We start from the raw sequence: 57,671 nt of genomic DNA on the forward strand, positions 1-57,671 counted from the left end.
GGTAAGAAGCCCAGCATCTCCAAGGCGACGGTCTCTGAAAACACCTTCACCATCACCACCTACAATGTGAATGACATGTCCGTGCTGGACACCTTCACCATCAACAAGACCGCCCAGCAGACCGAGGAACCCGCCAAGCTGCTCATCGACCAGGTCTACGGCGACGGCGGCAAGGGCGAGACCCCCATCGCCAACTCCTTTATTGAGCTTTACAACCCCACTGACGAGGCGGTCTCTCTGGACGGCTACACCTTGTCCTATGGAGACAAAAGCCTGGATCTGACCGGAGGCAAGTCCATCCCCGCCAAGAGCTCCTACCTGATCATGGGCGCCAGCGCCGGGACCACCGCCGAATATCAGACCTACAACCTGCCCGAGGCAGATCAGACCTGCGACTGGCAGATCAACAACAAGAATTACACTATCACGCTGAAAAAGGGCGGGACCGTACTGGATTCTGTGACTGCGAACGAGAATGTTGATGCGATCAAGGTCTCCAAGCAGAAGACCCTGCAGCGGGTAGACCACGCCGATACCGACACGAATGAAGACTTCCGCATCGTCGTCTGGGAGAAGGGCAAGATGACCGCCACAGCGGATACCCTGGCCCAATACGCTCCCCACAACAGCAAGGGCGAATACGGCAGCCTGGTCGCTGCCGAGCCTGAGACGCCCGTCTACACCCCCGTTAAGACCTCCGACACCCGCGTGAAGGGCTACTATGACGCCACCGGCTCCCTGAAGCTGGAGCTGGCAGGCCGCTACAACTCCGGCGCCATGGCCTCCGACGGCGGCAGCCTGGAGATTGTGCAATACAATCCCGTCAACGGCTATGCCTACGCTGTCAGCGGCGTCAAGGGCAAGCTGATCGCCGTGAACCTGAACGATAGCTTGGACGGCAACAAAGTGGTGGCTCTGTCCGGTACCGAGTATGACCTGAGCAAGGAAACCTTTGACATCGCAGACTTCACCTATGGCGACATGACCTCCGTGGCCATCTCCCCCGATGGAAGCAAGCTGGCCGTGGCCATTCAGGCCGAGAATTACGCCGCCAACGGTGTCGTGGCCATTTTCACCTGCAAGACTGACGGCTCCTTGGAGTTGAACGGCACCTATACTGTGGGTGTGCAGCCTGACATGGTGACCTTTGCGGACAACGACACCATCCTCACCGCTGACGAAGGCGAACCCCGGGAAGGTACGAGCGGTACTGACCCCAAGGGCTCCGTGTCCATCGTCAAAATCGGCGGAACAGTCAATACCGTGACTTTCGACCACCTTGACGCTCAGCGCGAGGAACTGACCAAGTCTGGTGTGTTGATTCAGAAAAATTCCAACCCCTCCACTGACTTTGAGCCGGAATATATTGCTGTCTCCGGCACGACCGCCTATGTCGCCCTTCAGGAGGCCAACGCCATCGCCGTGCTGAATATTGAGAAGGGCGAGTTTACCGGCGTATACCCTCTGGGCTTGCAGGACTACAGCAAAACCAAGGTCGATCTCCAGAAAAATGGTACCATCGAGCTTTCCAATTACAAAAATATCTATGGTATCAAGATGCCCGACGGCATTTCCGTTGTCACCATCGGCGGCAAGGACTACCTACTCACCGCCAACGAGGGCGACAGCCGCGCTGATTGGGCTGGCATGGACAATGAATACGCGGGAAAGACCTCTCCCACCGGAAATGTGACCCTGAGCGAGGAGGTCGTCTGGTTCGACGCCACCAAGTGGGATGGTCTGGATACCGACAAGGCATATGTCTTTGGTGGTCGCTCCTTTTCCATCTACGAGGTAACTGCGAACGGCCTGATCTGGACTTACGACAGCGGCAGCGACTTCGAGGAGATTACCGCTGAAAAGCTTGGAGACTACTTCAACTGCTCCAACGACAAAATCAGTCTGGATAACCGATCCGGCAAAAAGGGGCCTGAGCCCGAGAGCGTTGTCACCGGTACAGTCAAGAACAAGACCTACGCCTTCATCGCTCTGGAGCGCATCGGCGGCGTGATGGTTTACGACATTACCGTCCCCGCCAACGCCAAATTTGTCAACTACATCAACTCCCGGGAGTTTGACGCTGACATCCAGGGCGACGTGTCCCCTGAGGGCCTGTGCTTTGTCTCCGCTGCCGACAGCAAAACCGGCATCCCCCTGCTGCTGGCGGCCTGTGAGGTCTCCGGCACCATGACCGTGGTGCAGGTTGAAACCGCCTCCAGCGGCGGCACCTCCGGCGGATCTTCCTCCGGCAGTACCAGCAACTCCAGTCAGTATACCATCAGGGCTGAGGCCGGTCAGGGGGGAACCATTTCTCCCGACGGATCCATCCGCGTGGAGAGGGGCGGTGACCAGACCTTCACAGTGAAAGCCGGCAGCGGGTACGAACTGAAGGACGTTTTGGTGGACGGCAAGAGCGTAGGCGCTGTGTCCCGGTACACCTTTGAGAATGTCCGTGCCGCGCACACCATTAAAGCGGTGTTCAGGGCGGTGGAGGAAACTGCTGAGAATCCCTTCATGGATGTGGCGGAGAACGCATGGTACAAGGCCGCTGTCGACTATGTTCACAGCGCGGGTCTGATGAATGGGATCAGTAACGCCGCTTTTGGACCTGATATCACGACCACCCGGGGCATGATTGTCACCATCCTGTATCGCATGGAAAATACCCCGGCCGTTTCCGGTGTGGCGGGGTTCATCGATGTGGCGGCGGACCAGTACTATACGGACGCTGTGGCCTGGGCCTCCGCCAACGGAATTGTCGGCGGATATGGAAACGGAACATTTGGGCCGAATGATCCCATTACGCGGGAACAGCTGGTGACCATGCTGTGGCGTTATGCCGGAAGCCCCGAGAGCAGCTACGCTTTGGATTCCTTCCAGGATCAGGGTGAAGTTTCCGGTTATGCCGCAACCGCCATGGCCTGGGCTGTGGAGCATGGCATTGTCAGCGGAACCTCTGCAACCACCCTCTCTCCGGCTGATATATCTACCCGTGCCCAGCTGGCGGCCATTTTGATGCGGTTTTGTGCCGATCAGACGGATATTTGAACTTGTCGTGTAATCCACAAATCAACAACAATCCGACGGGATTTCCGCTGGGAAGCAAAAACGGAAAACGGGAGGCGGCAGAATTTCGCCGCCTCCCGTTTGTGGGATGCTGTATATGGAAGAAATTAAGAAACAAAAACAAATGAAATTCCTGGTGGAGCTGGCCGTGCTGGCGTCCATGTTGCTAATGTGGTTCTGCCCAGTGGGATTAAACTCGTATCATAGATTTGAAACCGATACGCTGCACTATGTTCAGGCCGAAGTGCTGGAAATCCTGTCAGAGGAATTAGAGGATAGTTCCCTCGGCACCGGGCAGCAATTGGGCGCTCAGGAACTGTTGGTTCGCCTGGCCGACGGCGAAGAAGTTTATCTGACAAATTATCTGACTGAGACACACAATGTTTTGACGGAAGAGGGTACAAAGATTATCGTTTGTGCAGATGTTCCGGAAAATGCCGCGCCGTACTATACTGTCTATAACTATGACCGGAGCGGCGCCATTGCGGGGTTGATCGTTTGCTTTATCCTGTGCATGATTGTAATCGGAAAGCGCAAGGGCGCAGATGCATGCCTTGCCATTCTGTTTTCCCTGCTCTTTATCCTGCGTGTGCTTCTTCCAGCACTGTATAACGGACACTCCGCCATTGTGATGGGGCTTGTTACGGCGCTGCTTACCACAGCGGTTACATTGGTTTTACTGCATGGTCCCACCAAGCAATGCCTGTTGGGAATCGGAGCGACTCTGCTTGGCGAATTGGCAGCATGCGTGCTGTTCGCTGTCGCTTCCTCTCAATTCCATCTGACCGGCTTTCAGACCGATGAAGCGGAGGGTTTGCTGTTGATCGTCCAAGGCACCGGCCTGGATATTCGCACCCTGTTGTTTGCCGGGATCATGATCTCCTCCGTAGGCGCCGTGATGGACGTCGCCGTGTCGATCCTGTCCGCCCTGCGGGAGGTCGCCATCGCAGCCAAAGCTCCGACCCCCGGAATGCTGTTCCGCAGCGGCATGAATCTTGGACAGGATATGATTGGAACTATGAGCAACACGCTGATTTTTGCCTTTACGGGCGGCGCGCTGGCCACTATGATGGTATTTTGCTCTTATGGGATTCAGTTCCATCAGCTGCTGAGTTCGGATTTTCTGGCCGTGGAGCTTGCGCAGGGTCTGTGCAGTACCGCAGCCGTGATTTTGAGTGTTCCTGTTGCAGCCGTGATGGGCGCGGTCTTTTACGGAAAAAACAGAAAACACTGATTATTGAATGAACCCTTGGATCAAGCACAATCCCAGTCTTTCTTTTGCCCAAGCATGGAGGAGGTCAACGACTACTATATGGAAATGGAAGGGGCCGTCAATACCTGCTGAGCTCAAAGATGTATAGGCAGAATGAGCGGGATATAGCCTGTGTCCGCCAGACAGATATCGATCAAGTGCGCTATTCGGAGTTGGTTCTTAAGCTGGCAAACAGCAAAGATCTGTTACCGATCCGACGTCGCTGAATTACTCCATATCAATTTGCCCCAGGCCCATCATATCTTGAAGCGGCTAGTCCAGGCCGGAGACCTAAAGCCTATGGGGGAAAAACGTGGACGCAAATATTACCCTAAAGAGAAATAATGATTTCTTCTCAACAACTTGAACCTATATGGGAACGTGATTCTCTGGACTGGAAGGAGCTCCCGGCTTCGGAGATCACCCAGCGGGTCACCTCCAAGGTGCAGCCTGGGTCGATCGTGCTCTTTCACAATGCCGCCATCCATACCCCGGAGGCGCTGCCCGCCATTTTGGAGGCTCTCCTTCAGCAGGGATACACCTTTGTGCCCATCTCTCAGCTTATTCTCCCCAAGCCCTACACCATCGACCACACCGGCCGGCAGCTTCCGGGCTGAACAAAAAGAGACGGACCGCCACAAGGCGGCCCGTCTTTCTTCTTTTTTTGAACCAGCAGTCAGAAGCAGGCAATGTTGCTGTCGGTGCGGGATTCCGTGCCGCCCACCAGCACGCCGTTGTCCAGCCGGACGATCATCTGCCCCCGGCCGAAGCTGGGGGTGGACAGATCGGCGCGGATGTCGTGGCCCAGGCGCTGGAGCCCACGGGCCAGCTCCATGTCGAAGCGGGTCTCCACCGTGACCGAGTTGTCCCGCATCCACTGCCACCGGGGAGCGTCCAGAGCCTGCTGGGGATCCAGATGGAAGTCCACATAGTTCATGACCACCTGCACATGGCCCTGGGGCTGCATGTAGCCGCCCATGACACCGAAGGGTCCCACCGGTTTTCCGTCCTTCATCAGAAAGCCGGGAATAATGGTGTGGTAGCTCCGTTTGCCGGGTTTCAGGCAGTTGGCGTCGGCGCTGTCCAGGGAGAAATCGTGCCCCCGGTTCTGGAGCGCCACACCAGTGCCGCCCACCACGATGCCGGAGCCGAAACCCATGTAGTTGGACTGAATATAAGAGACCATATTCCCCTCCCCGTCGGCACAGCACAGATAGACGGTGCCGCTCTTGGGCGGGAGGGCGTGGGTGTAGACCCGGGCGGTCCCGCCCATCTCAGCGGCCCTCTGGGCCCCGTAGGCGGGCAGGAGCAGCCGGTGGTAGTCCAGCTCCATGCAGTCGGGGTCGGTGACATAGCGGAACGCATCGGCAAAGGCCATCTTCATGGCCTCCAGCTGCCGGTGATAGGTCTGGACACAGTCCTTCTCGGGGAAGGAGAACTCTTTGAGGACATTGAGGGCCATCAAGGCGGCGATCCCCTGCCCGTTGGGCGGGATCTCGCAGACCTGGTAGCCCCGGTAATCCACCGAGATGGGCTCCACCCACCTGGCCTGATAGGCGGCCAGATCCTCATAGCGGAGATAGCCGCCGAACTTGCGGCTGTCGGTGTCGATCTTCCGGGCGATGTCCCCGGAGTAAAAGGCCTCGGCCCCGGTCTCCCCGATGGCCTCCAAGGTGTCGGCGTGATGGGGCAGGCGGATCATGTCTCCCGCCTGATAGGGCCGCCCTTCGGGAACAAAGGTCCGGTACCACTCCTCAAACTCCGGCCCGGTGCAGGTCTGGCGGTATTTTCCAAAGGCCCGCTGCCACATGACGGCCAGATTGGGGGAGCAGGGGTAGCCCTCCCGGGCGTAGCGCACGGCGGGAGCCACCGACTTGGACAGGGGCAGACGTCCGAACCGGCCGGACAGCTCCGCCCACGCCCTGGGTGCGCCGGGCACCGTCACGGGGGTCCAGCCATAGGTGGGCATCTTGCCGTCCACATCCCGGTGATCGGCCAGTACCTGCCCGATGGAGGCCAGTTGAGGGGCCGGGCCGCTGGAGTTGAGCCCGTAGAGCCTTTGATCTTTCTCCGACCACACCAGAGCGAAGGCGTCGGCGCCGATGCCGTTGGCGGTGGGCTCCACCACTGTGAGGGCGGCGGCGGCGGCGACGGCGGCGTCCATGGCGTTGCCCCCCTGGCGCAGGACCTCCAGTCCGGCGGCGGCGGCCTGGGGAGAAGAGCAGTTCACCATGCCGCCCCGGGCGTAGATGGGATAGCGCTGAGAGGGATAGCGCTGAAAGACGGGGTCAAAAACGGTATTCATGAGCGGGGAGCTCCTTTCTCTTTGTCGTAGAGATGGCAGGCCACAAAGTGGCCCGGTTCCCGTTCCTTCATCAGGGGCTTCTCCCGGGAGCAGATATCCATGCACCTGGCACAGCGGGTGTGGAAGGGACAGCCGGAGGGCGGAGTCATAGCGCTGGGGACGTCTCCCTCCAGTACGGACTCGGTGGAGTGCTCCTGTCCCACCTTCAGCCGGGGCACGGAGGCCAGCAGGGATTCGGTGTAGGGATGGAGGGGGGTGTGGAACAGAGCCTTGGAATCGGCCAGCTCGCAGGCGTTGCCCAGATACATGACCAGGATGCGGTCGCAGAAGTGCTTGACCACGCCCAAATCGTGGGTGATAAAAAAGTAGGTCAGATGCTTTTCGGCGCTCAGCTCGTTGAGGAGCTGGAGGATCTGGGCCTGGACCGACACGTCCAGCGCGGAGACCGACTCGTCCAGCACCACGAACTTGGTGTCCAGGGCGATGGCCCGGGCGATGCCCACCCGCTGCTTCTGGCCGCCGGAGAGGGCGTTGGGATAGGAGTAGTAGTGTTCCCGTTTGAGGCCCACCTTTTCCAACAGGTCCATGGTCTTTTCCCGGCGGACCTCGGCGGGGAAGTCGGTGTTGATGACAAAAACCTCTTCAATGGACTTGCCCACGCTCTGGCGGGGATCCAGGGAGGCGGCAGGGTCCTGGAAGATCATCTGCATCTCCCGGCGCAGCTCCCGCATCTCGTCCCCGGTGAGCTTGCCCAGGTTGATGCCGGTTTCATAGTTGCCGTCCAGCTTGGCCTGATAGGCGGGGTCCTGGGTGCGCTCGGTGATGGGCAGAACGTCTTTGCCCCGGTAGTCCCGGAAGGCCTGAAGGCGGTAATTGCGGGAGGTCTCCACCAGCCGGTCGGCCTCCGCCCGGGCGGCATCCATCTTGGCCTTGAGGCCGCTGTCGGGGGCGCCATCCACCCGGCCCTCCTCATACTGCTTTTCATATTCCCGGAACTTCTTCATGGCTGAGGCGGCGGCCGCCGTCGCCTTCTGCGCCTGGTCAAAGAGCGCCTGAATCTTGGGCAGGTCCTTGCAGAGGATCAGCGAGCCCACGGTGCGGGAGCCCTCCCGCAGCTGCCGGGAGGCGTCCTTCCGCAGCTCCCGGGCCTGAAACTCCAGTTCACTGAGCTTTTTCTGGAGCTTGGCCTCCTTTTTGACCTCCTTGTCGCTGCCCAGCGCGGAGAGCGCCTCGATCTCCCCCCGGAGGACGTCGGCTTTCTTCTCCACGCCCACGGACTTCTGATAGAAGTCCACAGCCGCCTTCTGGTAGGCGGGCAGCCTGGCCACTTCCTTGGCCAGATATTTGGGACACATCTCATCCCGGGTACGCCCGTAATAGATGCACGCTCCGGAGGTCTGGGGATAGAGCTGGAGGATCACACGTCCAAGGGTGGACTTGCCGCAGCCCGATTCGCCCACCACGCCGAACTTTTCTCCTTCATAAATGGAAAAGGTCACGTCCTCCACGGCTTTGATGTTGACCCCTCTGCGGACGGGGAAATATTTCTTTAGCTTTTTCAGTTCCAGCAGTTTTTTTCTCTCTCCGCTCATCTGTGACCCTCCTTCCCGTATTCCTCCGCCACCTTATGGCAGCAGACCAGGTGCCCCGGTTCGACCTCCAGCTCTGCCGGCACCTCGGCCCGACAGCGGTCGGTGGCGTAGGGGCAGCGGGGATGGAACCGGCAGCCGCCGATCTCCTCGGTGATGTTGGGGAAGGTGCCGGGGATGGGCTGGATGTCGAAGCTGTCCTCATCCACGTTGGGCACGGCCCTCATCAGTCCGATGGTATAGGGGTGGAGCGGCTTGGAGAAGATGGCGCCGATGCTCCCCTCCTCCACCTTCCGCCCGGAGTAGAGGATGACCACCCGGTCGGCGATCTCAGCCACTACGCCCAGGTCGTGGGTGATAAAGAGCACGCCGGTGGAGACGTCCTTCTTGAGCTTGTTGAGCAGGACCAGCACCTGCTTCTGGATGGTCACATCCAGGGCGGTGGTGGGCTCGTCGGCGATCAGGAGGGAAGGCTTCACCGCCATGACCATGGCGATCATGATACGCTGACGCAGGCCGCCGGAGAGCTGGAAGGGGAACTGCTTCATCCGGTCGGCAGGGTTGGCGATGCCCACCTTTTCCAGATAGCCCACGGCGGTGTCGTAGGCCTCTTTTTTGCTCATGTTCCGGTGGAGAATGAGCTCTTCCGTCATCTGACGGCCGATGGTGAGCAGGGGATTGAGGGCGGTCATGGGCTCCTGAAAGATCATGCCCATCTGCTTGCCCCGCACCGCGTTCCGCTCCCGGGGGGACATGGTGGTCAGCTCCTGCCCGTTGAGCTTAATGCTGCCGGAGACCACCCGGCCGTTGCCCGGCAGCAGGTCCATGATGGACAGGGTGGTGACGCTCTTGCCGCAGCCGGATTCACCCACCATGCAGAGCGTTTCGTTCTCCTCGATGTCAAAGGAGACGCCCCGCAGGACTTCATATTCTTTTTTGTCGATGCGGAAGGTGGTGACCAGGTCCTTCACTTCAAGCACTTTTTTCCCCATGGGGCATCCTCCTCAGAAACAGGTGCGTGTTCAGCTCCGACCTCCCCGCCGGGAAGGGCGGAGCTGAACATGCACCGGGATTTGTTCAGCCGTCCCGCCGCGCCGCCCCGCCGGGCGGCGCGGGAGACGAGACGGCGCTCAGGCCGCGTAGCCGAAGTCGCTGACGTAGAATGTACCGCTGGCATCCAGGGTGACGCCGGTATAGGCGGTGTTGTAGCAGAACAGGTTGGTGGAGTTGTAGACGGGCTGCACATAGGCCTCATCCATCAGCAGGGCGTTGGCCTTGAGCAGGTTCTCGATCCGAAGGTCCTTCTCTGAGGTGGTCTTGCTGGCGTCGATGTAGCCGTCCAGGGTGGCGGCATCGGCGGCGAGCAGGCGGATACGCTTCGCGCCGTTGACGGAGTGGAAGTTGGGCTCCATCAGCTCGGAACCGTCCCGGGTCACGTTGGACCAGGCGGCCATGGTGACGTCGAAGCGGCCGTCGGCCTTGCTCTCGGTGAGCCAAGCGGACCAGTCGATGGTCTCGATCTTGATCTTGTTGAAGCCGGCCTTGGTCAGGCTGGCCTGGAGATATTCGCCCATCTTGGAGTAGACAGGAGTGGACGGGACCAGGAAGAGGATCTCCTCGTCGGCCCAGCCGGGATGCGCGTCCAGGATGGCCTTGGCCCCGTCGGGATCATAGGCGATGTTGTGGGTCTCGGCCTCTTCAGTGTAACCGAAGATCTTGGGGCCCAGGACGGAGTTGGCCACAGAGGCGTAGCCCTCCATGATGTAATCCACGTAGCCCTGCTTGTCAATGCCCTTGGCCAGAGCGGTGCGGAAGTCCTTCTCAGCCATGATGGGGTTGACGGCGGATTCCGCCCGCATGGCAAAGTAGTAGATCTGGGCGGCCTCAGAGGTGTCGGAGGTCACGCTGGACATAGCCTTCACCCGGGGCAGCTGTTCCACGGAGATCCTGGGCATGAAGTCGGCCTCGCCGGTCTCCATCCGGGCGATGGCGGTGGACTCCTCGGTGATGATGGTCATGGTCACGTCTTTGATGGCGGGCTTGTCCCCCCAGTAGTTGTCGTTGCGGGTGAGCACCACATTGGAGCCGGAGACGCTGCTGACGAACTGGTAAGGGCCGGTGCCGCAGGGCTGGGTCATCAGATCCTGCTTCTGCTGGGCGGTGGGAGAGACAATGGCGGAGTTGGTGTGGGCCAGCTTGGCCAGCAGCACGCCGTCCTCATACTTCAGGTGGAGCACCACGGTGTTCTCATCGGGGCACTCAATGGTGTCGATGGAGCCGGCGATGGAGGCACGGGCGGAGCCGAAGTCGGGGTTTTTGATGAGCTCGAAGGTGTACTTCACCGCCTCGGCGTTAAAGGGGGTGCCGTCCTGGAAGGTGACGCCCTTCCGGAGTTTGATGGTGGCGGTCAGGCCGTCCTCGGAGAACTCGGGATAGTCGGCGGCCAGCAGGCAGTTGTACTCGCCGGACACCGGGTCGATGCGGTAGAGGGTCTCATAGATCTGGGCGTTGACATAGGTGGAGGCGGAGTCGTTGGTCCGCAGGGGGTCAAAGCCGGTGAAGGGAGCGGTGAGAGCAATGTTGAACATTTTGCCCTCTGCGGATCCGGCCGCAGCGGAGTTCGCGGGAGCTGCGCTCTCGGCGGGGGTGGTGCTGCCGTCGCCGCAGCCGGCCAGCAGGCCCAGGGAAAGGGTGCAGGCGGTGGCGAAGCAGATGAGCTTCTTCCAGGATTTCATTTTTTTCTCTCCTTTTCCTATTTTTTGACTCTTTCTATTGCCAGCCGTCCTTGGCAAACAATACCGATTCAGTCCTTCAGACTGGGATCCAGGATGTCCCGGAGCTTGTCCCCCAGGATGTTGAAACAGATCACGGTGATCATCACCGCCAGGCCGGGCACGAAGATCAGGCTGGGCCGCTGCCACAGATATTCCTTGGCTGCGGCGATCATTCCGCCCCACTCCGGCATGGGAGGTGTGACGCCCATGCCCAGATAACTCAGAGTGGAGATGGAGATAATGGAAGTGGCCATTCGCATGGTGGCAATGACGATGATGGTGGGCAGGGCGTTTTTCAGCACGTGGACCAGCAGGATGCGGGAGTCCCGGGCGCCCAGGGAGCGGGTAGCCATCACGTAGTCCTCCTCCTTGATCTGGAGCACCTTGCCCCGGACCATTCGGGCAAAGGAGGGGATGGACCAGATGCTGATGGCCAGCATGGCGTTAAAGGTGTTGACGCCCAGCATGGCCACGATCAGCATTGCCAGCAAAATACTGGGAAAGGTGAACAGCAGATCCATAAACCGCATGATAATGTTGTCCAGCCTTTTGTAGTACCCGGCCAGCAGTCCGCAGGCGACGCCCACCACAAGGCCCATGGCCGTGGAGACGAAGCCGACCATCAACGAGACCCGGCCGCCCCACAGAAGGCGGGAAAAGACATCCCGGCCGAAGTTGTCGGTGCCCAAAGGGTGTCCCGGAACGTACTGCTCGGTGGGCTTGTAGCCGGGGGCATTGACGTCTGTCTCCACCGTCCACTTAGCCCAGATGCCGGGGCGGAGGCGGATGGAGGGATCCTGCTCTTCATAGCCGTAGGGAGAGATCACCGGCGCCAGGACCACCAGAACGACCTCTGCGATCAGCAGGAAAAAGCAGATCGTGGCCAACTTGTTTTTCAGCAGCTTGCGAAAGGCTGCGCGAATGGGGTGACTGCGCTTTTTCTCATCCATGCCGCGCACCTCCCTTATTCATATTTGATGCGCGGATCGATGACGCAGTAGAAGAGATCGACCAGCAGGTTGATGAGGATGAACATGGCCGCGATCACCAGAACGGTGCTCTGGACCACCGGGTAGTCCCGGTTGTTGATGGCCTTGATGAGATAGGTTCCGATGCCGTTGATGACGAACACCTGCTCGGTGATGATGGCGCCGCCCAGCAGTCCGCCGAAGCTGGTGCCGAACTGGGTGACCAGCGGGATGAGGGCGTTGCGCAGAGCGTGGACGCCGATGATAGTCTTGCGCTTGAGACCCTTGGATTTGGCGGTGCGGATGTAATCGGACTGGAGCACGTCCAGCATGGCCGAGCGGCCGATGCGGGTGAAGCTGGCCACGGTGGCGGTGGAGAGGGCGATGGCGGGGAGGATGACCTCCTTAAAGCCGATTGGGGTCCAGAAATAGTGCGTCATGCCGCCGGAGGGGAGCCATTTGAGGACCACGGAAAAGATGTACATCAAAATCGTGCCCAGAAGGAAGTTGGGGATAGAGATGCCGATAAGAGAGCCTGTGGTGAGCACATTGTCCACCAGCTTGTCTTTTTTCAGCGCGGTGAGGATACCGGCCGGGATGCCCACCAGCACGGCCAGGATCATACTGGCACAGGCCAGATTCAGCGTGTTGGGCAGGCGGACCAGAATCTCGTTGAGAATGGGCTGCCGGGTGGTGTAGGAGGTGCCCAGGTCCAGTGTGACGAGGTTTTTCAGATAGATCAGATACTGGACCAGAAAGGGCTTGTCCAGCCCCAGGCTGGCCCGCACCTGGGCAATATCCTCCTCTGTGGCGCTGACGCCGGCCACCATGGTGGCCGGATCTCCGGGGGCAATGTACAAGCTGGCAAACACAATAAAACTCATGCCCAGCAGGAGCAAAAACATCAGCACAATTCGCTTGAAAACGTATTTTCGCATCAACAGCGCCTCCCGAAAAGAAAGTTATAGCTTTCCTTTTGCTAACTACATTGTCAAATTGTTTTTCTTATCATAAGGCCACAGCCACATTTTTGCAACACTTTCTTTTGTCATCTTGACAACTTTCGTTGTTCTGACAAAAATCGCCGCCCGTTTTCTTCTTTTTTTAATCTTTTTCCCAAATCCCCATAAAAAACAGTACTTACCTCCAGGGGAAATACATAAAAAAATGACAGCTCTCCCGACTGGGAAGCTGTCACTCTGTTGTAAAAGTGTCAATTATAATACTTTTTGTCAATATTTCGCTTTTGCGTTTTCTCAGATGCGGATTCCCTTGCGCGTCTTGATCCGGGAGACGATAATATCACTGCTGATATGCTCAATACCGGGAAGGGGGTAGAGCTTTTCCAGGACAAAATGCTCCAGGTCCTGATTCATCTCCAGGACCGCGTGCACGTGGAGCTTGCCGGGGCCGGTCATCAGATATACGTCCGTGACAGCCTCTTCCTCGATCAGCCGGTCCGCGACCTCTCGAAGGTGGGCGGGCTGCACTTGGAGGTCAAAAAAGACGGAGACGTTCCGTCCCACCTTTTCCGGGTTTAAGACAATGGTGTAGCGCTCGATGACACCCTTTTGCTCCAGGACGTCCATGCGGTTCTTGACCGCCACCCGGGACAAGCCCACCCGATCTGCGATCTCAATAAGAGAAGTTCTGGAATTTTCAATTAAAATGTCTAAAATTTGCTGATCCGCCCGATCCAGGGTGTTGCTTTTCATCAGGATCTCCCCCATATTTTTACAAGGTAGCGCATTACCGTATATTGTAACGAATATCCAGAAAAAAAGCAACGAGTTTTCTTTTTGAAATATATTTTTTATCAAATTTGTCAAAATGGATTACAATTGGTGTCAAAAGAATCGTACAAAAGGTTATATTATTTCAAAAAGGAAAACAGAGTATTGCAATTTGAAATCTTGCGCGGTAAGATAAGGTCACCATCAAACAGTGGGAGGCGGAGGAATGAAGCGGCTTTTCGAAATCTTTCTGGTATTTTTTAAGATCGGACTGTTCACCATCGGCGGCGGATATGCCATGCTGCCCATCATTCAGCGGGAGGTGGTGGAGACCAAGCACTGGATGACGGACGAAGAATTCCTGGACGCCATCTCCCTGACCAACAGCCTGCCCGGGCCCCTGGCCACCAACTCGGCCACCTTTGTGGGCTATCGGGTGGCCCGGGCGCCCGGCTCCGTGGCGGCTGTTCTGGGGGCGGCGACTCCCTCGGTCATCATTATCCTGCTCATCGCCATGGTGTTTCACAATATTATGGACTATCCCGTGACGCAGTATATTTTTAACGGCGTGCGGCCCGCAGTGGCAGCCCTCATCCTGTATGCGGTGGTCAAGTTGGCCAAGTCGGCCAAGGTGGGAGCGTATTTTAACTGGATCGTGGCGCTGTTCGGCTTTGTGGCCGTGGCTGTGTTTGGCCTGCACCCCATTGTGGTGGTGGTCTGTTCGGCTGCCTACGGCCTTCTGCTGCGCGGCCAGGTGGTCAAAGCGGTGGATGCCCACCGGGAAAAAAAGGAGGAGTCCAAATGAATCTGCTGCTGCAAGTTTGCTTCTCCTTCTTGAAGATCGGCGCGTTCTCCTTTGGCGGAGGCTACGCCGTCCTTTCCTTTATTCAGCGTGAGGTGGTGGACGGTCACGGCTGGATCAATCCCGCCGACTTTGTCAACATCGTGGCCATTGCCGAGATGACCCCCGGCCCCATCGCGGTGAATTCCTCCACCTTTGTGGGTTACAACCTCTTCGGCATCGGCGGCGGGATTATCTGCTCTTTGTGTACGCTGCTGATCCCCTTTTGTCTGTCCCTCCTCGTGTCCATCTACTTCTCCAAGTTCAAGGACAGCCCTGCGCTGAAAAACGCCCTGTCCGGCATCCGCCCGGCAGTGATCGGGCTGATCGCCGCCTCTTGTCTCTCGGTGGCGAAGATCTCCATCACCAGCGTTTACAGCCTCCTCTTTTTCGGCGTGGCTCTGTTTATGGTCTGGAGGTGCAAGATCAATCCCATCATCACGCTGGCCACCTGCGGGGGCCTGGGTGCGCTTTTCTACGGTGTGATCCTGCCTGTCCTGAGGGCCTGAGCGGCCTCGGAGCGATCCGTAAAAACGGCTGTCCCCTGCTGGGGGCAGCCGTTTTTTGGTTCAGCAGATAGAAAACCGATAACGGGTCTCCTGGTCGTACCGCTCCCCCGGACGCAGGACGCTGTCAGGAAAGTCCCCGTGGTGGATGGCGTCCGGCCAGTTCTGGGCCTCCAGGCACAGCCCGGAGCGGGGGCGGTAATGGGCGCCCCCTTTTCCGTCGGGAGCCTCCAGATAGTTGGCGGTGTAAAGCACCAGTCCGGGCTGGGTGGTCTCACATTCCATCCGCACCCCGGCGGCCTCCACCCGTGCCGCCGGCCGGCAGGGGACCCGGGGCTCTGCGCCCAGCGCAAAGCAGTGGTCGTAGCCCCGCCCTGCCCGGATCTGAGGGTGATCGCTGTCCAGTCCCGGCCCCAGCAGGGTGGGACGGCGCAGGTCGAAGGGGGTCCCGGCCACATCCGGGAGCCGCCCCGTGGGCATGCTGCCGTCCCCCAGCTCCAGATACCGGTCGGCCCGGAGCTCCACCCGGTGTTCCGCCACGTCTCCCGCGGCGTGTCCGGCCAGATTGAAATAGCTGTGGTTGGTGAGATTCAGGACGGTGGGGGCGTCGGTCTCGGCGTGGTAGAAAAGAGACAGGGCGTTGTCCTCCGTGAGGGCGTAGGTCACCCGGACCTCCACCCGGCCCGGAAAGCCTTCCTCTCCCGCCGGACTGACATAGGAGAGCTCCAGCCCGCCCCGCCGGGCGGGCCGCGCCTGCCACACCCGGCGGTGGAAGCCGAAAAAGCCGCCGTGCAGGCAGTTGGGCGCCTGACTGGGGGAGAGGGGAAACGCCTTTCCGTCCAGAAAAAAGGACGCCCCGCCGATGCGTCCGGCCACCCGGCCCACCACCCCGCCCATGGCGGTATCCTGATGGGCCTCATAGGCCGATACGCTGTCAAAGCCCAGGGCCACGTCCCGGATCCCCTCTGGGGCAGGGACGCAGAGCGCGCGGAGCGTCGCCCCGTAAGTGAGCACCTCGGCGGTCATGCCCCAGGTGTTGGTCAGCGTCCAGCAGGAGACCGCCTGCCCGTCCGCGGTGGTACCGAAGGGCCGTTCGATCAGGTCCATCCCCTCACACCTGCCTTATGAACCGGAGGAAGGCCTCCCGTCCGGCCGCATCCCGCCGGTAGACCCCGGCGTGCTCCAGCACCTGGGCAAAGACCAGACCGGTCTCCTTCTTCACGATGTCCAGGGCGTTGGAGGAATCGATGGTCCCGTATTTGTTCCGGAAGCCCTCAGCCCAGTCGGCGTGCTTGACCGTGCGCTCGTCGGCGCGGAGATCGGCGCCCCGGACCAGCGCGTCGGCCACCGCCCCCAGCTCCTCCTTGAGACGGGCGGGGAGCACGGCCAGACCCATCACCTCGATGAGGCCGATGTTCTCCTTCTTGATGTGGTGCAGCTCGGCGTGGGGGTGGTAGAGCCCCAGAGGATGCTCCGGGGTGGTGAGGTTGTTCCGGAGCACCAGATCCAACTCGTAGTCTTCCCCCCGGCGGCGGGCGATGGGGGTGATGGTGTTGTGGGGCACGCCGTCGGTCTCGGCAAAGATCACGGCCTCGGCGTCGGTATAGCCCCGCCAGCTCCGGAGGATGCGGTCGGCCAGATCGGTGAGCGCCTCCGGGTCAGGCCCGGTGAGCCGCAGCACCGACATGGGCCAGCGGACGATCCCCGCCCGGATGCCGGGGTAGTCCGGGAAGGAGACAGGGGTCTCCACCGGGGCCTTCTCCATGGCGAAGGTGTAGCGCCCGCCCTGGAAGTGGTCGTGGGCCAGAATGGAGCCGCCCACAATGGGCAGGTCGGCATTGGAGCCCACAAAGTAGTGGGGGAACTGCCTTACGAAGTCCAGCAGCTTGGCAAAGCAGGCCCGGTCGATCTTCATGGGGGTGTGCCGGGCGTTGAGGCAGATGCAGTGCTCGTTGTAGTAGACGTAGGGGGAGTACTGTAAAAACCAGGGCGCGCCGTGGATGGTGATGGGGATGATGCGGTGGCTGGACCGGGCGGGGTGGTCCAGCCGGCCGGCGTAGCCCTCGTTCTCAGCGCAGAGCTGGCACATGGGATAGCCCCCCGCCGGGAGGTCCCGGGCGGCGGCGATGGCCTTGGGGTCCTTCTCCGGTTTGGAGAGGTTCACCGTGATATCCAGCTCGCCGTATTCTGTGGGAACGACCCACTTCATGTCCCTGACGATGCGATCCCGCCGGATATAGTTGGTGTCCTGGCTGAATCGATAGTACCAGTCGGTGGCCGCCCGGGGGGACTGGGCATAGAGGGTTCGGAACTGCCGGGTCACCTGGGCGGGGCGGGGGGTGATCCGCCCCATGAGCATGGTGTCGAACAGGTCCCGCTCGGTGATGGAGGAGCCGTCCAGCAGGCCGCGGGCGGCGGCGTCGTCGGTGAGCTCGTCCAGCACCCGGGCCAGGTCGATCTCCCCGGTCACGGGAGCGCCGGAGGGGGTGTAGGAGGAGAGGCCCAGGGCGTCCAGCAGCGTGTTCACCGCCCAGGTCTCGTCCCCCGCTTCGATGAGCCCGGTCTGCCGGGCATAGGCGACCAGCTTCTCAATGGCCAGATCTTTCATATCCGTCACCTCACCCGATCACCGTGCATCCGCCCTCGGGGCGGATGGAGAGCACATGGCACATACCGGGGCCCAGCAGGGCCTCCATCCCCAGCCGGAAGGAGGGGAGCAGATCGTTGGGGACAAAGGCCTGGACCGTGCCGGCGAAGCCGCCGCCGTGGACCCGGACGGCGCCCCGCCCGCCCAGCAGCTCCTCAGCCTGGGCCAGGACGACGGGGATGGCCTGCTGGCGGGGGTCGGCGGCGGCCCAGGTGTTCTCCAGCCGCAGGGCGGAGGAGAGCCCGGAGGCCCGCACCAGGGCCAGGAAGCGGTCAAAATCCCCCTGCTCCAGGGCCTCGGCCTCCTCGGCCGCCCGCCGGTCCTCGGAAAAGAAGTGCATGGCCCGGAGGATCGCCCGGTCTCCCAGCGCCTTTCGCAGGGCGGGAATGTGGGCGCGGAACTCCGCTTCGTCCACTTCCCGGAGGACGGTCTTGCCCAGGGCGGCCGCCACCGCCTTCATCTCTCCGGGAATGGCGGCATACTCGGCGGTGAGGTCGGCGTGGTCGGCCCCGGAGTCGATGATGCACAGGGCGTGCCCGGCGGCCGAGAAGTCAAAGTCCACCCGGCGCACCACCGGCGCGGCGGGATCCTGAAAGTCGATGGAGACCGCCCCGCCCACGGCGGAGGCCGTCTGGTCCATCAGGCCGCAGGGCTTGCCGAAGAAGCGGTTTTCGGCCGCCTGACCCAACTGGGCCAGCGTGACGGCGCTCAGGGTGCCGCCGCAGAAGAGGTGGTTGAGAATGACTCCCATGAGCACCTCGTATGCCGCCGAGGAGGAGAGGCCGGACCCGGCGGGCACATTGGAGGTGACGTAGGCGTCGAAGCCCCTGGGCGTATAGCCCTTCTCGGCCACCCCGGCGGCCACGCCCCGCACCAGCGCGGCCGAGGTCTCGGCCTCCGCCGCCACGGGGGTGAGGACGGACAGGTCGACGGCGAGGTCGGGGTAGCCCTCGCTCCGCACCCGGATGGTTTCGGTGCCGTTGGGCGCGGCTACCGCCAGCATGTCCATGTTCACGCTGGCGCACAGCACCCGGCCGTGCTGGTGGTCGGTGTGGTTGCCGCCGATCTCGGTGCGGCCCGGGCCGCTGAACACGGCGGCGGGGGCGTCCGGCCCGGCGGAAAAGAGCTCCTGGTAGCGGCGCACCGCTCCGGCAATGCGCTCCCGCTGGGCCGCCGCCATGGGCGCGCCGCAGCAGAGGCGCTCCAGCCGCTGGTCATAGGTTCCGGCAGCCAGACTCTTCAGAATGGTCTTGCAGGTGGTCATCTTTCTTTCATCCTTTCCGTGGATCGGGGTGGGGTCTCTCCCCCCGGATAAAAACAGGGAGGCCCGCCGGGGCCTCCCTGTCAGGCTGTGAAAGCAGCTTATTTCTTGGTCAGATACTTGCGCATATCCAGCGCGCAGGCGAAGAGGATGATGGCGCCCTTGATGAGGTAGAAGAAGTTCTGGTTCATGCCGGGGATCATGTTCAGGCCGATGAAGATCAGCCGGAGCATCAGAACGCCGATGACGATGCCGGAGATCTTGCCGATGCCGCCGACGAAGCTGACGCCGCCGATGACGCAGGCCGCGATGGCGTCGAGCTCGTAGTTGAAGCCGGTGTTGGCGGTGTTGGAGGCCACACGGGCACCCTCGATGAAGCCGGTGAAGCCGTACATGGCTCCGGCCAGGGCAAAGACCAGCACGGTGGTGGCAAAGACGTTGACGCCGGAGACCTTGGCGGCCTCCTCATTGGAGCCCAGGGCGAACATGTTCTTGCCGAAGGTGGTCTTGTTCCAGATGAACCACATGATGGCGGTGAGGATCACCGCATAGAGGACGTAGCGGGGCACTGCGATGTCTCCCACGCTGAACAGGGGGCCCTTGACAAAATCGGTGTAGCTCTTGTCCAGGTTGGCGATGGCCATGCCGTTGTTGTTGCCCAGGGTCACATAGATCAGCAGCATGGTGTAGACAATGAGCTGAGTGCCCAGGGTCACGATGAAGGGATGGAGCTTGAACTTGGCCACAAAGAAGCCGTTGAACGCTCCGATGGCCGCGCCCACCAGCATCACCAGAGGAATGACCACGAAGACGGGCAGCGCGCCGATCTCGGGCCACATCTTGTTGGCCATGTTGAGGGTGCTCTGAAGAAGGGAAGCGGAGATGCAGGCGGTCAGGCCGACAATCCGTCCGGCGGAGAGGTCGGTGCCGGTGAGGACGATACATCCGCCGATGCCCAGAGCGGCGGGCAGATAGGCCGCGGTCTGGGAGATGATGTTGATGATGGAACCAGTGGTGAGGAAGTTGGGGTTGATGATGGCGATGTAGATGGCGGCAATGACCATCAGAATGATCAGCGCGTTGTTGAGAACGAAGTTGCCCACGTTTTTGATGTCGACCGCCTTCCGGGCAGTCTCCTGAAGCTGTTTGGACTCCTGACTCATATGGTGTCCCTCCCCTTACACATATTTGGCCGCCAGGGTGAGGATCTCTTCCTGGCTGGTGTTTTTCGCGTCGACCTCTCCGGCCACCCGGCCGCCGGACATGACCAGAATGCGGTCGCAGACTCCCAGCAGCTCGGGCATTTCGGAAGAGACCATGATGACCCCCTTGCCCTCTTCGGCCAGGTTGAGGATGAGCTGATAGATCTCATACTTGGCGCCCACGTCGATGCCCCGGGTGGGCTCATCCAGCAGCAGCACCTCTGGCTTGGTGAGCAGCCACCGGCCGATGATGACCTTCTGCTGGTTGCCGCCGGAGAGGGAGCGGATCTGGGTGGACTGGCTGGGGGTCTTGATGTGCATGGCCTGGATGGACCACGCGGTGTCCTCGGCCATCTTCTTGTTGCTCAGGCAGATGCCGCCCACCAGGTAGTTTTTCAGGTTGGAGATCACGGTGTTTTCCCGGATGTCCCGAATGCCGAAGATGCCGGTGGCCCGGCGCTCCTCCGTGAGCAGGGCGAAGCCGTTTTTGATGGACTCCCTGGGGGAGCGGTTGTGGATCTCCCTGCCGTGGAGACGGATGGTGCCGCTCTCCTTGGTCATGGCCCCGAAGAGATTCTCCAGAACCTCGGTGCGGCCCGAGCCGTCCAGGCCTGCGATGCCCAGCACCTCGCCCTTCCGCAGCTGGAAGGAGGCGTCCTTGAGCCGGGTGTACTTGCCCGAGAGATGTTCCACGTCCAGGATGACCTCTCCCGGCTCATTGTTCTTGGGCGGGAAGCGGTTGGTCAGCTCCCGGCCCACCATGAGCTTGATGATCTCCTCCATGGTCAGGTCCTTGGCCGGACGGGTGGCCACCCAGGTGCCGTCCCGCATGATGGTGACCTCATCGGAGATGCGCAGGATCTCCTCCATCTTGTGGGAGATGTATATGATGCCGCAGCCCTGGTCCCGCAGCATGTTGATGATGCGGAACAGATGCTCCACCTCGGTCTCGGTGAGGGAGGAGGTGGGCTCGTCAAAGACAATGACCTTGGAGTGGTAGCTCACGGCCTTGGCGATCTCCACCATCTGCCGCTTGGACACGGGCAGGGTGCGCATGATGGCGCTGGGGTCCACCTCCACCGCCAGATCGTTGAAGATCTCCCGGGTCTTTTTCCGCATGGCCCCTTCGCTGACCATGATGCCCCCCACGGTGGGGTAGCGGCCCAGCCAGAGGTTATCCTGCACGCTGCGGGTGAGGGCCTGGTTGAGCTCCTGATGGACCATGGCCACACCGTTTTCCAGGGCTTCCTTGGAGCTTTTGAAGTCCACCTCTTTGCCGTCCAGGACGATGGTGCCGCTGTCCTTGCTGTAAATGCCGAAGAGACACTTCATCAGCGTGGACTTGCCCGCGCCGTTTTCCCCCATCAGGGCGTGGACGGTCCCCGGGCGGACGGTGAGAGACACATTGTCCAGGGCCTTGACGCCCGGGAATTCCTTGGAGATGCCCCGCATCTCCAGAAGAGCAGTTCCTTCCATTTACATCCTCCTCTCTTGACGGCCCGGGGCCGCCGGGTCTGCGAAGCCGCCGCTTCCGCCGTGCCCGGGCCTGCACAGCGGAAGCCGAGGCTCCGCAGCGAAACAAAAATGATGGGAAAGAGCGGGGCTGCCGACGCTGGCAGCCCCGCTCGGCCATAACGGATCAGATCACGCAGAGCGGGCGAGGGGCCATCAGTCCGCGCTGGTGGCATCGTACACGCCGTAAGGCACACGGACCTTGGCCACGCCGGAGTCCACGTTGTAGGTGTCGGCGATGCCTTCCATGACGGCCTTGCCGTCCTTGACGTTGGCGGTCAGGGCGCAGATGGTCTCGGCCATGCCCACGGCGTCCTGCTTGACGGTGGCGGTCATCTGGCCGGCCTTGATGAGGGCCTTGGCGGAATCGGTGGCGTCCACGCCGAACACGGGGATGGACTTGCCGTCGCCGGTGTTGTAGCCCACGCTCTGGAGCGCGGAGACCACGCCCTCGGCCATGCCGTCGTTGTTGCAGATGACCAGCTCGATCATGTTCTTGTTGGCGTCAGAGTAGGAGGACAGGTTGGTGGACATGAAGTCGAAGCCGGCCTGAGAGGACCAGGCGCCGTTGGGGTCGACCTGATATTTGGTGGCGGCGGTGTCGCCCAGGAAGTAGGACAGCTCGGGCTTGCCGGCGGCGGTCAGGACAGCGTTGGCGTCCTCCACACCGTACTGGCTGCGGGCCTCGGCCTCGGCGTTGCCCTCCTGGCCCTTCATCAGAGCGTAGGAGATCTTGCCGTCGCCGTTAAGATCCACGGTATCCCAGTTGGCTACCAGGTACTCGCCGATCATCTTGCCCTGGAGATGGCCGGCCTCGGGGGCGTTGGTGCCCACGAAGGCGCACTTCTCATAGCTGTTGACCACTTCGTCGGAGACCTCGCGGTTGAAGAACACGATGGGGATGTCCTTGGCCTTGGCGGCGTCCACAGCGCCCTGGGCAGCCTCAGGAGAGGCGGTCTCCACGATGTTGACGATCAGGAAGTTATAGCCGTCGGTGATGGCGGTGTTGATCTGGTCGGTCTGGGTGGGCTGGGAGTTGGCGCCGTCGAAGTCCTGGAAGGTCACGCCCAGATCAGTCAGCTTGGCGTCCATGTTGGTACGGACACTGGTGATGTACGGGTCGGAGTACTGATAGTAGAACACGCCGACCTTCAGATCGGAGGTGACGGGGGCGGCGGACTCGGCAGCCTGGGACTCAGCGGGAGCTTCGCTGGGCTTGCTGGGGCCGCCGGAGCAGGCGGCCAGGGAGGCCGTCATGGTGAGCGCAAGGGCGAGAGAGGTCAGTTTCTTCAGATTCATGTCTGTAATTCCTCCTTGAATTTTTTTGACCGGGCAGAAACCCCGTCTGACCCTATCTTATCGGATGTCCGCAAAAAAAACCATAGAAATTTTTACTGACATTCATAAAATATCTTCGATTGGAGAAAATACTTTGTTCAGTTTGACAAAACTCCCGTTCTTATTTTCGGATATGCACCGACATGGGGATGCGCACCGACCGGTCCTCCCGGATCTCCGCGGTGTTGTTGACATCCCCTCCGCCGGCCAGGGCGAGGGACATGCGGAACAGGGTATCCCCGTGGGCGGCGTAGTCCATGACCACCGTGCCCAGCAGCTTTCCTCCGTCCACCGCCTCCAGTCCCTGGGGGGTTCCGTCGATGCCGACGATGTTGCGGAAATCCAGCCCCAGCCGCTCCACGGTGTCCGCCACGCCCAGGGCCATGTCGTCGTTGTTGCAGAAGATGACCTCAATGGCGTCGCCATAGGTCTTGAAGTAGTTCTCCGCCAGGGCCGCGGCCTGGCTGCGGCTCCAGTTGGCCTGACCGCCGTCCAGCCGCTCCAGCGGGATCCCGGCGTCCTTTAAGATCTGGATGGGTACTTCGGTGCGGATGATGGTGTCCTGGTGACGGGTCTCTCCCTCAAACATAACGTACTGGAGCATCCCGTCCCCGTTCCTGTCCAGCCGGGCCGGATCGGTCCGCCACAGATCCAGTATGATCCCCGCCTGGAGCTCGGCGGACTCCCGGGTGTCGGAACCCACATAGTAGACCTTGTCCCAGGAAGTCAGATCCTCCCGCACCGGTTCCCGGTTGAAGAAGAGTACGGGCACGTCGGCCGCCCGGGCCTTGTCCACCACCCGCCCGGCGTCGGTGCGGTCGACCATGTTGACGCACAGCACGTCGTAGTTCAGGGAAATGAACCGGTCGATCTGGCTGTTCTGGGTGGCCTGGCTCTCCTGGGCGTCGGTGACCGTGACCGAGACCTTGGCCCCTGTCTCCCGGCAGTAGGCGTCGGCGCTCTCCTGAAAGGCCGCCGTCATGTTGGAGAGGTAGGTGTCGTCTCCCTTGTAGACGGTGATCCCGATGCGGATCACGCTGCTGTCGGGTTCTCCTCCGCCGCAGCCCGCGCAGCAGAGCAGGGCCGCCGCCAGCACGAGGGCCGGAACCCTTCTGATGGACATCGGCTTCACCCCCGTTTCAATAGTTGGCGAACAGAATGTCCGCCATGGGCCGCCGGAACATGTTCTCTCCCGTGGCCGTATAGGTCTCCAGCGTCACATCCCCCGTCTTCCCCCGGGTGAGCTGTTCCGTTACCTGAGAGACCGCCAGGTATCCCATGTCGTAGTCGCTCTGGACCACCATGGCGGCAACTCTGCCCTCCTCCAGCGCACGGAGGAGAGTGTCGGAGGTCCCCACGCCAAAGGCCCGGCCTCTGGTCCCGCGCACGGCGCAGATGGCCTCCAGCAGTTCCGGCTCCACCGCTGCGAGGGCCCCGTGCTCCGGCAGGGGAGGCAGATCCGCCGGATCGGCGGTGCGGCGCTCGCAGGGAACGCCCAGCCCGGCCAGTCCGGCCTCCACCGCCTGGGCCAGCTCCAGAGCGGTCTGACCCGCTCCCTCCTCCACATAGAGGGTGCAGCTCCCCAGTTCCGCCGCCGCCTCAGCCAGACTGCGGCCCATCCCGGCATAGTCCGGCGCGATGCAGCAGTCCCCCACGCCCCGGGCGGTCCGGGGCCCAAGGATCCCCACCGCCAGACGGTCGGGGGCCTCCTTCAGGACCGGAGTCAGGTCTTCCGTCGGCAGTACGATCACCCCGTCGGCACCGCCCTCCCACTCCTGCCGGAGGATCTCGGACTGGGCGGCCCCTTCATCGTAACGGGGGATGAACCGCAGATCCACATTTCGCTCCAGGGCGGCCTGGTTCATTCCGGCCCGGAGATTTTTCCACCGGTCGCTCTCCGCCGCATCCAGCAGGACGGAGACGTGGTAGACCTCGGCCGCCCCGCCGCCCCCGGCGCTTTGGATCAGCAGCAGGATCAGGGCGGCCATAAGAGTGGCCAGCACGGCCAGCAGCAGACACTTTTCCCCCCTCCGCATTACGACTCCTCCATTTCCCCGAAGGGAACCGTGGGCATGTGCAGGGTCACCAGAGTCCCCGCATCGGGCTCGCTGTCGATGGTGACGCCGTACTGGGCGCCGAAATAGAGCCGGATGCGGTCCTGGACATTTTTCAGCCCGATGCCGGAACCGCGCCCGGGGACCCTGGGCTCGGCGGCGGGGGAGCCGGCCAGCAGTCCCTCCACCACCTGGGGCGTCATCCCCAGGCCGTTGTCCTCCACCGAGATCTGGAGTTCTCCCTCCGCCAGACGGGCCGTGATCCGGATGAGGCCGTCCCCGCCGTCCATGAAGTCCATGGAGTGGTAGATGGCGTTCTCCACGATGGGCTGCACCACCAGCTTGATGGTGGACAGTTCCTCCACCGCAGGCTCGGAGAGGATCTCGTAGCGGAACTTGTTCTTATAGCGCATCTCCTGAATGAGCAGGTAGTTGCGCACATGCTCCAGCTCGTCCCGCACGGGGATGATGTTGCGCCCCTTGGACAGGCTGATACGGAAAAACCGGGCCAGGGCGGTGACCGCCCGGGCGGCGTCCTCCTCCCGCTCGTTCTCGATCATCCAAACGATGGTATCCAGGGTGTTGTAGAGAAAGTGGGGGTTGATCTGGGCCTGGAGGGCGTTGAGCTCGCTCTTCTGCTTCTCCTCGTGCTCCCGGACGATGTCGTCGGTGAGCTTGCGCATTTGATCCACCAGCTTCTGCACTGCCTGGCCCAGGGTGCGGGTCTCGGTGGTGCCTCCCACATAGATGGAGCCCTCCATGCTCTGCTCCAGCCGGGCCACCGACTCTTCCAGCAGGCGGATGGGGTCGGTGATCTTGGTGGTGAGATAGAAGTTCATCAGGATCAGCAGGGCGAAAAAGGCGCAGAAAATCACCACGGTGAAGAGGATGTCCTGGCTGCCGCCCAGCCGGAAGCCGGGCTGGCTCACCACCCCGACCGCCTTCCAGCCGGTGTAGCCCACGCCCCGGACGATCACCGACCGGAGCTGGCCGTCCCGATACTCGGTGTACACCCCGTCGGAGCGCCGGGCGGCGTCCAGATTGGTCTCCTCCACCAGCCCCGTGGCGATCCGCTGGCGGGCGGGGTGGTAGATGAGCTCCCCCGCGCCGTCGATCAGGTAGACATAGCCGTTGCCCGACAGCTGCACCGAGGAAAAGAGGTCGGACACCGCCTGATATTTCAGATCGATGAGCAGGACTCCCAACCCGGTCTCCCGCCCCCGGGTCAGCTCCACCGCGCAGGAGAGGGGAATGACCCAGCGGTAGGCGTCGTCGGCAAAGAGATTTTCCACCGTCGGACCGCCGAAATGGATGTTTTCGGTACGCTCCATCGCCCGCCGGAACCAGTCCCGCTCCCGCACGTCCGCTCCCTCCCGGAGCCGGGCGGGAGGCGCGGTGGCGACAAGGGCCCCTGCGCTGTCGAAGAGAGCGATATTTTCCACATAGTCGGAGTATGTGTTGTAGAGCAGGCGCATCCGCTCGTCCAGACGCTCCGATTCCATGTCGGTGTTTTTGATGACGTTGTAGCTCAGGGAGTCGGACAGGCGGATCACATCCCGGAGATAGGTGGACAGGGACTGGTTCACCTGATCGACCAGGATCTGGTTTTCCTCTTCAATGGTGGCGTCCATCTGGGCGGAAAACCGGGCGAAGAGGGTGGCTCCGGTCAGGAGAATGGCCACCACGGCGCTCACCGTGAAGGAGGCGAACATGGTGCTGCGGATGCTCCCGCGGGAAAACCGCTCGTTGAGCCAGGTGATGAGACTTCTTTTCCCCATGCCGCGCCTCCTCTCCGCCTTCCGTCCCTACTTCCGGTACTGGGACGGAGAGACGCCGAATTTCTTCTTGAACACATAACTGAAGTAGTTGGGGTCGTCGTAGCCGACCTTTTGGGCGATCTGGTAGGTCTTGTCGTCGGTGGTGCGCAGCAGCTCCACCGCCCGGTCCATCCGGGCGTCGGTGATGCACTGCACGCAGCTCATCCCCGTCTGCTGCTTGAAGAGGGTGGAAAAATGGGACTGGCTGATGTGGAGCTTCTGGCACAGCGCCTCCACCGAGAGCCCGGAGTCGGCGTAGTGCTCCCGGATGTAGCTCTCCGCCTCCTCGACCAGCCGCTTGGCGCCCGAGACCCGCTCCTGGCTGAGCCGCTTGCTCATCCGCAGGCAGACCTGGAGCAGCCAGGAGCGGATCTCCTCCCGGGGGGCGTCCTCCTTCAGAAGCTCCAGCCAGACCTCCCGGGCGCCCAGGATCTCGCACTCTCCCAGGCCGAAGCGCCGGATGAGGGGGATCAGGGAGCCCAGGGCCGCCATGAGCCGCGCCTGACTGCTCCAGGCGTCCCCCCCCTCGTCGAGAAGCTGGTCCACATAGGAGGCGATCTGCTCGGTGCTGCCGAACTTGACGGCGGAGAGGAGCTTTCCCTCCCGACGCTGCTCCTCCCCCTCGCCGGTCCCGCCGGTGCGCTCCATGTCCTGGATATAGATGGCCCGGCCGGTGCCTGTGATGACCTTGTATTCCACCGCCGCCCGGGCCTCGGCGTAGGACAGATAGAGCTCCTCCAGCCGTTCCCGGGGCCGCCCGATGCCCGCCGTCACCGCCACGTTGAAGATGCGGGAGCACTCGTCGCACACCTCGCCCAGCAGGTTCATCAGCTCCTCCACCGGGTCCTTGTCCCAGGCCGTGACCACGATGACCGAGGTGACGCTGGGGAAGATCTCCCGGTGACAGCGCTTCCCCAGCACTTCGTCCAGCATCTGGCGGACCGACACCGACACCAGCTCAGGCGCGATGGCGGGGGGGCGGTCGGGCCGCACGTCCACGTTGCACACCGCCACCAGCTTGTACTTCCCCTCCCGGACGGCCAGGCCGAACCGGTCGCTCTGCCGCCGGACCTGCTCCGCCGCCATGGGGGCCCGGAGCAGCTCGTGGAGGAACTTCTCCCGCAGGAGGGGCAGGCTGCGCTGATAGGCCTCGTTGAGCCGGTCGATGTTGCGCCGCTGCTCGATCTCCTGATCCAGGGTGTTTTTGACCCGGCGGAGGATGTCGCTGAGCTCGGCGGCGTTCACCGGCTTGAGGACGTACTCCACCACGTTGAGCTTGATGGCCTCCTTGGCAAACTCAAACTCGTCGAAGCCGGAAAAGACGATGAGCCGCACCCCGGGCTTCCGCCGGGCCAGCTCGGCCCCCAGCTGCAGCCCGTCCATAAAGGGCATCTTGATGTCGGTGAGCACCACGTCCAGATCCAGGTTCTCCGCCTTTTCCAGGGCGTCCCGCCCGTTTTCAGCGTCGGCGACGATCTCGAACCCCAGGGCGTTCCAGTCGATTTTTCGGGCGATGCCCTGGCGGACCTCCGCTTCGTCGTCCACCACCATGATGTGATAGAAACCCATGGCTGCCTCCCTTGGTATCATGTGCCTCTCCGGGCCGCCCGCGAAAGGACGGCCTGTTTCTTACCTTTATCCTACACCAGGGCGCGCCGTTTCACAAGACGTGTTTTTATTTCCAGATCCCACAGGCATTTTGCAGCCCCCGCAGGTTTTGTTTTTTCAAAAGAAAGCCGGATATTTCTGTTCCTTTTTGAATTTTTTATGATATAATACACCTTTGTATAATGACTTTTAAAAGGAGTACGACATGATCACAGTTTCCGACCTGAGCTTACAGTACAGCGGCCAGCCGCTTTTCTCCCATGTGGACCTGCAATTCATCAAGGGCAACTGCTACGGCATCATCGGCGCCAACGGCGCGGGCAAATCCACCTTCCTGAAGATCCTCTCCGGCCAGCTGGAGCCCACCTCCGGCGAGGTGAGCGTCCTGCCCAAGACCCGGATGTCGGTGCTCAAGCAGGATCAGAACCAGTACGACGCCGCCACCGTCATGGACACGGTGCTCATGGGCAACCAGCACCTCTACGACATCGGCAGGGAGATGAACGCCCTCTATGAAAAGGAGGACTTTACCGATGAGGACGGCATCAAGGCCGCCGAGCTCCAGGCCGAGTACGCCGAGCTTGGGGGCTACGAGTCCGAGTCCGACGCCTCCCGCATCCTCCAGGGGCTGGGCATCTCCACCGCCTTCCACGACACTCTCATGGCCGACATGGACGCGCGGCTGAAGGTGAAGGTCCTGCTGGCCCAGGCCCTCTTCGGAAACCCCGACATCCTCATGATGGACGAGCCCACCAACAACCTGGACATCGCCGCCACCAACTGGCTGGAGGACTTCCTCCTGGACTTTGAGGGCACCGTCATCGTGGTCTCCCATGACCGCCACTTCCTCAACACCATCTGCACCCACATCGTGGACATCGACTACAACAAGATCAAGATGTACGTGGGCAACTACGACTTCTGGTACGACGCCTCCCAGCTCATGCAGAACCTGATGAAGAATCAGAATAAGAAGAACGAGGAGAAGGCCCAGGAGCTCAAGGAGTTCATCTCCCGCTTCTCCGCCAACAAGTCCAAGTCCAAGCAGGCCACCGCCCGCCGGAAGCTGCTGGAAAAGATCTCCCTGGAGGAGATCCCCGCCTCCTCCCGCCGCTACCCCTGGGTGTCCTTCTCTCCCGACCGGGAGGTGGGCAAGGACATCCTCTTTGTCACCGACGTATCCAAGACGGTGGACGGGGTGAAGCTGCTGGACAAGGTCTCCTTCACCGTCCACCACGGGGACAAGATCGCCTTCGTGGGCGAGAACGAGAACGCTCAGACCGCCCTGTTCAAGATCCTCACCGGCGAGTGGGAGCCCGACGAGGGCACCGTGAAGTGGGGCCAGACCGCCACCTTCTCCTATTTTCCCAAGGACAACACCCCCTATTTCCAGGACAACGACGACAACCTGGTGGAGTGGCTGCGCCAGTTCTCCCCCGACCCCCACGAGGCCTATCTCCGGGGCTTCCTGGGCCGGATGCTCTTCTCCGGCGACGACGTGTACAAGCCTGTGAAGGTGCTCTCCGGCGGCGAGAAGGTGCGGTGCATGCTGTCCCGGATGATGCTCTCGGGGGCCAACGTGCTGCTGCTGGATCAGCCCACCAACCACCTGGATCTGGAGTCCATCGCCGCGGTGAACAACGGCCTGGAGGCTGTGAAGTGCAACGTGCTCTTCTCATCCCACGACCACCAGATGGTCCAGACCGTGGCCAACCGGGTCTTTGACTTCTCCCCCGACGGCAAGCTGACCGATATGCCCATGACCTACGACGAGTATCTGGAGCGCCAGGCCCAGGGCTGAGCCGCGGACTTTTCAAACCGGCTCCATCGTGATATACTAAATGTGATTTCCGTATATTTCCGTTTCAGAGAGGACTTGACCAAATGCGAAAAAATGTTCTCCTGCCCGGCGCGGCCCTGCTGGCCGGCATGGTGGGCTTTGCCCTGCGCAAGTGGGAGCTGGCCGCCGCCTTTGAGCCGGACACAGGCCTGTCCATCCCCGGAGCGCCCGCCACGCTGGTCCTGATCGCCTGGTCGGTGCTGGCTGCCGCCGTGCTGATCCTCCTGACCCGGCGGGGAGGGGAGAGCCGTCCCTTTGACGAAACTTTTGCCGCCGACGGGAGCCCCCTCTACCTGACGGCCTCCGTCGTCTCCGCCTTCCTGCTGCTGGCCAGCGCCGGAGCGGAGGTGGTCACATACCCCCTTACCATGCAGAGCGTTCTCCCGGTGGAGGAGGGGGGCTCCCGGTTGGCCATGCTGCTGCCGGGACTGCGCATCGGACTGTGTGTGCTGGGTTTCGTGTGTGTGCTGGCCGTCACCCAGAATCTGTACCGGGGCCGGGGGCGGGGCCGGGAGAGCCTGGCGCTGCTGGGGCTGTGCCTGCTGTTCTGCGTGTGGCTCATCTCCGACTACCAGGGCCGGGCCGCCGATCCCGTGATCCTGGACTATGCCTATGAGATCTTCGCCATCATCACCGGCCTGCTGGGCATCTACTTCATCACCGGCTACTCCTTCCAGACCGGAAAGCCCTGGCGGACGGCGAGCCTGTGCCTGCTGGGGGCCTACTTCTCCCTGGTGACCCTGGCCGACCGCCACAATCTGGCCGATATTTTCCGCTACGCCTTCACGGTGCTCTTCCTTACCAGCCACACCGTGCTGCTTCTGCGCGAACATCCCGCCGGGGAGACCCCGGCTGAAACGGAGGTTTCCCATCATGTCTGAAAAGTTCTATATCACAACGCCCATCTACTACCCCTCGGACAAGCTCCACATCGGCCACACCTACTGCACCGTGGCCACCGACACCATGGCCCGCTACAAGCGGATGCAGGGCTGTGAGGTCATGTTCCTCACCGGCACCGATGAGCACGGCCAGAAGATCGAGGACAAGGCCCGGGAGGCCGGGGTCACCCCCCAGCAGTTCGTGGACAACATCGTGGAGGGCCCCAAGGGGGTCAAGGATCTTTGGAAGCTGATGAACGTGTCCTATGACCGTTTTATCCGGACCACCGATGACTACCACGTTGCCGCCATCCAGAAGATCTTCCGTCAGATGTACGACAAGGGAGATATCTACAAGGGCACCTACAAGGGCAAGTACTGCACCCCCTGCGAGTCCTTCTGGACCGAGTCCCAGCTGGTGGACGGCAAATGCCCCGACTGCGGCCGCCCGGTGGTGGACGCCGAGGAGGAGGCCTATTTCTTCAAGCTCTCCAAGTATTCAGACCGCATCCGGGACCTGCTGGAGAACACCGACTTCCTCCAGCCCCGCTCCCGGGTCAACGAGATGATCCACAACTTCATCGACCCCGGCCTGGAGGACCTGTGCGTTTCCCGCACCAGCTTCCAGTGGGGCATCCCGGTGGATTTTGACCCGGGCCATGTGGTCTATGTGTGGATCGACGCCCTGTCCAACTATATCACCGCCCTGGGTTTCCAGAACGGCCGGTATGACGACTACGCCAAGTTCTGGCCCGCCGACGTCCACTTCGTGGGTAAGGAGATCGTCCGCTTCCACTCCATCATCTGGCCGGCCATGCTCATGAGCCTGGATCAGCCCCTGCCCAAGCATGTCTACGGCCACGGCTGGCTGCTGCTGGACGGCGGCAAGATGTCCAAGTCCAAGGGCAACGTGGTGGACCCCTATCTGCTGGCCCAGCGGTACAGCGCCGACGCGCTGCGCTTTTTCCTGCTGCGCTCCTTCCCCTTCGGCTCGGACGGCAACTTCTCCAACGAGCTGCTCATTCAGACCATCAACACCGACCTGGCCAACGACCTGGGCAACCTGGTCAGCCGCACCACCGCCATGGCCGAGAAGTATTTCGCCGGCACCCTCCCCGCCGGGCAGCGCGCCGACGAGGCCCTGGACGGGGAGCTCACCGCCCTGGCCTCCGGCCTCCGGGACAAGTATGAGGAGGCCATGGAGCGCTATCAGTTCCAGGACGCGCTGGCGGCGGTGTTTCAGGTCATCGGACGCGCCAACAAGTATATCGACGAAAACGCCCCCTGGGCCCTGGCCAAGGACATGGACGCCAACGGTCCCCGGCTGGCGCGGGTGCTCTACAACCTGCTGGAGACCATCCGGATTTCCGCGGTGCTGCTCACCCCCTTCATCCCCGACACCTGCGCAAAGATCTTTGACCAGGTCGGGGCCTGCGAGGGCTGCCGCACCTGGGACAGCGCCAAGGTCTGGGGCAGCCTCTCCGCCGCCGTCACGGTGAAGAAGGGGGAGAACCTCTTCCCCCGCATCGACATGGAGAAGGAGCTGGCCGAGCTGGAGGAGGCCGAGGCCGCCGCGAGGAAGGCCGCCCTCCCCGCGGTGGAGATCGAACCCGCCGTGGAAGAGCCGGTGGACTTCGACACCTTCTGCAAGTCCGACTTCCGGGCGGTGAAGGTCAAGGCCTGCGAGGCGGTGAAGAAGAGCGAAAAGCTCCTGAAATTCACCCTGGACGACGGCACCGGTACCGACCGGCAGATCCTCTCGGGCATCCACAAGTTCTACGAGCCGGAGGATCTGGTGGGCAAGACCCTGGTGGCCATCGTCAACCTGCCCCCCCGGAAAATGATGGGCCAGGTCAGCAGCGGCATGCTGCTCTCCGCCGTGCACAAGGAGCACGGGGAGGAAAAGCTGAACCTCATCATGGTGGACGATGCCATCCCCGCCGGCGCCAAGCTCTGCTGAGCCTTTCACAGGATCAAAAAACCGGCCTCCCAGCCAAACGGGAGACCGGTTTTTTCGGATTTTCTTCTCGTGCAGACCGTTTTATGGGACTATCTTTCTGCTATTCTAAGCACGACAGAAAGGAGTGAGGTCCAGATGACAGAATCGTTTGAGCTGCGGTATGTGCGGGGCCATGTGGAGGTGTATGACGGCGCGGGGCGCTTCTGCTTCTCGGCGGACAACGTCTCCGAGGCCAGGGAGGAGCTGCGGGAGATGGCGGCATAAGCGCCGGACGGCAAATGGCGGGGTTTTTGTTCACAATTTCTACTTTTTTATTGCGGGAAAATGTGATATAGTCTATACTTGAATTGTTGTGAACAACAAAATCACCGTTAGTGCACGAAAGGTGACAGAATGATATGGGTATTTTACGAAAAATCTTTGGCACCACCTCTCAGAAAGAGGTCAAGGCCCTGGAGCCCCTGGTGAAAAAGATCGAGGCGCTGGAGGAGCCCTACAAGGCCCTCACCGACGCCCAGCTCCAGGCCAAGACCCCCGAATTCCGGGCGCGGCTGGCAAACGGGGAAAAGCTGGACGATCTGCTCCCCGAGGCCTTTGCCGTCTGCCGGGAGGCCTCCTCCCGGGTGCTGGGGATGCGTCACTTCCGGGTGCAGCTGATCGGCGGCATCATCCTTCACCAGGGCCGTATCGCCGAGATGCGCACCGGCGAGGGCAAGACCCTGGTGGCCACCCTGCCCGCCTACCTCAACGCCCTCACCGGCGAGGGCGTCCACATCGTGACCGTCAACGACTACCTGGCCAAGCGCGATTCGGAGTGGATGGGCAAGCTCTACCGCTTCCTGGGCCTCACCGTGGGCCTCATCATCCACGACGTGGCCCCCAACCAGCGCAGGGCCGCCTATGCCGCCGACATCACCTACGGCACCAACAACGAGTTCGGCTTCGACTATCTCCGGGACAACATGGCCATCTATGCCAGCGAGCTGGTCCAGCGGGGCCACGCCTTCGCCGTGGTGGACGAGGTGGACTCCATCCTCATCGACGAGGCCCGGACCCCCCTTATCATCTCCGGCCAGGGGGATCAGTCCACCCAGCTCTACCAGATCGTGGATCACTTTGCCTCCACCCTCAAGTGCCAGCGCTTTGCCAAGACCGACTCCAAGGAGGAGGAGGATCCCGACATCGACGCCGATTACGTGGTGGATGAGAAGGCCAAGACGGTCACCCTCACCGCCCGGGGCATCGCCAAGGCGGAGAAGGCCTTCAGCGTGGAAAACCTGGCTGATCCCGAAAACACCACCCTCTCCCACCACATCAACCAGGCCATCCGCGCCCGGGGCCTTATGAAGCGGGACATCGACTATGTGGTGAAGGACGGCGAGGTCATCATCGTCGATGAGTTTACCGGCCGCCTCATGTACGGCCGCCGCTATTCCGACGGCCTCCATCAGGCCATCGAGGCCAAGGAGGGGGTCACTGTGGCCCGGGAGTCCAAGACTCTGGCCACCATCACCTTCCAGAACTACTTCCGCCTTTACGGCAAGCTCTCCGGCATGACGGGCACCGCCATGACCGAGGAGGAGGAGTTCAACGGCACATACGCCCTGGACGTGGTGGAGATCCCCACCAACCGGGAGATCGCCCGGAAAGATCACAACGACGTGGTTTACAAGACCGAGGCGGGCAAGTTCCGGGCGGTGATCCGCCAGATCGAGGAGTGCCACGAGAAGGGGCAGCCAGTGCTGGTGGGCACCATCTCCATCGAAAAGTCGGAGCTCCTCTCCGCTATGCTGAAAAAAGAGGGGATCCGGCACAATGTCCTTAACGCCAAGAACCACGAGAAGGAAGCCGAGATCGTGGCCCAGGCGGGCAAGTTCGGGGCCGTCACCGTGGCCACCAACATGGCCGGCCGCGGCACCGACATCATGCTGGGCGGCAACGCCGAGTACCTGGCCAAGGCGGACCTCCGCAAGGCGGGGATGACCGACGAGCTGATCGCCGAGGCCACCGGCTTTGCCGACACGGACAACCAGGAGATCCTGGATGCCCGGAGGGCCTTTCAGGAGGCCGAGGCCAGGTATAAGGAGGCCATCAAGCCCGAGGCGGAAAAGGTGCGCAAGGCGGGCGGCCTCTACATCATCGGCACCGAGCGCCACGAGTCCCGCCGGATCGACAACCAGCTCCGCGGCCGTGCCGGCCGTCAGGGCGACCCCGGCGAGACCCGGTTTTTCCTCTCTCTGGAAGATGATATCATGCGCCTCTTCGGCTCCGAGCGGGTCATGGGCATGATGGAGAAGCTGGGTGTGGATGAGGACACCCCCATCGAGCAGAAGATGCTTACCAACGCCATCGAGACCGCCCAGAAGCAGGTGGAGTCCCGGAACTTCCAGATCCGGAAGAGCACCCTGGAGTACGACGACGTGATGAACACCCAGCGCGAGGTCATCTACAAGCAGCGCCGTCAGGTGCTGGACGGCGAGGATCTCCAGGAGAGCATCCGGAAGATGCTTATCAACGCCATTGAGACCGCTGTCCGCGGCCACATGGGCGAGCACGACCACATCAGCGCTGAGGACTGGCGGGAGGCCACCGCCCATTTCCGGGGCGTGTTCCTCCACCCCGACGATCTGAAATACACCGACGAAGAGCTGGCCGGATTTACCGCCGACGAGCTGTGCGGCAAGCTCACCGAGAAGGCCACCACCCTCTATGCCCGCAAGGAGCAGGAGCTGGGCTCCCCCCTGATGCGGGAGCTGGAGCGTGTGGTGATGCTCCGGGTGGTGGACGAGTACTGGATGGATCACATCGACGCCATGCAGGAGCTGCGCCAGGGCATCGGCCTGCGGGCCTACGGCCAGAACGACCCCATTGTGGAGTACAAGCGGGAAGGCTACGACATGTTCGAGGAGATGATCGCGGCCATCCAGGAGGAGACAGTGCGCCGGCTGTTCCTGGCCCGGGTTCAGGTGGGCGGCGAAGTCCAGCGGGAGCGGGTGGCCAAGGTCACCGGCGAATCCGGCGGCGGCGACCAGACCGTAAAGAAGCAGCCGGTGGTCCGCAAGGGCATGAAGATCGGCCGCAACGATCCCTGCCCCTGCGGCAGCGGGAAGAAGTGGAAGAAGTGCACCTGTAAGGAGTACCACAGCGAGGAAGAGCTGTAAGCACAGAGGACGGAGCCCTCACCGCCGCAGGGCGATGAGGGTTCCTTTTTTCAGAAAGGAGCCCTGTATGGAGCTTATCGACAAAACCGTCAACGGCCTGACCTTTCAAGTCTCCCTTCAGATGGAGCGCTCCGGCGTTGCCCACGGCTTTACCACGCGGACGGGGGGCGTCTCCCGGGGGATCTTTTCCTCCCTGAACCTGGGGACCAACCGGGGCGATGATCCGGCGCTCGTCCGGGAAAACTACCGCCGGGTGTGCGCCGCCCTGGGGGTGGATGTGGGAAAGCTGGCGTTTTCCAGCCAGGTCCATGAGGACACGGTGCGCTGCATCACCGCCGCCGACCTGGGCAAGGGGCTGGACAAGCCTGTGGATTACGATGCCGACGGCCTTGTCACAGACGTCCCCGGCGCGGTGCTGACCGTGTTTGGCGCCGACTGTCTTACCGTGCTCCTCTCCGACCCTGTCCGCCGGGTCGTGGCCGCGGTCCATGCGGGGTGGCGGGGGACCGCCCTGGGCATTGTGGAGCGGGCGGTGGAGCAGATGACCGGCCGCTACGGCTGTGATCCGGCGGATATTCTGGCCGCCATCGGCCCGGGGATCTCAAACTGCTGCTTTGAGACCGACGAGGACGTGCCCAACGCCATGACCGCCGCCCTGGGGGCGGCGGCCCTTCCCTTCCTCTCCGGGGGGGCGGGCGGAAAATTCCATGTGGATCTCAAGGGGCTCAACGCCCTGCGCTTGGAGCGGGCGGGCCTTTCTTCCGCGCATGTGGACTGTTCCCCCGACTGTACCTTCTGCCGTCCGGACCGGTACTGGTCCCACCGCTATACCGGCGGGGAGCGGGGCAGTCAGGCTGCCCTGATCGCCCTGCTGTGAGGAGTGCAACATGAAGCGCGGAAAACTGCTCTGTCTGTCCCTGGCCATGATCCTGCTGCTCACCGCCTGCGGGGGCGGGACGCCTGCGGAATCTGCCCAGCCCTCCGCCTCTCCCGCTCCGTCCGAGACGGAGACGGCCCAGCCCATGGCCTTTGTGCTGCCCTGCTACCCCAGCGGCGGCTTTCACCCCATCACCGGGACCAATCGTACCAATCTGACGCTGTCCCCGCTGCTCTACCGGGGCCTGTTTTCCGTAGACCGGCAGTTCCGGGCCCAGGGGGAGCTGTGTGAGAGCTATACGGTCAGCGAGGACGGTCTCACCTGGACCTTCCAGCTGGCCGCGGCCGCCTTCTCAGATGGGAGCCCCCTCACCTCGGCGGAGGTCGTCTCCTCTCTGGAACTGGCTCGGAAAAGTGGACGGTACGCCTCCCGTCTGGCGGCCGTCAGCCGGGTAACGGCGGGGGAGGGGGCTGTCAGCGTGGCCCTCTCCCGGCCCAACGGAAATCTGCCGGTCCTGCTGGACGTCCCCGTTGTGAAGGAGACCGCCGATCCCCTTCGGCCCCTGGGCACCGGCCCCTACTATCTGGAGGGGGAGGGGGATGCCCTCCATCTCACGGCCCGGGCCGGGGCTGCCGTGCCCCTGACAGGGATCCCCCTTCACGCCATCGGGGCCAGCGACGACCTGGTGTATGCCTTTGACGCCCGGGAGATCTCTCTGGTGGACGCAGACCTCACCGGGACCAATGCGCTGGGCTATTCCGGCCGGCTCGAGACGACCGACTACCCCACCTCCACGCTGCTCTATGTGGGCTTCAATGCACAGAGCGGCCCCTGCCGGGACAAACTGGTGCGGCAGGCGATCAGCTGCGCCATTGACCGGAAGAGCATAGCGGGCAAGCTCCTGGCGGGCCACGCGGCGGCGGCCGCTCTGCCCGTCCATCCAGACGCGGCGGACTTTGCCGCCCCGCCGGATTCCGCCCTGGAGGCGGATCCGGAGCAGGCCCGGGCCCTTTTGAGCCAGGCCGGATGGGTCGGGGAGGACGGCGGAAAGCTCCGCAGGGGACGCTCCGGCCTGGAGCTGACCCTGGCAGTCAATCTGGAGAACACCTACAAGGTGTCGGTGGCCGAGGCCCTGGCGGAGACGCTCGACGCGCTGGGCTGTACGGTGACGGTGTCCAAGCTGCCCTGGGACGACTTCCTTGCGGCGCTCCAGCGGAAAAACTTCGACCTCTATCTGGGGGAGTCCACCCTCACGGCGGACTTTGACCTGGAAAATCTGGTGGGGCCCGCCGGCGTCCTCAACTGCGGCGGCTTCATCGACAGCGAGACCAACGCCCTTCTGGACGCCTGGCGCAGCGCCAGGGGAGCGGACCGCACAGCGGCGGCCACCGCCCTCCACGCCCGGCTGACAGAGATGGCTCCGGTGGCGGCGCTCTGCTTCAAAAACGGCTCCCTGCTGACCCAGTGGGGGCAGGTCTCCGGGGTGCAGCCGACGCAGCGGGATGTTTTTGCGGGCCTGTCGGGCTGGAACATTGCACAGTTCTGAACTTTTTCTGACAAGGGGGTCCTCCGCCTTGACGGAACAGAAATCTTTTGGATATAATGATTCAGCGAAAGGAGGGATACCCATGGAAGCTAATATTCTGGTGGTGGATGACGAGCCGGAGATCGCTGACCTGGTGTCGGTCTACCTGCGGGGAGAGGGCTTTCAGGTGTTCTCCTGCGGCAGCGGGACCGAGGCCCTGGCTGCCGTGTCCCGGGAGAAGATCGATCTGGCGGTGCTGGATGTGATGCTCCCCGACATCTCCGGGCTCACCCTGTGCGCCGAGATCCGGCGGCAGCACCAGTTTCCCATTCTCATGCTGACCGCCAAGGTGGAGGACACCGACAAGATCACCGGCCTGACCGTGGGGGCCGACGACTACATGACCAAGCCCTTCAGCCCCCTGGAGCTTGTGGCCCGGGTCAAGGCCCAGCTGCGGCGGTACACGAACTATAACGGCGCGGAGAAGGCGTCTGAGGATGCCATCTCCGTCAACGGGCTGACCATAAACCGGACCACCCATCAGTGCTGGCTGTATGACGAGGCGCTCAGTCTCACGCCCATCGAGTTCGACATCCTGTGGCTGCTGTGTGCCAACCGGGGAAAGGTGATTTCTGCCGAAGAGCTCTTTGAGACGGTTTGGGGGGAGAAGTACCTGGACCGGAACAACACTGTGATGGTCCACATCCGCCGCCTGCGGGAAAAGCTGGGAGAACCGGGCCGAAATCCCCGGTTTATCAAGACTGTGTGGGGCGTAGGCTACAAGGTAGAGTGAGCGCTTTTGAAAAAAACAGAAAAATGGGAAAAATCCAGTTGACAAGAGCGGGAAAATCAGATATACTAATCCATGCCCCGTTCGAAACGGGCATGAGATGGCGGCATAGCTCAGTTGGCTAGAGCATGCGGTTCATACCCGCAGTGTCCCCGGTTCAAATCCAGGTGCCGCTACCATATTCCCCAAGGGATGCCTGGGGCGTCCCCTGGGGGAGCTCTTAAAGGCGACGTAGATGCGCCGAAAATCTATGGCGCGTTGGTCAAGCGGTTAAGACACCGCCCTTTCACGGCGGTAACATGGGTTCGATTCCCATACGCGTCACCACTTTCCCCCGCAACAATCTGGAGGCTTAGCTCAGCTGGTTAGAGCGCCTGCTTCACACGCAGGAGGTCACTGGTTCGAGTCCAGTAGTCTCCACCAAAAAGTTCCTGATTTCGCAAGAAATCAGGAACTTTTCTTTACTTTTGCTTGAATTTTGTATATTGGTCACTGTATTGGTCAGGCCTGACCAATACAGTGACCAATACGGTGATGGTACCCTATAAAACAGGGCAGCACCAGGCAGGTTTTTTCCGTCTGGTGCTGTTTTTTACCGATTTTGGAATCATTTTTCTCTTTCACCCTAAGAGTTGTCAGTTTTCGGTACCGTTGATTTTGCCAAATGCGTCTGTTGCGAATTAGTTCATGGCATGATACGATAAACTTGATAAATTGGCATTTTAAAACCTATTGATTTACTATTGAAAGATTATCGAATTATGGAATTTAGTGAAAAATTACAGGAACTAAGAAAGCAGAAAGGGCTTACTCAAGAAGAACTTGCAGAACTGCTATATGTTTCCCGTACTGCTATTTCAAAATGGGAGTCAGGTAGAGGATATCCCAATATCGACTCTTTGAAAGCAATATCAAGGTTTTTCTCGGTGTCCTTGGATGAATTGCTCTCCCGCGATGCAATACTTACGATTGCAGAAGAAGATAATAAGATACAACTTTCCCAATGCGTACTGGGCATATTGATTGCCGCGGTTGGCGGAGACGGTCAGGTGCTCCACTGCTTTGGCAGCATCCTTTGGAACATCCACGCCCTCAAGATAGAGTTTGCGGTAGTCGGCGTACTGGTTCCCCTGTGCCGCCACTGTGAAACCCATATTCCAGAGTTGTTCCAGTGTGCAAACGGCAGCTTCCTTTTCTTCTTCCGTGGCATCGCTATCGAGCGCAGCCTTGATGTCCTGATATTCCTCCGCCATCTGCCACATCGCTTGCGGGGAAAAGAACACGGCATCCGATCCTTCCTCCGCTTCGTCCCGCATCCGTTCGTCCTTAAAGGATACCGTGCTCAAGCGGATATGCTCCGCTTCCTGGATGACCATGTTCTTGACAGCCCTGAACTCTTTCTGCTGGGAGAGCGGCAGATGATTTCTCGGTTTGTCCTTGTAGTAGCACTCCACCTCGTCCCGCAGACGGTTCCAGGCTTCGTAGCACTCCGCCACCTGCGGGAGCTGTGCCAGCTCATCCACGATGGAATCCACCTGCGCCTTCACTGGCTTCTTCAGATCACCGTAGACCTTTTTCCCCTTGGTACCGTTCAGCATCTCCGCCAGCGTTTCCATCTTTGCGGCGATGACAGGACTGTCACAGAGGGAGGTCTCCATCTGCCGGATCAGCTCTTTTATGGCATCGTGAGCCGCTTCTGTGACCTCTTTGTAGGAAGTATCCTTCCGCTGATACAACGAGAGCAGCTTGTCCTGAAAAATATCGTTGGTCAGCGTGGAGCGCATCTTCTCAATGCCGTCCTCCGTTAGGTAGCCCAGCTTCGGGTCATCCGACCAGACCATCATGTGGATGTGCGGGTGATGGGACTCGCCGTGGAAGGCGGCACACCAGCGGAACTGACTGGGCGGTATCTTCATGGCCTCGGCCAGCTCCACCTGATGCGCCATGATGGGCCGCCGCCAGCTCTCCGCGCTGTCGTAGCCCAGCCGTGCGGCGTCCTCCCGTTTCAGGGAATAGATGAAGGTCCAAACCGGGCCCTGTGTTCGGAGGGCCTCTTTCATGGAATCCTCCAGTGACACCTCCGGGCTGCTGCCGAACAGACCATGTTTCCCATGCTTTTCTGCACGGGGACGGGTTGCAATGTACCTCATATACCTGTCGCTCTCCTGAAGCGCGTGGGCGTTTTCATCCAGCGCCGCAGAGATAAACGCGGAGGCGGGAGCAGAAAATGCGGTCCTGTAAAAACTGCGGGAAGTATTTTGCAATCACCGGGCGGACCAACGCCGAATACTGTGACCGTGTGTTTGATTCGAAGGGACGTACCTGCAAGGATGTCGGCGCCATAGCGAAGTGGACACGGGAAAAAGATACGGACGATGTCTTCAAGGCATACCGTCGGGAATACAAAAAGCGTTTGCCTGGAGGAAGTCCGGGAAGATTCTACCGGAGGAACTATACGCCTGGGGTGAACGCGCCAGAGAAAAAAAGGCCGAGTGTGACAGCGGCAAGATATCCTTGGAAGAGTATGTTGACTGGTTGAAAGAATCATAATCCGGCAATGATGGTCTCTCATTTGAAAGGCTTTTGACCTTCCGTATAGCAGCTTTATTATTTTCAATGATCTGATTGCGGGTATGCAGCCCGACAGTTCTGCCGCTGGCGGACGCCGCCAAGGTAGACTAAAGTAAATTGACTGCGGGGTGAGATTATGACGAAGCGGATACTAAGTTTATTGTTGACGGCAGTACTGCTGGTCTGCCTGTCCAGTCTTGCGTTTGCGGCAGAAAGAAACGATCCCATTGACCCTTGGACGTATTGAAGCCTTCTGGGCCGGGGAATGGATGTGGATTGGTGCAAGACCAGGCAGGGCATGGAGACGTATGACCGGCAAATTGTGGAGGATTTCCGGGATATGGGGATCTCTCATGTACGTATTCGCGTGGAGGATGATGCAGACGAACAGCTCTTTTCGGTCCTGGACCGGGTGATCGATGACTGCCTGAACTGCGGTGTCATTCCAGTGCTGGCCTATCAGGCGGATGACATGAAAAACCAGCCCACGCAGAAAAACATTGACCGGGTGGCCGACTGGTGGCAGACCGTAGCCGAACGCTATCGGGACAAGTCCTATCGGTTGTCCTTCGACCTTGTCATTGAGGTGACAGACGCACTGAATGACAAGCCTGATCTTCTGAATGATATTTATGAGCAGATGGTGTCCGTGATCCGGCAATCCAATCCTGACCGCATCCTGACGATCTCCCCCCGCCTGCGGTCCGATCCGGCCCATCTATCTGATTTGGAGATCCCATCTGACACCAACAGATATCTGATGGCGGAATGGCATTTCTATGCGGCAGGCCCGTCCAAGACCAATGAGAAAAAGCTGTGGACCACGGGCACTCCGGCAGAACGGCAGTTGGTACAGAGCAAGGTCGGCAAGGCGCTCCAATGGCAGAGGGAAACGGGTATTCCCACCTGGGTGGGCGTCCGGATGCCGGGAAATTACAACGACGGAAATGACTATACGCTGGACGAACAGCTGTCATTCGCCTCCTTCGTGGCGCAGACTCTTGAAGATGCCGAGATCCCCTTTGCGGTAAACTCGGATACAAAATTCTACGAAAGAGTGGAGAAGCGCTGGTATCCTGAGATGCTGCCGCTGACAACGGAGCTGTTTTGATCGGAAACGCTGCCCTTTTCCGATATCCCGGAAGGTGCGTGGTACTACGATTCTCTCCTGTATGTGTATCAAAATGGGATATTCTCCGGTACTTCTGCCACGACTTTTTCGCCCTACCGGGATATGACCCGGCAGCAGCTTTGGACGGTGCTGGGTCGTATGGCAGGGGAGGAGCTGTCTGGCAGCGGTGTATTCAGTGCTGCCAGGGCCTGGACGATCCGGGCCGGGGTGTCTGACGGTTCTGATCCCACAGGCACCCTTTCCCGGCAGCAGTTGGTCACGCTTCTCTGGCGTTTCGCCGGGGAGCCGACGTCTCTTCAAGGCCTCTCCGGTTTTTTGGATGCGGTACAGGTCTCTGCCTATGCGAAGGAGGCCATGAGCTGAGCGGTTGAGAATCAGATCCTCTCAGGAAGCAACGGTTGCCTTCTCCCTCATGGAACAGCTACCCGGGCACAGGTCGCGGCGATTCTGAGCAGGTTCAGCAGCCTATAAAAATCCCTTCAAGTTAATTGAGACTATAAAAGCAGCACCTTGCATTTTAGAATTCAGATGATATACTGTATCGCAGGGAATGAAGTTCTCCCTTGGGAAACCTAAACCGCCTAACAAGCTGATGACTTCTGTGATTGAATGGTCGCAGGGGGGCATCAGCTTTTTTTGCGCCTGTTTCGAGGAGGAAAACATGTTAACGTCACTTGCACTCGTATTTCTGGTTGGCTTATCCATGGCAGCCATCTGCCAAAAGATCAAGCTGCCGCGCATCATCGGAATGCTCATTACCGGTATACTGCTTGGCCCCTATGCGCTGAACTGGCTCGATCCGTCTATTTTATCGATCTCATCTGATCTGCGCCAAATGGCATTGATCATCATTTTATTAAAAGCGGGCCTTTCCCTGAATCTGGCAGATTTGAAAAAGGTGGGACGTCCCGCGGTCATGATGGCCTGTGTGCCCGCAAGTTTTGAGATCCTGGCATTCTGCCTGTTCGCCCCCTGTATTCTTGGCATCACGCGAGTTGAGGCTGCTGTTATGGGCGCCGTACTCGGCGCGGTTTCTCCCGCTGTTGTCATCCCTCGTATGGTGCATCTTATGGAGACACAGTACGGAACTGACAAAAGCATTCCCCAGATGATCATGGCCGGAGCCTCCTGCGATGATATTTTTGTGATCGTACTGTTTTCCACCTTTGTCAGTATGGCACAAGGCGGTAGCGCGAATCTTACGGATTTTTTGAATATTCCGGTTTCTATCGTCTTGGGAATCGTTATTGGCGCAATTGCAGGCTGCGGGCTAAGTGCCTTTTTTGAAACGGCTTATGCGCACAAGCACTGTGTCCGGAACAGTATGAAGGTCATCATCGTACTGGGGATGTCATTTTTGCTGATGAGTATTGAAACATGGCTGAAGGGTATTGTTTCTGTATCCGGCTTGCTGGCCGTTGTCAGCATGGCCTGCGCCATCAAAATCAAGAGCGTTGCGTTCGTTTCGAAGCGGCTTTCCGAGAAGTTTGGAAAACTGTGGCTCGCGGCAGAGGTCATCCTGTTTGTGATGGTTGGCGCTGCGGTGGATATCCGGTATACGCTGCACGCCGGTTTGGCTGCTATTTTGATGATTGCTTTGGCGCTGGTGATCCGGGCACTGGGCGTCTGCATATGCCTTCTGCACACGCCGCTTAACGCGAAAGAACGACTGTTCTGCGTGATCGCATACCTGCCCAAAGCAACGGTGCAGGCAGCGATCGGTTCTGTCCCCCTTGCCATGGGACTGCCCTGCGGGCAGATCGTTTTATCGGTGGCAGTGCTGGCGATCCTTATCACAGCGCCACTCGGTGCTACGGGAATCGATATGACATATCAAACATTTCTTGTAAAGGGCAGCAAAGGATGAAAGCAAAATTCAACAGGCAGTTCAAGAGGTGCTTGTTGCTGATGTGGCTTTTGGCTGAGTGAAGTGCTGGATAGTGCCCTGATATCCGCGCTGTTCTTCAGAGCCTGCCGCTGGAAGAAGAAATAAGAAAATGTGCGGATCACCTCCGCACATTTTCTGTCGAATTGTGTGTTAATTGATACCTTGAGTGCCGTAGTGGGAAGCAGTTTTCTTTTACATATCGCTGTAGGCCAATGAAGATATTCTGACCGAAAACAGTTACCGGGACAGATATTCCCTTACAAGGGCACCAGCCTCGCTGGCCGCCTTTTCTTCGTCAATATTGACCAGCTTTCCATGTCGGACCGTGACTTTGCCGTTGACGACCGTATAGTCCACAGGACCCTTCCAGCCCACGGTCCCCAAGAGGGACTTGGGGTCGAGGTCTGCGCCCACCATTTCCAGGCGGCGGGTATCGATCATGAACAGGTCACCGGCTTTACCGACTTCCAAAGAACCGATATCATCCCGTCCCAAAATCTTCGCACTGCCTACGGTTGCGATTTTCAGGACATCGTAGCCGCTGGGTGCCTTATCGCTGGAATGGAGACGGTGGAGCAGATAGGCGACACGCAGCTCCTCCAGCATATTGGAGCCATCGTTGCTGGCACTTCCGTCAACTGCAAGTCCCAGCGGTACTCCCAACTCCAGCATCTCGGGCACCCGGCACACGCCGGAGCTGAGCTTCATGTTGGAGATCGGGCAGTGGGCGACGCCGGTACCGGTGTCCGCCAGACGGCGAAGCTCGTCATCGTTGAAGTGAATGCCGTGGGCGTACCAGACATCAGGACCGATCCAGCCCAGAGACTCCATGTAAGCCAGAGGCCGCATACCGCAGCGTTCCCGAACGAACCGCTCCTCATCCTTCGTCTCGCACAGATGCGTATGCAGCCGCACGCCCAGATTCCGGGCCAGGATCGCAGACTGCCGCAGCAGCTCCTCGGATACGCTGAAGGGAGAGCAGGGAGCCAGAGCCACCATCCTCATAGAGAACCGGGAGGGGTCATGGTACTTTTCAACCGCCGTTTGGCAGTCCCGCAGGATCTCGTCGATGGTTTGCACAACGCTGTCCGGGGGAAGCCCTCCGTCCTTTTTGCTCAAGTCCATGCTGCCCCGGGAAGCATACATGCGGATGCCCAGGTCATCCGCGGCGGCAAACTGGGCGTCCAGCAGGCTCCCGGCCTGCCCGTGGGGAAAGACGTAATGATGGTCGAAGCAGGTGGTGCAGCCGTTTTTCATAAGTTCGCCCATGCCGGTCACGGAGCTATGGTAGATCACCTTGCTGTCTAGGTTTTTCCAAATTTCATACAGCGTCCTTAGCCAGTCGAAAAGCTCCATATTCTGCACCTGGGGCAGATTTCGGCTGAAGGTCTGATACAGGTGGTGGTGTGTGTTGATGAGGCCGGGATATACGATGCAACCGGTGGCATCAATGACCTCATCAGCCTCCTGCACTTCCGCTCCCATATAGGTGATGACACCGTTCTCCACCAGCAAATTGCTGTTCGTATGAACGGTGTCGCTGGGGTCACATGTGACAATGCTGGATGCATTTTTAATGAGCAAGCGTGCCATGAGTGTTCCTCCAATCTGATTTCACCATTTCAATGATGCTTGGTGCACAACAGCAGATACCATTGTCCGTTGAGACTGCCAGATCCCAACGGAACCTTGTCTCTGGCAAGGCAAGCGCCGCCGATTGGATTGGGTGCTTCTGCATAGGGAAAACAAAAAACTGCCATGCAGTTGCCAGTTGGTTAGATGCCAAAGCAAATAACCAATAGTCAACTGTTTATGGCAGTTGGTAGAAACGTCCATCCAAATCATGGGCTTATATTGGCTTTTGAAGTTGTACTGCCATTTTACTAATAATCTGTCTGACAGTCAATGCTTTTTTTGATGGTTTACCACGAATGTTTTTATGTAGCATCCCTATGGCATAAATAATACCTGCGAAAAAATGAGTTCATGTGAGAGCCCGGATGAAACAGTATCAAAAGGTTATTTCATCCGGGCTCTCATTAAAGTGCTGTTTTTAAAATCTTTGCAGCAGGTCAAGTATGAAAAGCCCGTTTTGCCCGGGTATCATAGCATTAACCTAATCCTAAAGGAGCAGCAATCAGATTGACCAGGATACCTGCGACGAGCCCAAAAAACGGATCGACAAAAGCGGTAACTGCCAGCGCGATACTGCTCGAAAGAGCGGTTCCTGCACTTGCATTCGCATAAGCAGCCTGTAGGTTATCCGGAAGAGTCATAACAGCTCCCAGAATAAACAGGGTTCCGGATACCGCTGATGACGGGATGTACTTCACGACCTTCGGCAGCTGTTTAGAAAGCAGGATTACGAACATAATTGCCATCATAATGACGGCCGCCCATTTAGCATGGGGAGCTGCCGCCGCCGGAGAAATCACAACAGAGATCGGTGAGCCGCCAAATAAAGCGGAAAAAGCATCTGCAAGACCGGAGTAAATAGAAATGTGGTCCACATTGACACTCACGCCGGAAATGGCTCCGCTGACTTGCCCGAATGCAATGTTTCCGCCAATCGTAATGCACATCAGTCCCAGAGTGCCCCGAATGATCGACGGGCTGATCGTAGGCATCTCAAACTTAAACTTGTCCTCTACTTCGATGGTTTTTGCATCCTTGTCCGGCACAAACCGATAGGCAACGGACGCCGCTAGAACCGAGAACAGGCTGGTGTATACCAGGCTTTTCGTAACCAGGTATGTAATCACACCTACACCCATGGAAATTCCACCGAGCTTGTAATCCTTTCTCACCATGTCGATGGAAAGCTTGGTCAAAATCAGTCCGACACCTGCCATCATTGCAGACGTTACATGCTCTCCCGCAAAAGCCACAATGCTCTCGAGCAAGCCGAATGCACCGAGCACAGTCATTCCAAGGCCGGCCAGAATTACCATGGAAAGGCGTTCCCTGCGTGTTTTTCCCATGGCCCCAGCCATAGCCATCGTCTCTGCCTGAAATGAGATAGGAACTGCGGAATTAAAAACAAGGCATCCAACAATGCCAACCAGATATGCCAAGGCAGACGGCAGCATTGCAAATCCGAACGTCATTGCCATGACGGACTGCGTAACACCATTTAATACTCCTCCGAGAGCAGCGAGAAAATCCTGAATCGAGATCATTGCGTCTGCTCCTTTCTAAATCTGTCAAAATAAATTATGAAATGCGTCACATGTATTTCTTAAAACACGCTCACAGACAGCCTCGCCTTCCGCTGCCAGTCTGCGTTCATCAACGTTTACGAGTTTGCCGTTCTGATACACGATCTTACCATTGATCATGGTGAGGTCCACATTGCCTGTCAACCCGACTCTTCCGATGATATTGCAGGGGTCATGCAATGCACCGGCCATTTCCAGTGTACCGGTGTCCAGCATGAAGAGGTCTGCCGCCTTTCCGGGTTCAAGCGAACCGATGTCGCTTCTTCCCAACGTTTTAGCGCCGCCCACCGTCGCCTGCTTCAAAATCTCATATGCCGAGATGCCGCCGCCTCTTGCCTTGCTGTTATAGCACTGCATCAAATATGCCGTGCGGATGGAATCCAGAAGATTGGAGCCGTCATTGGTCGCGGATCCATCACAGCCAATGCTCAACGTCACGCCATAATCATTTAGAGATTTCATGGGAAGGATCGGGAAACCGCCCAGTATTGCAGGCGATGGACAGTGGGAGATTCCTGCGCCATGTGCGCCAAGGATGCGATACTCTTCATCTGTCAGCTCCCAGCAATGCGCAAACCAGGTGTTTTCTCCAAGGAATCCGACTTCTTTTAGCCAATCGACAGTACGGATTCCCCAGCGGTTTATCATAATCTCATTCTCGCCCTCTCCCAGATGCGTATGTAACCTAGCTCCAGTTTCTTTGGCCAGCTTCACGGATTCAATGAAAGTATCCTTGTAGCAATTAACCGGCTGGCAAGGGGCAATTACGATCTGCCTCATGGAAAACGGATCTGTGCAGTGATATTTGTCAATCAGGCGCCTTGTGTCTGCAATAAACTCTTCGGTCGTTTCCAGCATATCATCTGGCATAGTGCTGCCTTCACTTCTCGGAAGCGTATTGGTACCTCTTCCGGCATGATAACGGATTCCGATTTGCGCAGCGGCTTCCATCTGACGATCCACGGGTTCTTTTTTCGTGTGAACTGTGAAACAGTACTGGTGGTCAAACGCTGTGGTGCATCCGTGCTTTACAAGGTCCGCCATAGCTGTGAGCGAAGAATAATAGATGACATCCGAGTCAATTTTCTGAAAAATCTGATAGATTTTATCAAGCCATTCCACCACATGCATGTTGGGGTAGTCAATTGTGATCAGATTTCGCACAAATGTCTGGAAAAAATGATGATGCGTGTTTACCAGGCCCGGATAAACAAACTTGTCCGAAGCATCCAGAACTTCGGCATCCTCACAGACAATGTTGTGTCCGATCTCCAGAATCTTCTCTCCCTCAATCAGCATATCGCTGTTTAGATAGACATGATTCTTTTCATCGCAGCTTACAATGGCCTTTGCGTTTTTGATCAACAATTTCTTTTTTTCCATGATACCCCTCCATGTCTTTTCTGTTTTCTGTAGATCATTTGCTGGTTGATTATCTATAGCATAAAATATATACTAACTATATAGTCAAGTGCTTTTTTCAAAAAAGGGAGCTGCGTATGAAAAATAATATTCAGAACTGTTTCTGTACAGGAGAACTTGCCAAAATGTTTAATCTCAATAAACAGACTCTTTTTTATTATGACAAAGAGGGAATTTTCCAGCCAGAATACAGGAATCCTAACAATGGATACCGGATGTATAAATTTAATCAGATCTACCGATTGGCCCTCATCTGCTATCTGCGTAAAATAGGTTTTTCTATCGACCAAATCAGGGATTATCTAAATGACAGCTCTGTGGAGTCTAATGCTCGAATCCTTCGAAAAAAATCAGAGGATATCAGGAAAAATTACCAGGAATTTTTGAAATTGGACGATATTATTCAACGCAAATTATTGTTTGTCCAGAGGAAATTGGCAGAACTATCGATTGGAGAAGTTCAGATCAAGCAACATCCACGCTGTGCATACATTCCTCTTGGTCAAGAAGTATCGATATACAATAAAGAGGTCTTTTATAGCTATCCCACGATAGCGTTTTATCAATATGACACGAAGGCAGATCAATATGAAGTAACATTTGGAGCCTATCTGGAATCAGAGTATGGAATTGGGGGAGAGGACTTGGATAAAGTACGGTATATTTCAGAGCACTGGGTTTTAAGCTATTGCTGGAAAGGGAAGTATTCTGGAATTGAACAGAAAGTTCGTGAGCTACATAAGGAATATAACCATCTCTCGCTATCTGCCAACAGCTATAATTTCAATATTATTGATCAGTTCCTAGAAAAGGATGAGAATCAGTACGTTACCGAAATCCAAATCCCCATTCTTGATGAATCGTTTCCTGTACAGAAAATGTAAAGACATGCCGCTTTTCCAGCACATAATTACCGTTCATACAGTTTATCAGGGCAGCTCCGTTTGGAGCTGCCCTGATAAACTGTATGGAGATGAATGTTTCGCGCTAAGTTTCTGTAACAAATCGGATCAATAAGCACATTGGGACAAAAACCTTAAACGGAAATAGATGTGGATGATGCAAATGCCCTTTAACACTAATCTGCTCACATTCACAAAGGACCTAAAATAATTTGCTAATAAATAAATTATTATCAGCACTAAAAAATTTTTAGAAATCGCATTGATTTTACGTAATTGTTACGTTATATTTAACACCAATATGGTTCTGAGTGCCGAATTTTACGGTACTGACCAGAAGGAGGGACAACAGACATGAGCAGATTGGAAGTAAAGATGCCGGGCGCTGCCCAAGCCGTTGTGGAGCAGCTGTACCGGAACATGGAGCGGCGGATCGCCGCCAGTCCTCCGGGCCTGTGCCCCGTGGATATGGCGCTGAATTTCCTGAACCTGTGCCAGGCCCAGACCTGCGGCAAGTGCGTGCCCTGCCGCATCGGCCTGACCCAGCTTTCCAACATGATTCGCGAGGTGCTGGAGGGCGAGCCGGAGCTGAAGATTCTGGACCGGATCGCGGCCACCACCAGGTCATCGTGGATACGGCGGACTGCGCCATCGGCATCGACGCCGCCAATCTGGTGCTGATGGGCCTGCGGGGCTTCCGGGATGACTATGAGGAGCACATCCTCCATCACCGCTGCCTGGGCAGCCTGAAGAACCCGGTGCCCTGCGAGGCCCGCTGCCGCCGGAATATGGTGGACGACGCCCTGAATATCCGTGGACTCAAGCGCTACGCCGTGGACCATGCGGGTAATGTGCCCCAGCCCAAGAAAGCGCCCGCCACCGGCAAGCCCGTTGCCATCATCGCGGCGGCCCCGGCGGCCTCTCCGCCGCCTATTTCCTGGCCTTTATGGGCCACAAGGTCACGGTCTATGAGAAGCAGACCAAGCTGGGTGGCATGATGCGCTACGGCATCCCCAGCTACCGCTTCCCCCGGGAGAAGCTGGATGCGGAGATCAACTCCATCCTGTCCCTGGGCATTGAGGTACATACCGGGGTCAAGGTGGGCCAGGATGTCACCTTCGACCAGCTGCGGAAGGAGCACGACTGCCTGTACATCTCCATCGGTGCCCATACCGATAAAAAGACCGGCATCGAGGGTGAGGACAGTGAGGGCGTCATCTCCGTCGTGGAGATGCTGCGCCGCATCGGCGACGAGAAAATGCCCGATTTTACCGGACAGAACGCGGCGGTGATCGGCGGCAACGTGGCCATGGATGTGCCCCACAGCGCCATCCGTCTGGGGGCCGCCAAGGTCACCTGCGTCTACCGCCGCCGTCAGGAGGACATGACAGCCCAGCAGGAGGAAGTGGAGGGCGCCATCGCTGAGGGCGAGGTCCTGACCCTTTAGGCTCCTCTGAAGATCGAGGCGGACGAGAACGGCCATGTGACGGCCCTGTGGACCCAGCCCCATGGCCGCGTGAATTCCGGTGAGCGCGACGCCGGTGAGCGTAAGTGCGACTTCCCGTGCATTGGGTGTGGCATGACGGATGAAGAGGCTGTTCAGGAGTCCGCCCGCTGCCTGAGGTGCGATCACTTTGGCTACGGAAACTTCAAGGGAGGACGTGTGGAGAAATGGTAAACTTCAAAATCAATGACCGGGAATTGTCCGCGGCGGCGGGCACCACTATCCTGGAAGCCGCCGAAAAGGCCGGTATCCCTATTCCGCACCTGTGCTTCCTGAAGGAGATCAACGAGATCGCCGCCTGCCGCATGTGCGTGGTGGAGGTGGAGGGTATCCACCGCCTGGTCCCCGCCTGCAACACCGAGGCGCTGGAGGGCATGGTGGTCCAGACCAATTCCCACCCGGGTCCGGCAGGCCCGGAAGACCAACCTGCGGCTGATTTTGTCCCAGCACAACTCTAACTGTACTACCTGCGTCCGCAGCGGCTATTGCGAGCTACAGCGCCTGTCCCACAACCTGAACGTCCATTACCAGCCCTACGATGTGCAGCCAGAGCGGTCCCGGGTGGACCTGAGTGTTCCCATCGTCCGGGAGGCCAGCAAGTGTATCAAAGGTCCTGAGGGCACTGGCGGACCCGGAGATCACCACCGTGGTCCAGGTGGCCCCCGCTGTGCGAGTGGCCTGGGCAGAGGTGTTCGGTGTGGTGAACAAGGACAAGCAGGTGCCGGTGGGCAAGCTGGTGGCAGCCCTGAAGCGGCTGGGCTTCGATTATGTGTTTGACACCAATTTCACCGCGGACCTGACCATCATGGAGGAGGGCAGTGAGTTCATTGAGCGGTTCACCCACCGTGGGAAGTACCGCTGGCCCATGTTCACCTCCTGCTGTCCCGGCTGGGTGCGGTTTTTGAAGACGGAGTTGCCCAATTATACGGAGAACCTGTCCACCGCCAAGTCCCCCCAGCAGATGTTCGGCGCCGTGGCAAAGAGCTGCTTCGCGGAGAAGAAGGGCATCGACCCCCACAAGCTGTTTGTGGTGTCCATCATGCCCTGCTCTGCCAAGAGGGCGGAGAGCGAGCTACCCACTATGAAGGACGCCTGCGGCGACCGGGACGTGGACGTGGTGCTGACCACCCGGGAGATGGTGCGTCTATTCCGCAGCGACTGCATCGTGCCTGCTGAGCTGGAGGAGGCGAAGTTTGACCGTATATTCGAACCCCAGCTTGCTTATTGCAGTGGGTATTACCGCAAGGCGACAGATGGCACACACCGTATAGATTACTTCCCGCTCCCGGTCATTACAGTCGATGGTTTCTGCAATGTGGTGATTGACCTGGACTGCGTGACCGTGAACAGCAAGCTGCGCCGGGAGGCCGCATTCGCTCTTGCATACGAGCAGCTGGGCGTGTACGAATTCGTGAAGCTGCTGCGCCCAAAAGGCTTCTTCTATTGAACCGCGGACACAGAAGTCCTTTAGCTTGATATATTTCGTCTTGTTGATACGATTCTCCACCATCAGATGGAGAGGGGGTACTCCATCTGATGGTGGAGAATATTTTGCCCTCTTCAGGGCAATCCCTTTAACAGAGCATTCTTCCTCACAAATCGCTCTCTGCGTTCCAAACGCAGTCGGGGGTGTAACAGATGCCCCCCTCTGCCGGGGGCCCACACCCGCCCGCAGGGCCAAACAGGGTGTAAATCGTTGCTCGCTGCATTCCCCCCGTGTCCACGGGCTTGTTCTGTCATTTCAGCATCGCAAATTTTGGCTCAGCCACTTGCCGAATTTTATTGCTTTCCTTTGGCAATAAATTCGACCGGGGTAAGCCCCGGCCAGATGGTTATCGTTAAAACCGGTGTAGCCCTCTGCCAGCAGCTGCCCCGTCCTCGCACTTTAAGGAAAAAATACGATCTTCATACCTCTGAACCTCCTCTGCAAATCACACACGTCCGAAGCATTTCTCCATAAATATTCGCAGTTCAGTACTATTCGCCGGCACAAAACGACAGAGCAGGAGCCCCGGATGGTTCCGAGGGTTCCTGCCCTGTCGATTGCTTTTACTTCTGATGCTGTGCTCCTGCCCTTCTGATGCTTGCAAAAATCGAGCCGGAAATGTTATGCCAGACGCTGAAAATCGCGCCGGGCAGGGTCGCCAGGGGATTGGCCGCGAAATTCGCCGCCGCCAGGGACACCGCCAGGCCGCTGTTCTGCATACCTACCTCGATGGCGATGGCCGTGGCCTTGTCGTATTCCACGCGGAACAGCTTCGACGCCAGCAGGCCGAGGCCCGTGCCCAGCAGGTTGTGTAGCACGACAACGCCCAAAACCAGCAGGCCGCAGGTGAGGATTTTCTCCACATTGTTGGCCACGATGCCCGCAATGATCATCACGATGGCTGCCACGGAGATCAGGGGCACCAGAGAGGAGATCTTCTCCATGGTGGCGCCCAGAATTCGGTGGATCACTAGGCCCAGAAGCACCGGCACCAGGATCACCTTTGTCACAGAGATGATCATTGCCACCAGGGAGACGTCCACCCAGGCACCCACCAGGGCATAGGTCAGCAGGGGTGTCATCAGGGGAGCCAGCAGGGTGGACACGATGGTCATGCCCACAGAGAGGGTCACGTCTCCTCCGGCAATGTAGGTGATAACGTTGCTGGCGGTGCCGCCGGGGCAGCATCCCACCAGGATCACGCCCACGGCCAGGTCCGTCGGGAGACCCAGCAGCACGGACAGCGCCCACGCCGCCAGAGGCATGATGCTGTACTGGGAGATACAGCCGATGATGATCTCCTTGGGCCGGGTGAATACCACTTTAAAATCCTCGGCCTTGATGGTCAGGCCCATGCCGAACATGGCGGCGCCCAAAAACCAGGAGGTATACTTGGTGGCCCAGGCAAAGACGGAGGGAACGGCCATGGCCGCAGCGGAAAACAGGATGATGACCACGCCGATGTAGCGGGTCAGGGTCGTCACGATCCTTCCCAGCGTCTTCATCGGTCACACCTCATAGCTGAAGTTGTCGATCAGCCGCGTCTTGCCGATGTACACCGCCATCGCCACCAGCACATCCCTGTCCACTTTCTCCACGTCCCGCATCGTCAGGGCATCCACCATGGAGACATAGTCGATACGGGCCAGCGGCTCGGCTTCAATGACCGCCCGCATCTCTTTCAGCACGGCCTCGCTGTCCATGCCGGGGGCAATGAGCTCCTGTCCCCGTTTCACTGCCCGGGAGAGGCACAGGGCCGCCTGGCGCTCCTGGGGATTCAGGTATGTATTTCTGGAGGACTTGGCAAGACCGTCCTCCTCCCGAATAATGGGGCAGCCTACGATCTCAATGTCGAAGTTCAGGTCCCGGACCATCTTCCGGATAATAGCCAGTTGCTGGGCGTCCTTCTGGCCAAAATAGGCCTTGTCGGGCGCGACGATGTGAAACAGCTTGGAGACCACGGTGCAGACACCTCGGAAATGGATGGGACGGGTCTTTCCGCACAGGTTCTCAGAAAGGGTCTCAATGCTGACGAAGGCGCAGGGGTCCTGGTACATCTCCTCCGGCTCCGGATGGAAGATCAGGTCCGCCCCCAGGGACTTGCACAGGGCATTGTCCCGCTCAAAATCCCGGGGATACGCCTCCAGGTCCTCATTGGGGCCGAACTGGGTGGGGTTGACAAATACGGATACCACTACAATGTCGTTCTCCTCCCGGCACTTCCGGATGAGGCTGGCGTGTCCCTCGTGAAGGTAGCCCATGGTGGGCACCAGGCCCACGGTCTTTCCCTCTTTCCGCCAGCTCTTGACCAGCGCTCTCGTCTCCGCAACAGTTTTTGTTACCTGCATGTGTTGTTCCTCTCTTCATCATGAAAATTGGAAGATAGTCTCGCCCTGATCCTCTTGTTATTCCATATCGGCCAGCAGGCCGTGTTTTTCGTAGTTGGTCTTGCGGACGATCCGGTTACGCTCATCCACGAAGACCACGAACGGCTTATGCTCCGCCGCCTCCCCAGCGTCGTATCCGGCGTAGGCCATGAGGATGACCTTGTCTCCCACACTGACGCATCTTGCCGCCGCGCCGTTGAGGCAGATCATGCCGCTGCCCCGCTCTCCGCTGATGGTATAAGTCTCAAACCGGTTCCCGTTGTCAATGTCCACGATCTGGACCTTCTCGTACTCCAGGATGCCCGCCGCGTCCAGCAGTTCCTGATCCACGGTGATGCTGCCCACGTAATTCAGCTCGGCCTGGGTCACGGTGGCCCGATGGATCTTTCCTTTCAGCATTTCCAGTACCATTTTCTATCACCTTCTTTTGCTCTCGCACAAAAAAATAAAAGCACCTTCCGGGCGCAGAATACCCCCTGAAGATGCATAGTTTTACCTGATGTTTCTTCTCAGAGTCTCATTTCTCTCGAATATAAGCCCTTTTCAAAACATGTCTCCGCCGGCGGCAGCCCGAACCGGGAGCCCTCCGCCGGCACCTATTCAGTTGTATGAAATAACGTGCGAATCAGTCAGAGTATAGTTTTGAGCAAATACTATCTCCATTTTGCAGTTTAACAAATATTGGCCAAAAATGCAACCAACAATTTACAGGTTTCCCCACAAGTTCTACCGGCGTTCCGCTCATAGAGCAGCGCCAGGCCTTTGAGCAGCACGTCGGGGTCGTAGATGTGGGGATGGGCGCACAGCGGCTCCACATAGCGGGCCAGGCCCCCGGTCATCACCAAAGTCACCGGCTCCCCCAGCTCCGCCTCGATGCGGGCGGTGATGCCGTCCACCAGGGCGGCGGCCCCGGCCACAGCGCCAGAGCGCATACACCCGGCGGTGGTTCGGCCGATGACATGCCGGGGCGTTTCCAGCTCCACGGCAGGCAGCTGGGCTGTCCGGTCAGTCGGGGCCTGGAGCCCCGTCGCCACACCGGGGGCGTTCACTCCGCCCCGAAACACCCGGTCCGCATCCACCACGCTAAAGGTCGTCGCCGTTCCCATGTCCACAGTGAGTACGGGGAGTGGGAAACAGGCGGCGGCCCAGGCGGCGTCCACCAGCCGGTCCCGGCCCACCTTATCCGGCTCCGCAAGGTCTATGGTAAGCCCGGTATCGCTTTTGGAAGTAATCACCACCGGCTCCGTCCCGGTCAGGGTCCGGGCGCACCCCCGCAGCTGCTCCTCCAGCGCGGGCACCACGCTGGAGAGCACGGCTCCCCGAAAAGCTCCAGCCCGGATTCCAGCCTCCGCCAAAAGCTCCCGCAGCTCCGCCAAGTATGCCCCGGCGCTCCGGTCCGGCACAGTGTCCATCCGGGCGGTAAAGCGCGCCGTGTACTTTCCCCTTCCGTCCTGTTCCATGTCTGCGGCGCAGATGGTGGTATTCCCAATATCAACAGTCAAAATCATGACCGGTCTCCTCATACAAAGGCTCGTCCCCGCCCCAAGGTTACAATCCGGCGGGGCGGTTGCTATACTGGGAGCATAATTTGAGAACGACCCCGCAAACCGGGAGAACGGAGTAGCAACTATGGAGCAGTTACAGGGAAAATGTG

Annotated in this window: 45 protein-coding genes, 3 tRNA genes, 3 pseudogenes and 2 riboswitches (1 of these 53 running past the window's edge); of the genes and pseudogenes, 26 read left to right on the plus strand and 25 right to left on the minus strand. The window is 59.3% G+C overall.

What is annotated here, in order from left to right; genetic code table 11:
• From ACQRD3_RS01290 to ACQRD3_RS01300, 3 genes are all read left to right on the plus strand, one after another.
• On the plus strand, positions 1-3,048 hold a 3,048-nt coding region (locus ACQRD3_RS01290; RefSeq protein WP_427779325.1), incomplete at its 5' end, for a choice-of-anchor I family protein.
• A 106-nt stretch (positions 3,049-3,154) separates the two neighbouring features.
• Positions 3,155-4,300, plus strand: coding sequence for a YibE/F family protein (locus tag ACQRD3_RS01295; RefSeq protein WP_427779327.1), 1,146 nt, complete (start codon positions 3,155-3,157; stop codon positions 4,298-4,300).
• Between the two features lie 362 nt (positions 4,301-4,662).
• A complete protein-coding gene (locus tag ACQRD3_RS01300) occupies positions 4,663-4,935 on the plus strand; it encodes a hypothetical protein (RefSeq protein WP_427779329.1) in 273 nt (90 codons plus the stop codon).
• A gap of 59 nt (positions 4,936-4,994) precedes the next feature.
• Here the strand turns inward: ACQRD3_RS01300 and ACQRD3_RS01305 are convergent, their stop codons facing one another.
• The 7 genes from ACQRD3_RS01305 to ACQRD3_RS01335 all read right to left on the minus strand — a co-directional run bounded on the left by ACQRD3_RS01305 (position 4,995) and on the right by ACQRD3_RS01335 (position 13,669).
• Complete coding sequence (locus tag ACQRD3_RS01305; RefSeq protein WP_427779331.1) at positions 4,995-6,623, minus strand: gamma-glutamyltransferase family protein; 1,629 nt, start codon at positions 6,621-6,623, stop codon at positions 4,995-4,997.
• Entirely contained in the window at positions 6,620-8,215 is a 1,596-nt protein-coding gene (locus tag ACQRD3_RS01310) for an oligopeptide/dipeptide ABC transporter ATP-binding protein (protein ID WP_427779333.1), read from the minus strand. The genes ACQRD3_RS01305 and ACQRD3_RS01310 overlap by 4 nt, the downstream gene beginning before the upstream one ends.
• Positions 8,212-9,204, minus strand: a complete 993-nt coding sequence (locus ACQRD3_RS01315) for an ABC transporter ATP-binding protein (RefSeq protein WP_080906793.1) — start codon at positions 9,202-9,204, stop codon at positions 8,212-8,214. The genes ACQRD3_RS01310 and ACQRD3_RS01315 overlap by 4 nt, the downstream gene beginning before the upstream one ends.
• Before the next feature lie 138 nt (positions 9,205-9,342).
• Positions 9,343-10,947, minus strand: coding sequence for an ABC transporter substrate-binding protein (locus ACQRD3_RS01320; RefSeq protein WP_427779336.1), 1,605 nt, complete (start codon positions 10,945-10,947; stop codon positions 9,343-9,345).
• Positions 10,948-11,015: 68 nt separating this feature from the next.
• Positions 11,016-11,936 carry an ABC transporter permease gene (locus ACQRD3_RS01325; RefSeq protein WP_080906791.1) on the minus strand — a complete coding sequence of 307 codons (921 nt, stop codon included), beginning with the start codon at positions 11,934-11,936 and terminating at the stop codon, positions 11,016-11,018.
• Between the two features lie 14 nt (positions 11,937-11,950).
• Positions 11,951-12,892: an ABC transporter permease gene (locus ACQRD3_RS01330; protein ID WP_080906790.1), complete on the minus strand. Its 942-nt coding sequence runs from the start codon at positions 12,890-12,892 to the stop codon at positions 11,951-11,953.
• A gap of 318 nt (positions 12,893-13,210) precedes the next feature.
• A complete protein-coding gene (locus ACQRD3_RS01335) occupies positions 13,211-13,669 on the minus strand; it encodes an Lrp/AsnC family transcriptional regulator (protein WP_158082911.1) in 459 nt (152 codons plus the stop codon).
• Positions 13,670-13,913: 244 nt separating this feature from the next.
• On the opposite strand from ACQRD3_RS01335, the gene ACQRD3_RS01340 reads away from it, so the two are divergent.
• Both ACQRD3_RS01340 and ACQRD3_RS01345 read left to right on the plus strand, forming a co-directional pair.
• A complete protein-coding gene (locus ACQRD3_RS01340) occupies positions 13,914-14,492 on the plus strand; it encodes a chromate transporter (RefSeq protein WP_080906788.1) in 579 nt (192 codons plus the stop codon).
• Positions 14,489-15,037, plus strand: coding sequence for a chromate transporter (locus tag ACQRD3_RS01345; RefSeq protein WP_427779339.1), 549 nt, complete (start codon positions 14,489-14,491; stop codon positions 15,035-15,037). Before ACQRD3_RS01340 ends, ACQRD3_RS01345 begins: the two co-directional genes overlap by 4 nt.
• 60 nt (positions 15,038-15,097) lie before the next feature.
• Here the strand turns inward: ACQRD3_RS01345 and ACQRD3_RS01350 are convergent, their stop codons facing one another.
• From ACQRD3_RS01350 to ACQRD3_RS01395, 10 genes are all read right to left on the minus strand, one after another.
• Positions 15,098-16,141 carry an aldose epimerase family protein gene (locus ACQRD3_RS01350; RefSeq protein ID WP_427779341.1) on the minus strand — a complete coding sequence of 348 codons (1,044 nt, stop codon included), beginning with the start codon at positions 16,139-16,141 and terminating at the stop codon, positions 15,098-15,100.
• Between the two features lie 4 nt (positions 16,142-16,145).
• Positions 16,146-17,642 (minus strand): UDP-glucose--hexose-1-phosphate uridylyltransferase, encoded by a 1,497-nt coding sequence (locus ACQRD3_RS01355; protein ID WP_080906785.1) that lies wholly within the window; start codon positions 17,640-17,642, stop codon positions 16,146-16,148.
• A gap of 10 nt (positions 17,643-17,652) precedes the next feature.
• Positions 17,653-18,945 (minus strand): galactokinase, encoded by a 1,293-nt coding sequence (locus ACQRD3_RS01360; RefSeq protein ID WP_427779344.1) that lies wholly within the window; start codon positions 18,943-18,945, stop codon positions 17,653-17,655.
• Positions 18,946-19,043: 98 nt separating this feature from the next.
• Positions 19,044-20,105: an ABC transporter permease subunit gene (locus tag ACQRD3_RS01365; protein ID WP_080906783.1), complete on the minus strand. Its 1,062-nt coding sequence runs from the start codon at positions 20,103-20,105 to the stop codon at positions 19,044-19,046.
• 15 nt (positions 20,106-20,120) lie between these two features.
• Positions 20,121-21,620: a sugar ABC transporter ATP-binding protein gene (locus ACQRD3_RS01370; protein WP_427779346.1), complete on the minus strand. Its 1,500-nt coding sequence runs from the start codon at positions 21,618-21,620 to the stop codon at positions 20,121-20,123.
• A 192-nt stretch (positions 21,621-21,812) separates the two neighbouring features.
• Positions 21,813-22,955 (minus strand): galactose ABC transporter substrate-binding protein, encoded by a 1,143-nt coding sequence (locus ACQRD3_RS01375; RefSeq protein ID WP_198933217.1) that lies wholly within the window; start codon positions 22,953-22,955, stop codon positions 21,813-21,815.
• Between the two features lie 160 nt (positions 22,956-23,115).
• Positions 23,116-24,117, minus strand: a complete 1,002-nt coding sequence (locus ACQRD3_RS01380) for a galactose ABC transporter substrate-binding protein (protein ID WP_427779348.1) — start codon at positions 24,115-24,117, stop codon at positions 23,116-23,118.
• A 16-nt stretch (positions 24,118-24,133) separates the two neighbouring features.
• Complete coding sequence (locus ACQRD3_RS01385) at positions 24,134-25,030, minus strand: hypothetical protein (RefSeq protein WP_427779350.1); 897 nt, start codon at positions 25,028-25,030, stop codon at positions 24,134-24,136.
• A complete protein-coding gene (locus ACQRD3_RS01390) occupies positions 25,030-26,826 on the minus strand; it encodes a histidine kinase (protein WP_427779352.1) in 1,797 nt (598 codons plus the stop codon). The genes ACQRD3_RS01385 and ACQRD3_RS01390 overlap by 1 nt, the downstream gene beginning before the upstream one ends.
• Before the next feature lie 27 nt (positions 26,827-26,853).
• Positions 26,854-28,434 (minus strand): response regulator, encoded by a 1,581-nt coding sequence (locus ACQRD3_RS01395; RefSeq protein WP_158082910.1) that lies wholly within the window; start codon positions 28,432-28,434, stop codon positions 26,854-26,856.
• A 244-nt stretch (positions 28,435-28,678) separates the two neighbouring features.
• Between ACQRD3_RS01395 and ACQRD3_RS01400 the strand changes: the two genes are divergently transcribed.
• The 12 genes and pseudogenes from ACQRD3_RS01400 to ACQRD3_RS01455 form a co-directional block, all read left to right on the plus strand.
• Positions 28,679-30,274 (plus strand): ATP-binding cassette domain-containing protein, encoded by a 1,596-nt coding sequence (locus ACQRD3_RS01400; protein ID WP_080906777.1) that lies wholly within the window; start codon positions 28,679-28,681, stop codon positions 30,272-30,274.
• A gap of 83 nt (positions 30,275-30,357) precedes the next feature.
• Positions 30,358-31,194 carry a hypothetical protein gene (locus ACQRD3_RS01405; RefSeq protein ID WP_080906776.1) on the plus strand — a complete coding sequence of 279 codons (837 nt, stop codon included), beginning with the start codon at positions 30,358-30,360 and terminating at the stop codon, positions 31,192-31,194.
• Complete coding sequence (gene metG / locus ACQRD3_RS01410; protein ID WP_427779355.1) at positions 31,187-33,154, plus strand: methionine--tRNA ligase; 1,968 nt, start codon at positions 31,187-31,189, stop codon at positions 33,152-33,154. Before ACQRD3_RS01405 ends, metG begins: the two co-directional genes overlap by 8 nt.
• Before the next feature lie 135 nt (positions 33,155-33,289).
• Positions 33,290-33,418: a hypothetical protein gene (locus ACQRD3_RS01415; RefSeq protein WP_427779357.1), complete on the plus strand. Its 129-nt coding sequence runs from the start codon at positions 33,290-33,292 to the stop codon at positions 33,416-33,418.
• Between the two features lie 134 nt (positions 33,419-33,552).
• Complete coding sequence (gene secA / locus ACQRD3_RS01420; RefSeq protein ID WP_427779359.1) at positions 33,553-36,315, plus strand: preprotein translocase subunit SecA; 2,763 nt, start codon at positions 33,553-33,555, stop codon at positions 36,313-36,315.
• 67 nt (positions 36,316-36,382) lie between these two features.
• On the plus strand, positions 36,383-37,192 hold the full coding sequence (gene pgeF, locus ACQRD3_RS01425) for a peptidoglycan editing factor PgeF (protein WP_080906773.1): 810 nt from the start codon (positions 36,383-36,385) through the stop codon (positions 37,190-37,192).
• Positions 37,193-37,202: 10 nt separating this feature from the next.
• A complete protein-coding gene (locus tag ACQRD3_RS01430; protein ID WP_427779361.1) occupies positions 37,203-38,738 on the plus strand; it encodes an ABC transporter substrate-binding protein in 1,536 nt (511 codons plus the stop codon).
• A gap of 82 nt (positions 38,739-38,820) precedes the next feature.
• Positions 38,821-39,510, plus strand: coding sequence for a VanR-ABDEGLN family response regulator transcription factor (gene vanR / locus ACQRD3_RS01435; protein WP_080906771.1), 690 nt, complete (start codon positions 38,821-38,823; stop codon positions 39,508-39,510).
• Positions 39,511-39,609: 99 nt separating this feature from the next.
• Positions 39,610-39,686 (plus strand) — tRNA-Met (locus tag ACQRD3_RS01440).
• A 73-nt stretch (positions 39,687-39,759) separates the two neighbouring features.
• Positions 39,760-39,834: transfer RNA gene (locus ACQRD3_RS01445), tRNA-Glu, on the plus strand.
• 19 nt (positions 39,835-39,853) lie between these two features.
• Positions 39,854-39,930, plus strand: a tRNA-Val gene (locus tag ACQRD3_RS01450).
• A gap of 338 nt (positions 39,931-40,268) precedes the next feature.
• A pseudogene (locus tag ACQRD3_RS01455) lies at positions 40,269-40,529 on the plus strand (helix-turn-helix domain-containing protein); the annotation flags it as partial.
• Here ACQRD3_RS01455 and mobP3 read toward each other — a convergent pair.
• Complete coding sequence (gene mobP3, locus ACQRD3_RS01460; protein WP_427779364.1) at positions 40,419-41,771, minus strand: MobP3 family relaxase; 1,353 nt, start codon at positions 41,769-41,771, stop codon at positions 40,419-40,421. The pseudogene ACQRD3_RS01455 and the gene mobP3 sit on opposite strands and share 111 nt — an antisense overlap.
• On the opposite strand from mobP3, the gene ACQRD3_RS01465 reads away from it, so the two are divergent.
• From ACQRD3_RS01465 to ACQRD3_RS01480, 4 genes are all read left to right on the plus strand, one after another.
• Positions 41,735-42,046 carry a DUF6076 domain-containing protein gene (locus ACQRD3_RS01465; RefSeq protein ID WP_427779366.1) on the plus strand — a complete coding sequence of 104 codons (312 nt, stop codon included), beginning with the start codon at positions 41,735-41,737 and terminating at the stop codon, positions 42,044-42,046. The two genes, mobP3 and ACQRD3_RS01465, sit on opposite strands and share 37 nt — an antisense overlap.
• Before the next feature lie 297 nt (positions 42,047-42,343).
• Positions 42,344-43,189, plus strand: coding sequence for a glycoside hydrolase family 5 protein (locus ACQRD3_RS01470; protein WP_427779368.1), 846 nt, complete (start codon positions 42,344-42,346; stop codon positions 43,187-43,189).
• A gap of 24 nt (positions 43,190-43,213) precedes the next feature.
• The gene (locus tag ACQRD3_RS01475) at positions 43,214-43,573 is read left to right on the plus strand and encodes an S-layer homology domain-containing protein (protein WP_427779557.1); all 360 of its coding nucleotides are present in this window, start codon (positions 43,214-43,216) and stop codon (positions 43,571-43,573) included.
• 174 nt (positions 43,574-43,747) lie between these two features.
• A riboswitch (Fluoride riboswitch) is annotated at positions 43,748-43,819 on the plus strand.
• Between the two features lie 52 nt (positions 43,820-43,871).
• Entirely contained in the window at positions 43,872-45,077 is a 1,206-nt protein-coding gene (locus ACQRD3_RS01480; RefSeq protein ID WP_427779558.1) for a cation:proton antiporter, read from the plus strand.
• Positions 45,078-45,335: 258 nt separating this feature from the next.
• Here ACQRD3_RS01480 and ACQRD3_RS01485 read toward each other — a convergent pair whose 3' ends face one another.
• The 3 genes from ACQRD3_RS01485 to ACQRD3_RS01495 all read right to left on the minus strand — a co-directional run bounded on the left by ACQRD3_RS01485 (position 45,336) and on the right by ACQRD3_RS01495 (position 49,699).
• Complete coding sequence (locus ACQRD3_RS01485) at positions 45,336-46,691, minus strand: 8-oxoguanine deaminase (RefSeq protein ID WP_427779370.1); 1,356 nt, start codon at positions 46,689-46,691, stop codon at positions 45,336-45,338.
• A 186-nt stretch (positions 46,692-46,877) separates the two neighbouring features.
• A riboswitch (purine riboswitch) is annotated at positions 46,878-46,975 on the minus strand.
• Positions 46,976-47,209: 234 nt separating this feature from the next.
• Positions 47,210-48,277 (minus strand): NCS2 family permease, encoded by a 1,068-nt coding sequence (locus tag ACQRD3_RS01490; RefSeq protein WP_427779372.1) that lies wholly within the window; start codon positions 48,275-48,277, stop codon positions 47,210-47,212.
• Between the two features lie 24 nt (positions 48,278-48,301).
• A complete protein-coding gene (locus ACQRD3_RS01495; RefSeq protein ID WP_427779374.1) occupies positions 48,302-49,699 on the minus strand; it encodes an amidohydrolase in 1,398 nt (465 codons plus the stop codon).
• 116 nt (positions 49,700-49,815) lie between these two features.
• Here ACQRD3_RS01495 and ACQRD3_RS01500 point away from each other — a divergent pair, with 116 nt between their 5' ends.
• The 4 genes and pseudogenes from ACQRD3_RS01500 (at position 49,816) to ACQRD3_RS01515 (ending at position 53,591) form a co-directional block, all read left to right on the plus strand.
• Positions 49,816-50,622 carry a MerR family transcriptional regulator gene (locus tag ACQRD3_RS01500; protein WP_427779376.1) on the plus strand — a complete coding sequence of 269 codons (807 nt, stop codon included), beginning with the start codon at positions 49,816-49,818 and terminating at the stop codon, positions 50,620-50,622.
• Between the two features lie 372 nt (positions 50,623-50,994).
• Positions 50,995-52,318 (plus strand): annotated as a pseudogene (locus ACQRD3_RS01505) (NADH-ubiquinone oxidoreductase-F iron-sulfur binding region domain-containing protein).
• A complete protein-coding gene (locus ACQRD3_RS01510) occupies positions 52,312-52,602 on the plus strand; it encodes a 2Fe-2S iron-sulfur cluster-binding protein (protein WP_427779378.1) in 291 nt (96 codons plus the stop codon). The pseudogene ACQRD3_RS01505 and the gene ACQRD3_RS01510 overlap by 7 nt, the downstream one beginning before the upstream one ends.
• Positions 52,603-52,715: 113 nt before the next feature.
• A complete protein-coding gene (locus tag ACQRD3_RS01515; protein ID WP_427779380.1) occupies positions 52,716-53,591 on the plus strand; it encodes a [Fe-Fe] hydrogenase large subunit C-terminal domain-containing protein in 876 nt (291 codons plus the stop codon).
• A gap of 602 nt (positions 53,592-54,193) precedes the next feature.
• Here the strand turns inward: ACQRD3_RS01515 and ACQRD3_RS01520 are convergent.
• From ACQRD3_RS01520 to ACQRD3_RS01535, 4 genes are all read right to left on the minus strand, one after another.
• Positions 54,194-55,135, minus strand: coding sequence for a bile acid:sodium symporter family protein (locus tag ACQRD3_RS01520; protein ID WP_427779382.1), 942 nt, complete (start codon positions 55,133-55,135; stop codon positions 54,194-54,196).
• Between the two features lie 3 nt (positions 55,136-55,138).
• The gene (gene panC, locus ACQRD3_RS01525; RefSeq protein WP_427779384.1) at positions 55,139-55,978 is read right to left on the minus strand and encodes a pantoate--beta-alanine ligase; all 840 of its coding nucleotides are present in this window, start codon (positions 55,976-55,978) and stop codon (positions 55,139-55,141) included.
• 57 nt (positions 55,979-56,035) lie between these two features.
• A complete protein-coding gene (gene panD / locus ACQRD3_RS01530; RefSeq protein WP_080906760.1) occupies positions 56,036-56,428 on the minus strand; it encodes an aspartate 1-decarboxylase in 393 nt (130 codons plus the stop codon).
• Positions 56,429-56,688: 260 nt separating this feature from the next.
• The gene (locus tag ACQRD3_RS01535) at positions 56,689-57,525 is read right to left on the minus strand and encodes a type III pantothenate kinase (RefSeq protein WP_427779386.1); all 837 of its coding nucleotides are present in this window, start codon (positions 57,523-57,525) and stop codon (positions 56,689-56,691) included.
• A 121-nt stretch (positions 57,526-57,646) separates the two neighbouring features.
• Between ACQRD3_RS01535 and coaBC the strand changes: the two are divergent.
• A pseudogene (coaBC, locus tag ACQRD3_RS01540) lies at positions 57,647-57,671 on the plus strand (bifunctional phosphopantothenoylcysteine decarboxylase/phosphopantothenate--cysteine ligase CoaBC) (it continues 1,183 nt past the right edge of the window).

The organism is Candidatus Pseudoscillospira sp. SGI.172 (assembly GCF_050313575.1).
Lineage (GTDB): Bacteria > Bacillota > Clostridia > Oscillospirales > Oscillospiraceae > Vermiculatibacterium.

Coding starts and splice junctions, on each gene's coding strand:
- ACQRD3_RS01295 (WP_427779327.1), top strand. CDS start 3,155: ATGCTGTATATGGAAGAAATTAAGAAACAAAAACAAATGAAATTCCTG.
- ACQRD3_RS01300 (WP_427779329.1), top strand. CDS start 4,663: ATGATTTCTTCTCAACAACTTGAACCTATATGGGAACGTGATTCTCTG.
- ACQRD3_RS01305 (WP_427779331.1), bottom strand. CDS start 6,623: ATGAATACCGTTTTTGACCCCGTCTTTCAGCGCTATCCCTCTCAGCGC.
- ACQRD3_RS01310 (WP_427779333.1), bottom strand. CDS start 8,215: ATGAGCGGAGAGAGAAAAAAACTGCTGGAACTGAAAAAGCTAAAGAAA.
- ACQRD3_RS01315 (WP_080906793.1), bottom strand. CDS start 9,204: ATGGGGAAAAAAGTGCTTGAAGTGAAGGACCTGGTCACCACCTTCCGC.
- ACQRD3_RS01320 (WP_427779336.1), bottom strand. CDS start 10,947: ATGAAATCCTGGAAGAAGCTCATCTGCTTCGCCACCGCCTGCACCCTT.
- ACQRD3_RS01325 (WP_080906791.1), bottom strand. CDS start 11,936: ATGGATGAGAAAAAGCGCAGTCACCCCATTCGCGCAGCCTTTCGCAAG.
- ACQRD3_RS01330 (WP_080906790.1), bottom strand. CDS start 12,892: ATGCGAAAATACGTTTTCAAGCGAATTGTGCTGATGTTTTTGCTCCTG.
- ACQRD3_RS01335 (WP_158082911.1), bottom strand. CDS start 13,669: ATGAAAAGCAACACCCTGGATCGGGCGGATCAGCAAATTTTAGACATT.
- ACQRD3_RS01340 (WP_080906788.1), top strand. CDS start 13,914: ATGAAGCGGCTTTTCGAAATCTTTCTGGTATTTTTTAAGATCGGACTG.
- ACQRD3_RS01345 (WP_427779339.1), top strand. CDS start 14,489: ATGAATCTGCTGCTGCAAGTTTGCTTCTCCTTCTTGAAGATCGGCGCG.
- ACQRD3_RS01350 (WP_427779341.1), bottom strand. CDS start 16,141: ATGGACCTGATCGAACGGCCCTTCGGTACCACCGCGGACGGGCAGGCG.
- ACQRD3_RS01355 (WP_080906785.1), bottom strand. CDS start 17,642: ATGAAAGATCTGGCCATTGAGAAGCTGGTCGCCTATGCCCGGCAGACC.
- ACQRD3_RS01360 (WP_427779344.1), bottom strand. CDS start 18,945: ATGACCACCTGCAAGACCATTCTGAAGAGTCTGGCTGCCGGAACCTAT.
- ACQRD3_RS01365 (WP_080906783.1), bottom strand. CDS start 20,105: ATGAGTCAGGAGTCCAAACAGCTTCAGGAGACTGCCCGGAAGGCGGTC.
- ACQRD3_RS01370 (WP_427779346.1), bottom strand. CDS start 21,620: ATGGAAGGAACTGCTCTTCTGGAGATGCGGGGCATCTCCAAGGAATTC.
- ACQRD3_RS01375 (WP_198933217.1), bottom strand. CDS start 22,955: ATGAATCTGAAGAAACTGACCTCTCTCGCCCTTGCGCTCACCATGACG.
- ACQRD3_RS01380 (WP_427779348.1), bottom strand. CDS start 24,117: ATGTCCATCAGAAGGGTTCCGGCCCTCGTGCTGGCGGCGGCCCTGCTC.
- ACQRD3_RS01385 (WP_427779350.1), bottom strand. CDS start 25,030: ATGCGGAGGGGGGAAAAGTGTCTGCTGCTGGCCGTGCTGGCCACTCTT.
- ACQRD3_RS01390 (WP_427779352.1), bottom strand. CDS start 26,826: ATGGGGAAAAGAAGTCTCATCACCTGGCTCAACGAGCGGTTTTCCCGC.
- ACQRD3_RS01395 (WP_158082910.1), bottom strand. CDS start 28,434: ATGGGTTTCTATCACATCATGGTGGTGGACGACGAAGCGGAGGTCCGC.
- ACQRD3_RS01400 (WP_080906777.1), top strand. CDS start 28,679: ATGATCACAGTTTCCGACCTGAGCTTACAGTACAGCGGCCAGCCGCTT.
- ACQRD3_RS01405 (WP_080906776.1), top strand. CDS start 30,358: ATGCGAAAAAATGTTCTCCTGCCCGGCGCGGCCCTGCTGGCCGGCATG.
- metG (WP_427779355.1), top strand. CDS start 31,187: ATGTCTGAAAAGTTCTATATCACAACGCCCATCTACTACCCCTCGGAC.
- ACQRD3_RS01415 (WP_427779357.1), top strand. CDS start 33,290: ATGACAGAATCGTTTGAGCTGCGGTATGTGCGGGGCCATGTGGAGGTG.
- secA (WP_427779359.1), top strand. CDS start 33,553: ATGGGTATTTTACGAAAAATCTTTGGCACCACCTCTCAGAAAGAGGTC.
- pgeF (WP_080906773.1), top strand. CDS start 36,383: ATGGAGCTTATCGACAAAACCGTCAACGGCCTGACCTTTCAAGTCTCC.
- ACQRD3_RS01430 (WP_427779361.1), top strand. CDS start 37,203: ATGAAGCGCGGAAAACTGCTCTGTCTGTCCCTGGCCATGATCCTGCTG.
- vanR (WP_080906771.1), top strand. CDS start 38,821: ATGGAAGCTAATATTCTGGTGGTGGATGACGAGCCGGAGATCGCTGAC.
- ACQRD3_RS01465 (WP_427779366.1), top strand. CDS start 41,735: ATGCGGTCCTGTAAAAACTGCGGGAAGTATTTTGCAATCACCGGGCGG.
- ACQRD3_RS01470 (WP_427779368.1), top strand. CDS start 42,344: ATGGATGTGGATTGGTGCAAGACCAGGCAGGGCATGGAGACGTATGAC.
- ACQRD3_RS01480 (WP_427779558.1), top strand. CDS start 43,872: ATGTTAACGTCACTTGCACTCGTATTTCTGGTTGGCTTATCCATGGCA.
- ACQRD3_RS01485 (WP_427779370.1), bottom strand. CDS start 46,691: ATGGCACGCTTGCTCATTAAAAATGCATCCAGCATTGTCACATGTGAC.
- ACQRD3_RS01490 (WP_427779372.1), bottom strand. CDS start 48,277: ATGATCTCGATTCAGGATTTTCTCGCTGCTCTCGGAGGAGTATTAAAT.
- ACQRD3_RS01495 (WP_427779374.1), bottom strand. CDS start 49,699: ATGGAAAAAAAGAAATTGTTGATCAAAAACGCAAAGGCCATTGTAAGC.
- ACQRD3_RS01500 (WP_427779376.1), top strand. CDS start 49,816: ATGAAAAATAATATTCAGAACTGTTTCTGTACAGGAGAACTTGCCAAA.
- ACQRD3_RS01510 (WP_427779378.1), top strand. CDS start 52,312: ATGGTAAACTTCAAAATCAATGACCGGGAATTGTCCGCGGCGGCGGGC.
- ACQRD3_RS01520 (WP_427779382.1), bottom strand. CDS start 55,135: ATGAAGACGCTGGGAAGGATCGTGACGACCCTGACCCGCTACATCGGC.
- panC (WP_427779384.1), bottom strand. CDS start 55,978: ATGCAGGTAACAAAAACTGTTGCGGAGACGAGAGCGCTGGTCAAGAGC.
- panD (WP_080906760.1), bottom strand. CDS start 56,428: ATGGTACTGGAAATGCTGAAAGGAAAGATCCATCGGGCCACCGTGACC.
- ACQRD3_RS01535 (WP_427779386.1), bottom strand. CDS start 57,525: ATGATTTTGACTGTTGATATTGGGAATACCACCATCTGCGCCGCAGAC.